Source organism: Mycobacterium sp. C31M (assembly GCF_053345865.1).
On the sequence record NZ_JBKFAX010000011.1, the window covers coordinates 1 to 57,497 of the forward strand.

Annotated in this window: 53 protein-coding genes, 1 tRNA gene and 2 pseudogenes (1 of these 56 running past the window's edge); 23 read left to right on the top strand and 33 right to left on the bottom strand. The window is 67.1% G+C overall.

Annotated features, from left to right (window positions below):
• Positions 1-92: 92 nt before the first annotated feature.
• From ACLBYA_RS17380 to ACLBYA_RS17395, 4 genes are all read right to left on the bottom strand, one after another.
• Entirely contained in the window at positions 93-473 is a 381-nt protein-coding gene (locus ACLBYA_RS17380; RefSeq protein ID WP_447710677.1) for an MFS transporter, read from the bottom strand.
• A 19-nt stretch (positions 474-492) separates the two neighbouring features.
• A complete protein-coding gene (locus tag ACLBYA_RS17385; protein ID WP_447710678.1) occupies positions 493-762 on the bottom strand; it encodes a hypothetical protein in 270 nt (89 codons plus the stop codon).
• 361 nt (positions 763-1,123) lie between these two features.
• Complete coding sequence (locus ACLBYA_RS17390; protein ID WP_447710679.1) at positions 1,124-1,999, bottom strand: glycoside hydrolase family 16 protein; 876 nt, start codon at positions 1,997-1,999, stop codon at positions 1,124-1,126.
• Between the two features lie 389 nt (positions 2,000-2,388).
• Positions 2,389-2,682, bottom strand: a complete 294-nt coding sequence (locus tag ACLBYA_RS17395; protein WP_447710680.1) for a MerR family transcriptional regulator — start codon at positions 2,680-2,682, stop codon at positions 2,389-2,391.
• A 155-nt stretch (positions 2,683-2,837) separates the two neighbouring features.
• Between ACLBYA_RS17395 and ACLBYA_RS17400 the strand changes: the two genes are divergently transcribed.
• Both ACLBYA_RS17400 and ACLBYA_RS17405 read left to right on the top strand, forming a co-directional pair.
• Positions 2,838-3,281, top strand: coding sequence for an Hsp20/alpha crystallin family protein (locus tag ACLBYA_RS17400; RefSeq protein ID WP_447710888.1), 444 nt, complete (start codon positions 2,838-2,840; stop codon positions 3,279-3,281).
• 829 nt (positions 3,282-4,110) lie between these two features.
• Positions 4,111-4,342: pseudogene (locus ACLBYA_RS17405) on the top strand (tyrosine-type recombinase/integrase); the annotation flags it as partial.
• A gap of 23 nt (positions 4,343-4,365) precedes the next feature.
• On the opposite strand, the gene ACLBYA_RS17410 reads toward ACLBYA_RS17405, so the two are convergent.
• The 5 genes from ACLBYA_RS17410 to ACLBYA_RS17430 all read right to left on the bottom strand — a co-directional run bounded on the left by ACLBYA_RS17410 (position 4,366) and on the right by ACLBYA_RS17430 (position 8,680).
• A tRNA-Ala gene (locus tag ACLBYA_RS17410) sits at positions 4,366-4,438 on the bottom strand.
• A 51-nt stretch (positions 4,439-4,489) separates the two neighbouring features.
• Positions 4,490-5,530, bottom strand: coding sequence for a divisome protein SepX/GlpR (sepX, locus tag ACLBYA_RS17415; RefSeq protein WP_447710681.1), 1,041 nt, complete (start codon positions 5,528-5,530; stop codon positions 4,490-4,492).
• Between the two features lie 220 nt (positions 5,531-5,750).
• Positions 5,751-6,404 (bottom strand): GNAT family N-acetyltransferase, encoded by a 654-nt coding sequence (locus tag ACLBYA_RS17420; protein ID WP_447710682.1) that lies wholly within the window; start codon positions 6,402-6,404, stop codon positions 5,751-5,753.
• A gap of 71 nt (positions 6,405-6,475) precedes the next feature.
• Complete coding sequence (gene glp, locus ACLBYA_RS17425) at positions 6,476-7,729, bottom strand: molybdotransferase-like divisome protein Glp (RefSeq protein WP_447710683.1); 1,254 nt, start codon at positions 7,727-7,729, stop codon at positions 6,476-6,478.
• 39 nt (positions 7,730-7,768) lie between these two features.
• Positions 7,769-8,680: a UTP--glucose-1-phosphate uridylyltransferase gene (locus ACLBYA_RS17430; RefSeq protein WP_447710684.1), complete on the bottom strand. Its 912-nt coding sequence runs from the start codon at positions 8,678-8,680 to the stop codon at positions 7,769-7,771.
• Positions 8,681-8,733: 53 nt separating this feature from the next.
• On the opposite strand from ACLBYA_RS17430, the gene ACLBYA_RS17435 reads away from it, so the two are divergent.
• The 4 genes from ACLBYA_RS17435 (at position 8,734) to mscL (ending at position 10,942) form a co-directional block, all read left to right on the top strand.
• Entirely contained in the window at positions 8,734-9,324 is a 591-nt protein-coding gene (locus ACLBYA_RS17435) for a 5-formyltetrahydrofolate cyclo-ligase (RefSeq protein WP_447710685.1), read from the top strand.
• 58 nt (positions 9,325-9,382) lie between these two features.
• Positions 9,383-9,748: an FmdB family zinc ribbon protein gene (locus ACLBYA_RS17440; RefSeq protein WP_447710686.1), complete on the top strand. Its 366-nt coding sequence runs from the start codon at positions 9,383-9,385 to the stop codon at positions 9,746-9,748.
• Between the two features lie 62 nt (positions 9,749-9,810).
• Positions 9,811-10,461, top strand: coding sequence for an SAF domain-containing protein (locus ACLBYA_RS17445; protein ID WP_447710687.1), 651 nt, complete (start codon positions 9,811-9,813; stop codon positions 10,459-10,461).
• A gap of 64 nt (positions 10,462-10,525) precedes the next feature.
• Entirely contained in the window at positions 10,526-10,942 is a 417-nt protein-coding gene (gene mscL, locus ACLBYA_RS17450; protein ID WP_447710688.1) for a large-conductance mechanosensitive channel protein MscL, read from the top strand.
• Positions 10,943-11,008: 66 nt separating this feature from the next.
• On the opposite strand, the gene ACLBYA_RS17455 is transcribed toward mscL, so the two are convergent.
• The 9 genes from ACLBYA_RS17455 to rpmF form a co-directional block, all read right to left on the bottom strand.
• Complete coding sequence (locus ACLBYA_RS17455) at positions 11,009-11,362, bottom strand: hypothetical protein (RefSeq protein ID WP_447710689.1); 354 nt, start codon at positions 11,360-11,362, stop codon at positions 11,009-11,011.
• Positions 11,363-11,527: 165 nt separating this feature from the next.
• Entirely contained in the window at positions 11,528-11,872 is a 345-nt protein-coding gene (locus ACLBYA_RS17460) for a hypothetical protein (RefSeq protein ID WP_447710690.1), read from the bottom strand.
• Between the two features lie 241 nt (positions 11,873-12,113).
• On the bottom strand, positions 12,114-12,467 hold the full coding sequence (locus ACLBYA_RS17465; protein ID WP_447710691.1) for a hypothetical protein: 354 nt from the start codon (positions 12,465-12,467) through the stop codon (positions 12,114-12,116).
• 98 nt (positions 12,468-12,565) lie between these two features.
• On the bottom strand, positions 12,566-13,219 hold the full coding sequence (locus ACLBYA_RS17470; protein ID WP_447710692.1) for an MspA family porin: 654 nt from the start codon (positions 13,217-13,219) through the stop codon (positions 12,566-12,568).
• Positions 13,220-13,882: 663 nt separating this feature from the next.
• Positions 13,883-14,380, bottom strand: a complete 498-nt coding sequence (locus tag ACLBYA_RS17475) for a MogA/MoaB family molybdenum cofactor biosynthesis protein (protein ID WP_447710693.1) — start codon at positions 14,378-14,380, stop codon at positions 13,883-13,885.
• 92 nt (positions 14,381-14,472) lie between these two features.
• Positions 14,473-15,789, bottom strand: coding sequence for a S1C family serine protease (locus ACLBYA_RS17480; protein WP_447710694.1), 1,317 nt, complete (start codon positions 15,787-15,789; stop codon positions 14,473-14,475).
• A gap of 204 nt (positions 15,790-15,993) precedes the next feature.
• Complete coding sequence (locus tag ACLBYA_RS17485) at positions 15,994-17,451, bottom strand: ATP-binding protein (protein ID WP_447710889.1); 1,458 nt, start codon at positions 17,449-17,451, stop codon at positions 15,994-15,996.
• 8 nt (positions 17,452-17,459) lie between these two features.
• Complete coding sequence (locus ACLBYA_RS17490; RefSeq protein ID WP_447710695.1) at positions 17,460-18,149, bottom strand: response regulator transcription factor; 690 nt, start codon at positions 18,147-18,149, stop codon at positions 17,460-17,462.
• A gap of 50 nt (positions 18,150-18,199) precedes the next feature.
• Positions 18,200-18,373 (bottom strand): 50S ribosomal protein L32, encoded by a 174-nt coding sequence (gene rpmF / locus ACLBYA_RS17495; protein WP_447710696.1) that lies wholly within the window; start codon positions 18,371-18,373, stop codon positions 18,200-18,202.
• 236 nt (positions 18,374-18,609) lie between these two features.
• Here rpmF and ACLBYA_RS17500 point away from each other — a divergent pair, with 236 nt between their 5' ends.
• The 7 genes from ACLBYA_RS17500 to ACLBYA_RS17530 all read left to right on the top strand — a co-directional run bounded on the left by ACLBYA_RS17500 (position 18,610) and on the right by ACLBYA_RS17530 (position 27,698).
• Positions 18,610-20,292 carry an acyclic terpene utilization AtuA family protein gene (locus ACLBYA_RS17500; RefSeq protein WP_447710890.1) on the top strand — a complete coding sequence of 561 codons (1,683 nt, stop codon included), beginning with the start codon at positions 18,610-18,612 and terminating at the stop codon, positions 20,290-20,292.
• A gap of 63 nt (positions 20,293-20,355) precedes the next feature.
• Positions 20,356-21,498 carry an acyl-CoA dehydrogenase family protein gene (locus ACLBYA_RS17505; protein ID WP_447710891.1) on the top strand — a complete coding sequence of 381 codons (1,143 nt, stop codon included), beginning with the start codon at positions 20,356-20,358 and terminating at the stop codon, positions 21,496-21,498.
• Complete coding sequence (locus ACLBYA_RS17510; RefSeq protein ID WP_447710697.1) at positions 21,495-23,090, top strand: acyl-CoA carboxylase subunit beta; 1,596 nt, start codon at positions 21,495-21,497, stop codon at positions 23,088-23,090. The genes ACLBYA_RS17505 and ACLBYA_RS17510 overlap by 4 nt, the downstream gene beginning before the upstream one ends.
• A gap of 40 nt (positions 23,091-23,130) precedes the next feature.
• On the top strand, positions 23,131-25,107 hold the full coding sequence (locus ACLBYA_RS17515) for an ATP-binding protein (protein WP_447710698.1): 1,977 nt from the start codon (positions 23,131-23,133) through the stop codon (positions 25,105-25,107).
• Positions 25,104-26,261, top strand: coding sequence for an acyl-CoA dehydrogenase family protein (locus ACLBYA_RS17520; RefSeq protein WP_447710699.1), 1,158 nt, complete (start codon positions 25,104-25,106; stop codon positions 26,259-26,261). Before ACLBYA_RS17515 ends, ACLBYA_RS17520 begins: the two co-directional genes overlap by 4 nt.
• Positions 26,261-27,016, top strand: a complete 756-nt coding sequence (locus tag ACLBYA_RS17525) for an enoyl-CoA hydratase family protein (RefSeq protein WP_447710700.1) — start codon at positions 26,261-26,263, stop codon at positions 27,014-27,016. Before ACLBYA_RS17520 ends, ACLBYA_RS17525 begins: the two co-directional genes overlap by 1 nt.
• A 106-nt stretch (positions 27,017-27,122) precedes the next feature.
• A complete protein-coding gene (locus tag ACLBYA_RS17530; protein ID WP_447710701.1) occupies positions 27,123-27,698 on the top strand; it encodes a DUF1707 SHOCT-like domain-containing protein in 576 nt (191 codons plus the stop codon).
• A gap of 33 nt (positions 27,699-27,731) precedes the next feature.
• On the opposite strand, the gene ACLBYA_RS17535 is transcribed toward ACLBYA_RS17530, so the two are convergent.
• A complete protein-coding gene (locus ACLBYA_RS17535; RefSeq protein ID WP_447710702.1) occupies positions 27,732-29,702 on the bottom strand; it encodes a VWA domain-containing protein in 1,971 nt (656 codons plus the stop codon).
• A 48-nt stretch (positions 29,703-29,750) separates the two neighbouring features.
• Entirely contained in the window at positions 29,751-31,178 is a 1,428-nt protein-coding gene (locus ACLBYA_RS17540) for a sigma 54-interacting transcriptional regulator (RefSeq protein WP_447710703.1), read from the bottom strand.
• Positions 31,179-31,236: 58 nt separating this feature from the next.
• Between ACLBYA_RS17540 and ACLBYA_RS17545 the strand changes: the two genes are divergently transcribed.
• A complete protein-coding gene (locus ACLBYA_RS17545) occupies positions 31,237-32,244 on the top strand; it encodes an alpha/beta hydrolase (RefSeq protein ID WP_447710704.1) in 1,008 nt (335 codons plus the stop codon).
• A gap of 163 nt (positions 32,245-32,407) precedes the next feature.
• Positions 32,408-33,274, top strand: coding sequence for an endonuclease domain-containing protein (locus tag ACLBYA_RS17550; RefSeq protein ID WP_447710705.1), 867 nt, complete (start codon positions 32,408-32,410; stop codon positions 33,272-33,274).
• Between the two features lie 23 nt (positions 33,275-33,297).
• On the opposite strand, the gene purH is transcribed toward ACLBYA_RS17550, so the two are convergent.
• From purH to sfnG, 5 genes are all read right to left on the bottom strand, one after another.
• Positions 33,298-34,866 carry a bifunctional phosphoribosylaminoimidazolecarboxamide formyltransferase/IMP cyclohydrolase gene (purH, locus tag ACLBYA_RS17555; protein WP_447710706.1) on the bottom strand — a complete coding sequence of 523 codons (1,569 nt, stop codon included), beginning with the start codon at positions 34,864-34,866 and terminating at the stop codon, positions 33,298-33,300.
• Positions 34,863-35,507 carry a phosphoribosylglycinamide formyltransferase gene (gene purN / locus ACLBYA_RS17560; RefSeq protein ID WP_447710707.1) on the bottom strand — a complete coding sequence of 215 codons (645 nt, stop codon included), beginning with the start codon at positions 35,505-35,507 and terminating at the stop codon, positions 34,863-34,865. The genes purH and purN overlap by 4 nt, the downstream gene beginning before the upstream one ends.
• A 10-nt stretch (positions 35,508-35,517) precedes the next feature.
• Entirely contained in the window at positions 35,518-36,951 is a 1,434-nt protein-coding gene (locus tag ACLBYA_RS17565) for a cell division protein PerM (protein WP_447710708.1), read from the bottom strand.
• A gap of 69 nt (positions 36,952-37,020) precedes the next feature.
• Positions 37,021-37,914: a DUF5336 domain-containing protein gene (locus ACLBYA_RS17570; RefSeq protein ID WP_447710709.1), complete on the bottom strand. Its 894-nt coding sequence runs from the start codon at positions 37,912-37,914 to the stop codon at positions 37,021-37,023.
• Between the two features lie 56 nt (positions 37,915-37,970).
• Complete coding sequence (gene sfnG / locus ACLBYA_RS17575) at positions 37,971-39,101, bottom strand: dimethylsulfone monooxygenase SfnG (RefSeq protein ID WP_447710710.1); 1,131 nt, start codon at positions 39,099-39,101, stop codon at positions 37,971-37,973.
• A gap of 222 nt (positions 39,102-39,323) precedes the next feature.
• Here sfnG and ACLBYA_RS17580 point away from each other — a divergent pair, with 222 nt between their 5' ends.
• Both ACLBYA_RS17580 and ACLBYA_RS17585 read left to right on the top strand, forming a co-directional pair.
• On the top strand, positions 39,324-40,172 hold the full coding sequence (locus tag ACLBYA_RS17580) for an LLM class F420-dependent oxidoreductase (RefSeq protein ID WP_447710711.1): 849 nt from the start codon (positions 39,324-39,326) through the stop codon (positions 40,170-40,172).
• A gap of 424 nt (positions 40,173-40,596) precedes the next feature.
• Positions 40,597-40,692 (top strand): annotated as a pseudogene (locus ACLBYA_RS17585) (dioxygenase); the annotation flags it as partial.
• Between the two features lie 398 nt (positions 40,693-41,090).
• Here ACLBYA_RS17585 and ACLBYA_RS17590 read toward each other — a convergent pair.
• Positions 41,091-42,620, bottom strand: a complete 1,530-nt coding sequence (locus tag ACLBYA_RS17590; protein WP_447710712.1) for an acetyl-CoA acetyltransferase — start codon at positions 42,618-42,620, stop codon at positions 41,091-41,093.
• A gap of 207 nt (positions 42,621-42,827) precedes the next feature.
• Between ACLBYA_RS17590 and ACLBYA_RS17595 the strand changes: the two genes are divergently transcribed.
• Positions 42,828-43,388, top strand: a complete 561-nt coding sequence (locus tag ACLBYA_RS17595; RefSeq protein ID WP_447710713.1) for a TetR/AcrR family transcriptional regulator — start codon at positions 42,828-42,830, stop codon at positions 43,386-43,388.
• 11 nt (positions 43,389-43,399) lie between these two features.
• Complete coding sequence (locus ACLBYA_RS17600; protein WP_447710714.1) at positions 43,400-45,286, top strand: alpha/beta fold hydrolase; 1,887 nt, start codon at positions 43,400-43,402, stop codon at positions 45,284-45,286.
• A gap of 61 nt (positions 45,287-45,347) precedes the next feature.
• On the opposite strand, the gene sucD is transcribed toward ACLBYA_RS17600, so the two are convergent.
• Both sucD and sucC read right to left on the bottom strand, forming a co-directional pair.
• Positions 45,348-46,250, bottom strand: a complete 903-nt coding sequence (gene sucD, locus ACLBYA_RS17605) for a succinate--CoA ligase subunit alpha (protein ID WP_447710715.1) — start codon at positions 46,248-46,250, stop codon at positions 45,348-45,350.
• Between the two features lie 15 nt (positions 46,251-46,265).
• On the bottom strand, positions 46,266-47,429 hold the full coding sequence (gene sucC / locus ACLBYA_RS17610) for an ADP-forming succinate--CoA ligase subunit beta (RefSeq protein WP_447710716.1): 1,164 nt from the start codon (positions 47,427-47,429) through the stop codon (positions 46,266-46,268).
• Positions 47,430-47,691: 262 nt separating this feature from the next.
• Between sucC and ACLBYA_RS17615 the strand changes: the two genes are divergently transcribed.
• Both ACLBYA_RS17615 and ACLBYA_RS17620 read left to right on the top strand, forming a co-directional pair.
• A complete protein-coding gene (locus ACLBYA_RS17615) occupies positions 47,692-48,765 on the top strand; it encodes a M23 family metallopeptidase (protein WP_447710717.1) in 1,074 nt (357 codons plus the stop codon).
• A 29-nt stretch (positions 48,766-48,794) separates the two neighbouring features.
• Complete coding sequence (locus ACLBYA_RS17620) at positions 48,795-49,352, top strand: hypothetical protein (RefSeq protein WP_447710718.1); 558 nt, start codon at positions 48,795-48,797, stop codon at positions 49,350-49,352.
• Here ACLBYA_RS17620 and pcrA read toward each other — a convergent pair.
• Complete coding sequence (pcrA, locus tag ACLBYA_RS17625; protein WP_447710719.1) at positions 49,349-51,682, bottom strand: DNA helicase PcrA; 2,334 nt, start codon at positions 51,680-51,682, stop codon at positions 49,349-49,351. The genes ACLBYA_RS17620 and pcrA overlap by 4 nt on opposite strands.
• Positions 51,683-51,904: 222 nt before the next feature.
• Between pcrA and ACLBYA_RS17630 the strand changes: the two genes are divergently transcribed.
• The gene (locus tag ACLBYA_RS17630) at positions 51,905-52,204 is read left to right on the top strand and encodes a chorismate mutase (RefSeq protein ID WP_447710720.1); all 300 of its coding nucleotides are present in this window, start codon (positions 51,905-51,907) and stop codon (positions 52,202-52,204) included.
• A 64-nt stretch (positions 52,205-52,268) separates the two neighbouring features.
• Here the strand turns inward: ACLBYA_RS17630 and ACLBYA_RS17635 are convergent, their stop codons facing one another.
• Positions 52,269-53,717, bottom strand: a complete 1,449-nt coding sequence (locus ACLBYA_RS17635; protein WP_447710721.1) for an NAD-dependent succinate-semialdehyde dehydrogenase — start codon at positions 53,715-53,717, stop codon at positions 52,269-52,271.
• Positions 53,718-53,767: 50 nt separating this feature from the next.
• On the opposite strand from ACLBYA_RS17635, the gene pgi reads away from it, so the two are divergent.
• Positions 53,768-55,417, top strand: coding sequence for a glucose-6-phosphate isomerase (gene pgi, locus ACLBYA_RS17640; RefSeq protein WP_447710722.1), 1,650 nt, complete (start codon positions 53,768-53,770; stop codon positions 55,415-55,417).
• A 78-nt stretch (positions 55,418-55,495) separates the two neighbouring features.
• Here pgi and ACLBYA_RS17645 read toward each other — a convergent pair whose 3' ends face one another.
• From ACLBYA_RS17645 to ACLBYA_RS17655, 3 genes are all read right to left on the bottom strand, one after another.
• Positions 55,496-55,915, bottom strand: a complete 420-nt coding sequence (locus ACLBYA_RS17645) for a hypothetical protein (protein WP_447710723.1) — start codon at positions 55,913-55,915, stop codon at positions 55,496-55,498.
• Positions 55,916-56,029: 114 nt separating this feature from the next.
• A complete protein-coding gene (locus ACLBYA_RS17650; protein WP_447710724.1) occupies positions 56,030-56,779 on the bottom strand; it encodes an SDR family oxidoreductase in 750 nt (249 codons plus the stop codon).
• Positions 56,780-56,823: 44 nt separating this feature from the next.
• Positions 56,824-57,497, bottom strand: the 3' portion of a protein-coding gene (locus ACLBYA_RS17655) for a threonine/serine ThrE exporter family protein (protein WP_447710725.1). 538 nt of this gene lie beyond the right edge of the window; the window shows 674 of its 1,212 coding nt (coding positions 539-1,212); its start codon lies off the right edge, out of view; it ends in the stop codon at positions 56,824-56,826.

Sequence of the window (57,497 nt, forward strand, 5' to 3'; positions counted from 1 at the left end):
GTGCGTCAACACGCGGACCCCGAAAAGGAATCAGTTACAGATCCCTTCCTGACACCTCCGGAGGCATTTGAGAAGGACCAACTCGATCTATATCAGCGGACTTCGGTGGAGAAGGTTTCGGCGAAGAACGCCGGTTGGACGCCGTACATCAGGCTGTGCAGCAGGCCGAGCCCGATGAGCATGGCGATGGTGATGGGCCAGAAGTTTCTGGTTTCCAACAGCATCCAGAATGGGATACAGAACGCGGCCAGCCCGGCTGCCCCCCACATGTACACGCGGCCTCTGCCCAGGCGATCGGATGCGGCTCCGGCCAGTGGTAGGGCCAGGACCTGGCCGGTGGATCCGATGCCGAGCAACTGCGAGGCCAGGTCGTCCACCGCGCTGTTCCGATCACTGCGCGCCCCTGCCAGTCTGGCCTGGCTGGCCAGCCGATAACTGCTCCACGGGACGCCGTGGCTGTCCTCGCGTGCCATGCGGTCGACGGCCGCGCGGTCACCGCCGCCAAGTTTGCATATCCCCCAGGGTGCTGATGGTGAATGTGAGCATCATTCGCGCCATGTCCGGATAGCCAGATCCAGCCGAATTCGTCACTGCCAGAATGTCTTCACGGGCTGAATTGAGTTCACCGCGCCAGAAGCGCACATAGCCCATCGTGAACCGCTCGATGCCATCCCCGTCGTGTGCCAGCCACAGTTCCTGACGGGCCCGCTCGGATAGCTCACTGAAGCCGAGTGCCGTGCATTCGTGTTGGGCGGAGGCCAATTGTGCGACCGCCCGATCTGCGCGCCGGAGGCGGGAATTGGCCCAACCGAGCACGAACAGGGCGCACGCGTCCCCCGGTTACCGGTCACTGTGCGTTCACCGAGCATCGAACGCAGGGGGTCAAAATTCAGACGTCGACACGGGGTTATCTTTCAGGCGTCGTCGACACCGCTGAGCGTGATGGCGGCTTCCCGGTTGACCTCGCGCCACAGTAGAGGCCTGCGCTGCCGGTGTACGACGTGTCGAGTCTGTCTCGCGGGGCCCGTGCAAGACTGAGGTGTGAAGCGGTTCAGGTACTTCCGCCGGCGTGGGTCTCAGACCGTCGATCTCTGCGACCGGTCACCCTGCGCACTCCGTTTGATCAAACCAGCGAGTAGACCTTGATCCAGTCCACAACCAATCGCTGCGGGAAGACCGATGTTCGGTCCGGGTCGCCGGTCCACGCGTTGCCTACCGCGGTGTCCAGCACCAGGTAGTAGGGCCACGCTCCGGAGAACGGAGTCCAATCACCACCTCTGGCCTCGTACTCGGAACGAGTGACTGTGGCCATCTCACGGCCGTCCACCGTCCAGGTGATGGCGTCCGGAGTCCAGTCGATGCCGTAGTCGTGGAAGCCCGCCGACAGGTCCACACCGAGATCGGCACCCACACTGTCGAGCTTGACGTCCTGGGTGTTGTCGCTTGCCGAGGGGCCATGGATGTTTCCGGTCCAATGACCGCTGCCTGAGGCCGGACCCATTCCGGGGAGTTCGACAATGTCGATCTCGCCCGCCCGCGGCCAGTCGTACTCGTGCCCCGGTTCCAGGCCGCGTAGCCAAAACGCCGGCAGGATGCCCTTTGTGTAGGGCAGCTGCATCCGGCCCACCACCCGTACCGGGGGACGTACGGATTGCTTGTCACGGGTCACCACACGCGCCGAGGTGTAATCGTATGGCGCACCGCGATTGTCCGGCGGTGGTTCCCGCCGGGTTTCGATGACCAGAGCGCCCGTGTCATTGACGGTCATGTTGGCGGTGCCGTCGGTGTAGTACTGCTTCTCGCCGTCACCCTCGCCCCACCGGTTCTGGACACCCCAAAACGTCCCGGTTTCGGCGAGGTTGTCGAAATCACTGCGCCACAGCAATTTCGGTGTGTACTGCGGCTTCTCGGAGGCAACCTCGACAGCCGCCGCAGGCCGATCAGTTGGCTCGTCCGCTGCTGTACATCCGGCGCAGGCCAGCAGCGCGCTCAGACTCACAGCAACCGTTCGCAACTGTTGACGGAGTATCACGGCCAGTATCGTGCCACAGGCGACGAACGAGCCTGGAACTCCTGTTACGACGATGCAGCCATCGCCGGAGCCTGCTACGAGCACTTCTGCACTTCGGGCTTCATCGAATCAATCCACTTATTCCTTCCGACGGGTCTGTTGCATGAATAGGTGACATCGTCATCTGAGTTTCGGTGCAGTGGAATGGCGAGGGCGATCCGAGCCACTTCACACACCCACCGCGCATCTGTACCCGGAGCGCAATGAGCCCAGACCTGCATCCGACAACTCGATGAGCCCCGATGTACCCGACCTCGTCGTTAATTGCGAACCTGGATGGGAGACCCAAACGCGGACAGCAAAGCCCTTGATCAACTTCAGTGGGACTGATGAGCACGCAATGCGGTGTTGTCGTCTTCAAGGTCGAGGATGAGCGCGATGCCGGCGATGTTCACCCCTGCCGCCACCAGCGCGAGGATCCGAGCGATTCGGTTCAGATCATCGGCGCTGTAGCGCCTGGTGCCACCGGAAGTGCGCTGGGGTGCGAGTAGTCCGCGCTGCTCCCATAGCCGCAGGGATTGAATGGGCGCCCCAGACAGCTCGGCGACCACTGAGATCGCATAGACCGCCCGGTCGGAATCCGGACCGGGCGGCTGGGTGGAGTCAGTCATCGGTGGCCCAATCGCCCCTCGTGGAGTCGGAAGAAAAAAACTTCTGTCGGATACTTGCGAAACACACTCTACACCGGCTATATAAAAACTATGCCATTTGGCATAGATCTACTGACCGTCAGAACAACGAGTTAAGAGTGTTGGAGGTGGCCACCATGTTGGTTCGCAGCGACCCTTTTCGGGATCTGGACCGCTTCACCCAGCAGGTGCTCGGAACAGCAGCTCGCCCGGCCGTCATGCCGATGGATGCGTGGCGCGAGGGTGAGGAGTTCGTGGTCGAGTTCGACTTGCCTGGCATCGATGAACAATCGCTGGATCTCGACATTGAACGCAACGTCGTGACCGTGCGGGCACAACGCCCCGATGTCGATGCAGGCCGAGAAATGCTGGCTACGGAAAGGCAACGCGGGGTGTTTTCTCGACAGCTGGTGCTGGGCGACAATCTCGACACCGAACGCATCCAGGCCGCATACCGGGCGGGGGTGCTACGGCTTCGCATCCCGGTAGCCGAGAAGGCCAAGCCCCGCAAGATCGCCATCGATCACCAGGGCGGTGATCACGACTCGGCATTCAATTCTGCGCGGGTCATCAACGCCTGATTGGCCGGTGCAATGCTGACAACGACAAGCCCAGCGTGCGCGGTAGCGGCGCCGGCACGCGAAGACCATCCCGCCGAGCAGACCGCGGATCATCTGCTCGCGCCTGAGGTGGTCGGGTTGTTTGCCGAAGTCGACGCCATCCTGTGCGCTGCGGCCCAGGGGCTGATCCCCCCGTGTCAGCCACCGGCACCACCAGCCACCGGATGCGCCTGCCCCCTCAGGCCCCGGTTGGCTGGTCGGGCCACCGAGTGCTCGGTTCACAGAAAGCACCGCCCACAGCACGAGGTGTGGCCGGTGCAGCGCAGTCCCCCGGAACCGGGCCGCGCGACATAGACGAAAGGAGGTATCGCATCACTCTTGTCACAGGCAAGCCGCCCCGGTGCGCACATACACGGCGTTCGTCGCGATGGACACGCCAAAGCTCGTGCGAGCAACCATCTGCCCGGGGCGGCTTCTGCCTGTCCAGCGACGACGATGCTAGGTCACCAATCCAGACCTGGCGGTCACTGCTCAACGCCCCGTATAGCTGCAAAATCCACACCTGTGCGCCGGGCAAACGAACGCGCGGCTAGACCATTCAAGTCCGCGTGACTCCATGACCATCGCTACCGGACGGCCACTGCTTCCGGCACGCAACGTGGCGGACTTGCCGCTTCGACCCGCGGACGATTTGTGGGATCGACCAGAAACCCGGCTCTACCGCTATTGGGTACTTACTGAGTGCACTAAACAGGGGCGGATGCAATGGGAAAGATTTCTTGGTTCCTGCGACTACTCGGCACGGCACGGTCGCTGGTTCACTCCTCGCCCTGACCACACCAACAAAACTACGTTCCCAGCCATCACGCCTCACGACCTACGCCACACGGCAGCAAGTCTCGCCGTCAGCGTGCGCGCCAATGTGAAGGCCGTCCAGCGGATGCTCGGCCACGCGAAGGCGGTCAATGACTCTCGATACCTACGCAGATCTACTTGACGAGGATTTGGATGAAGTGGCGGACCGCCTCGAAGCAGCCATCCAAGCTACTGCGGACGGCCTCGAAAACCTGATGGGCAGCTAACGCCCTGAACTGCTCAAACTCTGTGGAGCTAAGGGGAATCGAACCCCTGACCTTCTCGATGCGAACGAGACGCGCTACCAACTGCGCTATAGCCCCTTGACCGATCAGAAGGCTACCAGGAAGACCTGCGCCGACTGAAACCGGTGGTCACTGACCCGACGCGCGCGGCAGGTCATAGTGCCGCGAGTAGGACGCGTACTCCAGGTGCTCGAAGATCGGGTCCTCGTCGTCGATCTCCAGGACGGCAGCTCCGGGGCGACGCAGCCGGGAGGGCACCACGTCGAAATCACCGTCCTCGGTGTTCTCGACACCGAGCCGGGACCGCATCATGCGCTGCGCGCGACGACGCCTCAGCTGCTCCTCGATACGGGTCTGGCGTCGCAGGTAGGCCAGGTACAGCACAGTGATGGCGCCGGCCGCACCGGCGGCCCACCACATCGTCGGCGACAGCACCAGCGACAGCACCACGGCGAGCACCAGCACCACGGACATGGCCAGCAGCATCCGCTTGCGGAAGGTGTACTTGCGGGCGCTGACGGCCTGCGCGGTCTTGGATTCGTACCGGTTGCGCCGCGCGGACGCCCTCGAGTCGGCGAGTTCGGGCTCCTCGCCATCGATGTCGTCGAGGCCGTCCTCGGCCTCCAGGCCCGAGGTGTCCTCGACGTACTCGTAGTCGTCGTCGCTCAGATCATCGGTTTCGGTGGACTCCTGCGCAGCCTCGGGCGCCGCGGGCTGCTCGGCCTCGGGCGTCTCGAAATCCAGTGTCAGCTCTTCGTCTTCGGGCGCCTCGGGCGTCTCGGTGTGCAGCGAACCGACCGGCAGCGCACCGGAGTCCTCGTCGACGACATCGACATCGAGGTACGGCGACTCGGCGGGCTCCTCGGCCGCGGCGGCGAGCACCACGGCACGCTTGCGGGACGGTTCGTCGTCGAATTCGGCCTGCAGATCGGCGTCGAATTCGGCGTCATCCTCGGCGGTGGGCTTCCAGTCCGGATCACCGCGATGGCCGGCGCTCGCGCGCGGCCGCCGCAACCGGGCGTTGCGTCCCGAATTGAGCACGCGGGTAGCCAACGCGACGTCGCTGGTGCGCCGCACGTTGTCGCGCTTGCTCACCAGCATCGGCACCAGCACAAAAAGCCAGAGAACGACGAGGGAGATCCACAACAGAGATTGGGGGATGCTTGGCATGATGCCTGCTCCTTTCCCCTTCAGGCTAGGTCCGTGACCTGCGCATCCGTCCGCGGCGCGCCGAGGTCAATTACACACCTGTAATTCGCCGGATACAAGCACCATTAGCCACATAAGTCACACAAGTAACAATTCGTGTCGCTGGGAATGGCCGAAACACGCGTTTCTGGGGCATTTGCGGCCGCGAGAACCCCGGGTACGCGAGTTTCGCCGAAAACCGTCAGGTCCAGCTGGCCCGGCCGGTCCGCACCAGCGCCGCCGCCACCGACCCGACGACCTCCTCGATGGTGATCGCCACCAGCAGGTGATCACGCCACCCCCCGTCGACATCGAGATACCGCTTGAGCAGGCCTTCCTCCCGAAAACCCACCTTGGCCAGCACCGCCCGGCTGGCCACGTTCTCCGGCCGCACGGTGGCCTCCACCCGGTGCAGCATCACCGGTCCGAACGCATGGTCCAAGCCCAACGCCAGCGCCGCCGTCGCCACCCCGCCGCCGGTGGACTGCTTGGTGACCCAGTAGCCGATCCAGGCCGACCGCAGCGCTCCGTGGGTGACATTGCCGATCGTGATCTGGCCGGCGAACTGGCCGTCGAGTTCGATGACCCACGGCAACATCCGGCCGCGCCGGGCCTCACCCCGCAGCCCCGAGCACACCGCAGGCCACGACGAAAGTGCATGGCGCGCCTCCCAACTCACCTCGGAGCTGGGCTCCCACGGCTCCAGATGCGCCCGCTCTGCCAACCGCAGCCGGCTCCACTGCGAGCCGTCACGCAGCCGCACCGGGCGCAACGTCACCACCCCGGCGGGCACCCGCAACGGTCCGACCGGCACTGGCCAGCCCGGGTGCGCCGGACTGGTACGCCAGCGATTCACGCGGTTGCCTCGCAGGCTCGGCTCCCGCGTGCCTGCCCTCGGTTCGCTCCGCAAGCGTCGCTCACGGCCGGTCAGCCGCGTTGTGCCAGGAAGGCGACGTCGACGACCTCGCCGGTACGGATCTGCTCGGCCTCACTGGGCACCACGACAAGGCAGTTGGCCTCGGCCAGGGTGGCCAGCAGATGCGAGGACGCCCCGGGCGCGCCGCCGAGGGCCTGCACCAGGTACTCACCGGTGTCCTGATCGCGCATCAGCTGACCGCGCAGGTAGCCCTTGCGGCCGGCGACCGAGGTGATCGGGGCCAACGTCCGCGCCTGGATGACCCGGCGCAGCGGTTGCCGCTTGCCCAGCGACATCCGGATCAGCGGCCGCACCATCACCTCGAACACCACCAGCGCGCTGACCGGGTTGGCCGGCAGCAGGAAGACCGGCACCCCGTCGCGGCCCAGCTGCCCGAAACCCTGCACCGAGCCCGGATGCATCGCGATGCGCGCCACTTCCATCTCGCCGAGTTCGGCGAGCACGGTGCGCACGGACTCGGCCGCCGCCCCACCGACCGCGCCGGCGATCACGACGACCTCCGAGCGGCCGATCTGCCCCTCGACCACCTCGCGCAGCTTGGCGGGATCCGTGTCGACGATCCCGACGCGGTTGACCTCGGCGCCGGCATCGCGACCCGCCGCGGCCAGGGCGTAGGAGTTCACGTCGTAGACCTGGCCATTGCCCGGTGTGCGGGACACGTCGACCAGCTCGCCACCCACCGACAGCACCGACATCCGCGGGCGCGGATGCACCATCACCTTGTCGCGTCCGACCGCCGCGAGCAGGCCCACCTGCGCGGCGCCGATGATGGTGCCGGCCCGCACGGCCACGTCACCGGGCTGCACATCGTCACCGGTGCGCCGCACATAGGCGCCGGAGCGCACACCGCGCAGCACCCGCACCCGGGACTGACCACCGTCGGTCCAGCGCAGCGGTAGCACGGCATCGGCCAACGTCGGCATCGGCGCGCCGGTCTGCACACGAGCCGCCTGTCGCGGCTGCAACCGGCTCGGAGTGCGGGCGCCCGCCTCGATCTCACCCACCACCGGCAGGCTGACCTCGCGATTCAGTCCCTCGTCGTCGGTGCCGCCGACCGACAGCACGTCGACACTGCGCACCGCGTAGCCGTCGATGGCGGCCTGATCGAACCCGGGCAGCGGTCGTTCGGTGACGACTTCCTCCGCGCACATCAAACCCTGGGATTCGGCGATCGCCACCCGGACCGGCCGCGGCGCCACCGCAGCGGCCGCTACTCGAGCCTGCTGCTCCTCAACCGAACGCACCGCACGCCTTTCTCCTCTTCGAAGACCCGCCGTGCGTCGTCAGTTGTCGGCCAGGCCCAATCGCTCGACCAACCAGCGCCGGAGTTCCGGTCCGTAGTCGTCGCGCTCTAGCGCAAAGTCAACCGCAGCCTTGAGGTAGCCGCCGGGATTTCCCAAGTCGTGTCGGGAGCCGCGGTGCACCACGACGTGGACCGGATGCCCCTCGTCGATCAGCAGGGCGATGGCATCGGTGAGCTGGATCTCGCCGCCGACACCGCGGTCGACGCGGCGCAACGCGTCGAAGATCGCGCGGTCGAGCACGTATCGGCCGGCCGCGGCGTACGGCGACGGCGCATCCTCGGCCTTGGGCTTTTCGACCATGCCCTTGACCTTCAGGACGTTCGGGTTGGCCGCATCGGGCACCACCTCGACGTCGAAGACGCCGTACGCACTGATCTCATCGCCGGGCACCTCGATGGCGCACAGCACCGAACCGCCGCGCTTGGCGCGCACCTTCGACATGGTCTCCAGCACCCCGGTGGGCAGCACCAGATCGTCGGGCAACAGGACCGCGATGGCGTCCTCGTCGGGCAGCAGCTTCTCCTCGACGCAGCCGACGGCGTGGCCGAGGCCCAACGGCTCGGCCTGGACCACCGACTCGACCTTGATCAGAGCGGGAGCACGACGCACCTTCTCCAACATGACGTGCTTGCCGCGGGCCTCCAGGGTGCCCTCGAGGATGAGGTCCTCGACGAAGTGCGCGACGACACCGTCCTTGCCCTCGGAGGTGATGATGATCAGCCGCTCGCCACCTGCTTCGGCAGCCTCGGCGGCCACCAGCTCGATACCGGGGGTGTCCACCACCGGCAGCAGTTCCTTGGGAACCGTCTTGGTCGCCGGCAGAAAACGCGTCCCCAGACCCGCCGCGGGGACCACTGCCGTCCGCGGGATCGGTACCTGTGCCTGTGTCATCGTTGACACAGTAATGCCCATTGGGGGTTCAGGCGAAGGGTGTCGGCGCAAACGTGGCAACTCTGACAAAACCGGCGCTCAGAACTAAGATTCTCGCGGCTCGCCGGGCACTCTCGGCATCGGATCGGGCAACCGAAACCCGTTCCCTGCAAACGCAAGTATCCGAACTTACCGTCGATGTGCACACCGTGGGGGCCTACATACCCGTCGGTTCCGAACCCGGCGCCGACAGCGAATCGGTACCGCTGCTGGACAACCTCACCGGCGTGCGGATCCTGCTGCCGATCGCCCGCACCGGCCAACCCATGCAGTGGGCGCTCTACCGGCCCGGCGAGCTGGTCGGGGCCCCGTTCGGGCTGCGCGAGCCCGCGCCGCCGTGGCTACCATCCGAGGCGATCGCCGAGGCGAGCGTGCTGCTGGTGCCCGCGCTGGCCGTCGCCCGCGACGGCACCCGACTGGGCCGCGGTGCCGGCTTCTACGACAGGGCACTGACACTGGCCGACCCGGCCGCCGACCTGATCGCCGTGGTCCGCGATGACGAATTGCTCGACGAGGTGCCCGCCGAACCCCACGATGTGCCGATGACGCATGCGCTGACGCCGGGCCGGGGGCTGGTGCGATTGGGAATGACGGGGCCCACATAGCGGTTCTGGCACTTGGGCCGGTAGAGTGCCAATTAGTTTGACTGTCTCGGAGGTTGTCGTGCCTACCTATTCCTACGCGTGTACCGAGTGTGACAATCGGTTCGACGTGGTCCAGGCGTTCAGTGACGATTCGCTGACCGCCTGCCCGAAGTGCAACGGACGGCTGCGCAAGCTGTTCGGCAAGGTGGGCGTCGTGTTCAAGGGCAGCGGCTTCTACCGCAATGACAGCCGCGGTGCCTCGACGTCGACCGACTCGAGCTCCACCTCCAAGAGCGGCGAGAGCTCGTCGTCCTCCAGCAGCTCCTCGGACTCGGGGTCCTCCTCGTCCTCCAGTTCGTCGAGCACGGCGGCCTCGTCATCGTCTTCCTCGTCATCGTCTTCCTCGACCACCAGCAGCTCGACGCCGGCCGCCGCCTCCAGCTGAGTTATCCACAGGCCCGCCGCAACGGGCTGTCCGGCAGCGTGATGTCGTCCTAGCGTTGGCTGGTGGGGGAATCACTGAATCCATCGGCCCTGAGCCGGCTGCGCGCGTCACTTCGTCCCGACTGGACCCGTACGGTTACGGCCCGGCGCATCGCCGCCGGGCTGCTCGTGATCCTGGCTGCAGTGGCCGCGCTGCGCCCCGATCCCGCCGCCGAACGCGCCGACATCGTGGTCGCCATCGCGGACCTGGCCCCCGGCGAGCCGCTCACACCGGACGATGTCGCGCTCGAATCCCGTTTGGCGGCAACCGTTCCCGATGGCGCGTTATCCGATATCGAACAAGTGGTGGGCGCCCACCTGACCGGGCCGGCCCGCCGCGGGGAAGTGCTTACCGACGTCCGACTGCTCGGGTCCCGGCTGACCGAGGCGACGGCCGGACCGGACGCCCGGATCGTGCCCGTCCCGTTGGCCGACGAGGCCCTCGTCGAGCTGATCCGTCCGGGCGATGTGGTGGACGTGCTGGCCGCCGGGGAGGGACTGGACACCACACCGGAGGTGATCGCGACCCGCGCCGTGGTGGCCATGGTCTCGGCCGAGCCGTCCGGACCGGCCGGTGCGACGCAGCGGGTCGTCCTGGTGGTGTTGCCCCGCCAGGCCGCGAACGCCGTCGCCGGCGCCGCGCTCACCGGGCACATCACGGTCACATTTCACTGACCCCACCCCGACGGCCTGTTCGGTTACTGTTTCCCCACACACCGATCTGCTGGAAGGGTCCCGCATGTTGAAGGGTTTCAAAGAGTTCCTGCTGCGCGGGAACATCATCGATCTGGCCACCGCGGTCGTCATCGGTACCGCATTCACCGCACTGGTCACGGCGTTCACCGATAGCATCATCCAGCCGCTGATCGACCGGATCGGCGCCGGCGGAGATTCCGATTACGGCATCCTGCGCATTCCGATCGGCGGCGACCAGACCATCGACCTGAACGTGCTGCTGTCGGCGACCATCAACTTCGTCCTGATCGCGGCCGTCGTCTACTTCATCATCGTGCTGCCGTTCAGCAAGTTCCGTAAGGAAAAGGAAGAGACGGTCGAGGCCGAGGTGGTTCTGCTGACCGAGATCCGCGATCTGCTGGCTCAGCGCCCCGGGCCGACGGCCGAGCAGCGCCTCGACCCGGATGTGCCCAAGTCCTGACCGCAGAACACAGAAACGCCCGGCTGGTGACCGCCGGGCGTTTTCTGTATGAGGTTCAGGTGCGGATCACCAGTCGCCGATCGGCGGGCTGAACACGAAGGCACCGTTCGAGTCGAGGTTGAACGGTGCAGACCGGGTGCCGGGCACAGCCTTGACGGTGTCGACGTGCACACCCTCGCCCTGCGCATGCACGATGCCCGCATCAGCGGAGCGGGTGTCAAGGAAGCCGCGGGCCTCGCCGTAATCGGCGACGCGCAGCGCGTTGTCATCGACCACGAGGGCCTGCCGGCTGGTCACATACGGTGCGGGCGCGGACTCCTGGACCTCGGCACCGGCGGTCCCCGCACCCAGACCTGCAAGGACGGCCGCTCCGGCGAACGAACCGATGCCGAGCGCTGCGAACTTCTTCGACAATGCCATGACCACCACTTTCCGAGCTGTTTCCCAGTGTTAACACCTGGTGTCCCAATAGTAGCGTGCGCACCGTCGCAGAGTTGCCGCTTCTCCGGAGCGTCTGGCAAAGCAGAACGCCCGGTCGGGGATTCCGGCCGGGCGCTACGCTACGACTGAGGCGTTACGTGATGATCACCAGTCGCCGATCGGCGGGCTGAACACGAACGAACCGTTGGACTCCAGGTTGAACGGCGCCGAGGTCGTGCCCGGCACCGCCTTGACGGTGTCGACATGCACACCCTCACCCTGGGCGTGCACGATGCCGGCATCGGCCGACCGGGTGTCCAGGAAGCCACGGGCCTGACCGTAGTCGGCGACGCGCAGCGCGTTCTCGTCGATGACGACGGCCTGCCGGCTGGTGACGTACGGCGCCGGTGCGGACTCTTGGACTTCGGCGTTGGCGGTCCCCGCGTTCAGGCCCGCGAAAGCGGCGGCCATCGCACCCGCACCGAGCGCGAGAGCGGTGGGCTTCTTCAAGCTCCGAGTACGTCCAAAAGCATGCTTGGACATTCGGCACTTCCCTTCTGATGTCACGGCTGTCGGATTGAGCCCGTTGGCGATCAACAGTTTCCGGGCCCAGCACGAAAACGATCCTTACACGCCGGGAGCGAGTCTGCAGTGCAACGTCGCGCCGCTCGGAACAGGCCCGGACAGCAGAACACCCGGCCGGGAAACCCGGCCGGGTGCGCTGTCGAAAAAAGGGGAGGCTAGGCGTCGATCACCAGTCGCCGATGGGCGGGCTGAACTGGAACGAGCCGTTGGACTCCAGGTTGAACGGAGCCGCGGTCGTGCCCGGGACAGCCTTGACGGTGTCGACATGCACACCCTCGCCCTGCGCGTGGACGATGCCGGCGTCGCCGGAGCGGGTGTCCAGGAAGCCACGAGCCTGGCCGTAATCGGCGACGCGCAGTGCGTTGTCGTCGATCAGGATGGCCTGACGGCTGGTGACGTACGGCGCGGGCGCCGACTCCTGAACCTCAGCACTTGCGGTGGCGGCAGCGAAGCCCGCCAGCAGCGTGGCGCCGGCGAACGTACCGATGCCGACAACCGCGACCTTCTTGAATGCAGCCATGAATCGAACCTTCCGTTCTGGTTGGGTGCCCGGTGTCACTATGTGGCCCGCCTGTCGAAGCACGGACCACATAGCAACGTCGAGCTAGGAGCGAACGGTCAGTTCATGTTCCAGGGCGCACCGTAGGTGGTGACGCTGTCACCCTCGGCCGCGATCAGGCGGGCGTAGGGACGCAGCAGCACACCGCCGGCAGCACCGGTGACGGTGCCGTGAGCGTTGGACACGGCGACGGCACCCTCGGAGCCACCGACCTCAGCGGAGAAGGTCGCGACTTCCTGGATACCCGGGCCGTTGCCCAGGTCGGCGCTGATCGAGACACCGGGGAACAGCGGCGGGGTCACGATGGCCGGGATCAGGTCGAAGTCGACACCGAGCGGGCCGGCGTAGCCGTAGTCCTGACCGTCGAACGCGATGTTCGGGGTGGTGTAGCTGAAGTTGATGCCGACGCCCAGCGACCACGGGAAGCCGACCTGGTAGCCCAGCTCCAGGGTGCCCTCGAAGTCCTCAGCGTCCGGGCCGGAGACGATGTACTTCGCCTTGCCGGAGTGGAACCACTCGCGGGTCAGACGGTTGCGATCCAGCGGGAAAACACCGTTCAGGAAGGTGTCCCACTGCTGGATGGTGAGGGTCCGGTCCTTGCCATCCACGAGGCTGAGCTCGTTGTCCAGACCTGCGTTCGAGGTGCCCGTGCTCACGAACATCGCCGCGATTGCCGCGATCATCGCGAGAAACACCCGACTGATTGTCTTCATGTTCTCCCTAAGCTGTGCCGACGGTTGTTGTCCACCGTGTTTTTGATGTGCCACCCCGGCCCTGACCGAAGTTTCACACCCCGCAAGATCTTCATGTGACCGGAATTAGAAACTCCACATTTAGTTCTTACGGTTTGCTCATCGTTGACAGGAGCAACATAACGGTGCGGCATCCACCCGGCAACGCGAGCCGCCCGATCGACTGACGCGGCCGGACCCCCCACAGTTGTTTGCTGCACGAACCCGACGGTAGGAACCGGGGCCGCCTGAGCAGCGGATCAAGATAGCGCGTCGCTATTTGCCCCGCACGCATGGGCAGATACGAAGAACGGCTGGAATCAGGACGATTCCAGCCGTTCGAAGGGAAATCACAGCTCAGCCGTGGTGTGGCGGCACGTTGTCGCGCAGCCAGTGGTCCCGATCCGAATTTTCCTCACGATGATCGCTGTCGCGCTCGTCACGGGTGGTACTCGGAAGTTCCTCTCCGAAGACCGCGTTAACTACATCTCGCGAAGGCCGCCGGGGCTCGGTCACAGTCGGCACTCGCATGTGACGAACATCACAACAAGCGGGAGAAGTCCGTTCACCTGGACGTAACCTGCGGACCCCGAAAAGGGTGCGCGGACCTGCATGATTGTCATTCCGAGACCATCCACGAAGGGGTCAGATGTCCAGCCGGGACAGCTGGCCGATCACCTGGACCGCGAGCGGACCGAGGGTGGCCATGCCGTCACGCACCGCCGCCCGCGAGCCCGCGATGTTGACCACCAGCGTGCTGCCCGAGATACCGGCGAGCCCGCGGGACACCCCGGCATCGACGATGCCGGCCGACAGACCGGAGGCACGCAACGCCTCGGAGATACCCAGCAGCTCGCGGTCGAGCAGTTCGACGGTCGCCTCGGGTGTGACATCGCGGGGGCTCACCCCGGTGCCGCCGACCGAGATCACCAGATCCACTCCGCCGATCACCGCGGTGTTGAGCGCGTTGCGGATTTCCACCTCGTCGGCCGAAACCACCACCACCCCGTCGACCAGGAAGCCGCTCTCCCCCAGTAGCTCGGTGACCAACGGTCCGCTGTGGTCTTCTTCGTCGCCGTGCGCTGTCCGATCGTCGACGACGACGACGAGCGCGCGGCCGACCAACTCCCCTGGTTGTTCCATGCCGCCCACCGTATATCCGCCTGATGACAACGAGGCAGTCAAGGTGGCCGCCAGTTCGGTCACGGTCGCGGGGTCGAGTTCCAGTTCGCCGTTCACTGCGCGGCCTTGCCCAACGTCACATCCATGGTCTGCGAGCCGCCGGGACCGTCGAAGGTCAAGGTGACCTTGGTGCCGGGCGCCTTCGAGCGCACCGCGGCCACCAGGGCATCGGCACTGTTGATCACCCGGCCGTCGACCTTGGTGACCACCACACCGCTGGGCAGGCCGGCCGCGGCGGCCGCACCGCCCTCGGTGACCTCGACGATCTTGGCGCCGTCGACCGAGGCGTCATTGCCCACCTGCACACCCAGCGAGGCATGCGAGGCGGTGCCGCTCTGCACCAGTTCGTCGGCGATCCGCTTGGCCTGGTCGACCGGGATGGCGAAGCCCAGCCCGATCGAACCGCTCTGCGATTCGGCCGACGACCCGCCCAGGGTCGCGATGGCCGAGTTCACGCCCACCAGCTCACCGTTCATGTTGACCAATGCACCACCGGAGTTACCGGGGTTGATCGCGGCGTCGGTCTGGATGGCGTCCAGCACGGTGTTCTGGTTGCGGCTGTCGCCGCCGGCGGCCACCGGCCGGTTCAGCGCGCTGACGATGCCCACGGTGACGGTGCCCTCCAGGCCCAGCGGCGAGCCGATCGCGACGACATCCTGGCCGACCCGCAGGTCCGCGGAGGATCCGAGCGCGATCGGGGTCAGATCGGAGACGCCTTCGGCGCGGACGACGGCAATATCACTGCTGGGATCGGTCCCGACCACCGTGAACGGCGCGGTGCGACCGTCGGCGAAGGTCACCTTGGTCTGCGGCCGGCCACCCGGTGCGTCACCGGCGGCCACCACGTGGTTGTTGGTGAGGATCAGCCCGTCGCTGGACAGGATGATGCCCGACCCCTCCTCCGACGCCCGGCCCATGTTGGTCTCCAGCTTCACGACGCTGGGCACCACCTTGGCCGCCACCTGCTCGACGGTGCCTGCGGGCACACTGGCCGCCGGCATCCCCGGCGTGGCACCGCCGCTGGAGAAGCTGGTGGACGGCTGATCGGGGGTCGCCAGCACCGCGACACCGCCGCCGATACCGGCCGACACCACCGCGATGGCGACCGCGCCCGCCACCAAAACACCTGCCCGCGAACGCTTCTGCGACTGCTGCGGGGTCTGCGACGGCCGGTACGGGTCGTACTGCGGCCGGGGCTGCTGCTGGGTCGGATTGGGCTGCGGCTGCCGGGCGTAGCGCCAGTCGTAGGGCTGCTGCTGCGAGTAACCACCGGTGTAACCCGTCGACCGCCCCTCGTAGCCGTGCTCGTACCCGCCCGGGCCGTTACCCGGTTGGGACGGAGGCGGGGTGTACCTCGGGTGGTTCGTCATAGGTGTCGGCGCTCTTTCTATTGGCTTCTATTGGCGGTTCAGTCACTACGTACAACGCATCGGACGGACCCACAGTGCCGAATCGGGCTGAGAATCCACTTAGAGAAATAGCCGGTGGCTCCCCATGAATTCCCCAAGAATTCCCCACAGTTTTGTCTGTCGACGTCGTCAATTGTCGGCGCTGAGCGGCACGCCGTCCAACGATTACTCCCCGCGTGTCGGGATCGGCGCGGTGGCCGTACCGCTCTCGGGCAGCACCCGGCGACCCGGCAACACCACCCGGATCGAGGTACCTGGCGGATCCCCACCCGGCACCGCGTCCTCCACCTGAAGCGTCCCACCGTGTTTGAGGACGACCTGTTTGACGATGGCCAGCCCCAGCCCCGATCCGGGCATGGCGCGCGCCGAGGTCGACCGGTAGAACCGTTCGAAGACCAGCTCGCGTTCCGGGGCCGGGATGCCCGGCCCGGAATCGGTGATCGCCAGCTCGGCATGCAGGGCATCGCGCTGCCACAGCCGCACCAGCACCCGGGCATCGGGCGGGCTCCACTTGGCGGCGTTGTCCAAGATGTTCATGACGGCCCGCGACAGACCGGCAGCATCACCGTCGACCTGCCAGTCGATCATCTGCACGTCGAACTCAAGGTCGTTGCGGCGACGCCGAACTCGTTCCAGCGCCCGGTCCACCACATCGGGCAGGTCGACCTTCTCCCGGATCATGACACCGGCATCGTCACGGGTCAGATCCACCAAATCGCCCACCAGGGTGGACAATTCCTCGATCTGGGCGATCACATCGGCCTGCAGTTCGGCCATCTCGCCGTCGGGTAGCCGCGGCGCGCCGGGAGCCATCGCGGCCATCAACAACTCGACGTTGGTGCGCAGCGAGGTCAGCGGTGTACGCAACTCGTGGCCCGCGTCGGTGACCAGCCGGGCCTGCCGCTCCCGGGATTCGGCCAGCGCGCGCAGCATCATGTTGAACGAGTCGGTGAGGCGGGCCAGTTCGTCGGTGCCGACCACCGGGATCGGACGCAGATCGTCGGTGCGGGCCACCCGCTCGGCGGCCCGGGTCAGCCTGGCCACCGGTCGCAGGCCGGCCCGGGCGACCATGCCACCGGAGATCGCGGCCACCGCCATGCCCGAGGCGCCGACGATCGCGAGCACCGTGCCCAGCCGGTTGAGCAGCGCCAGGGTGGGCGCCAGGCTCTTGGAGATCAGCAGCGAGTTGCCGTCGGCCAGATGCACCGCCAACACCCGCTGGTTGTTGGCGGTGCGCAGCGACATCAGCAGATCACCCTGCACGACCGCCTTCTCGGGCGCTCCGAGCGGCAGCGTCTGGCCCTGCTGGTTGGCGGTGTAGATATAGCGGCCCGGGCTGACCAGCATGGCGTTGACATCCGAATAGGCCGTGCCCTCGATGGCCTTGCCCGGATCGGCCGCCAGCGACCCGCTCTCGATCAGCAGCTGGGCCCGGCTGTGCAGCTGGGTGTCGATATCGTCGTACACCGAGCGTGACACGACGGCGTAGACCGCGACGGCCATCAACACGACGACCATTGCGACCATCGACATGGCCAGCAGCATCACCCGCCAGCGCAGCGACACGGCACTGACTTCGCGGGTGTAGCGGCGCTGGGTGCCCTCGGTCTCGCGTCGGCGCAGCCGCAGCCTCACGGCGGAGTTTCACGCAGCACGTAACCGACGCCGCGCACGGTGTGGATCAGCCGGGGTTCACCCTCGGCCTCGGTCTTGCGGCGCAGGTAGCCGACGTAGACCTCGAGCGCATTGCCCGAGGTGGGGAAGTCGAAGCCCCACACCTCTTCGAGGATGCGACTACGGGTCAGCACCCGGCGCGGATTGGCGATCAGCATCTCCAGCAGCGAGAACTCGGTGCGGGTCAGGCTGATCGGCCGCTCCCCTCGGGTGACCTCCCGGGTGACCGGGTCCAGGCTCAGATCCGAGAAGGTGAGCGCCCGGTTCTCGGCTGCTTCCTCGGGCGCGGCCCGTCGGCGCAGCAGCGCCCGCATCCGGGCGAGCAGTTCCTCGAGTGCGAACGGCTTGGGCAGATAATCATCGGCACCGGCGTCCAGACCGGCGACACGCTCGGACACCGAGTCGCGCGCGGTGAGAACCAGAATGGGCAGATCGTCGCCGGTGCTGCGGAGATGCCGGCAGACCTCGAGGCCGTCGAGCCTCGGCATCATGACGTCGAGAACCAGGGCGTCCGGCCGATCGCTGGAAATCGCCTCGAGGGCCTCGACCCCGTCCTGAGCGAGATCGACGGAGTATCCGTTGAAGGAGAGCGACCGGCGCAGGGATTCGCGCACCGCGCGATCGTCGTCAACGACAAGAATGCGCACAGCCACAGTGTCGCCCCTCCATCTGAGAGCGACCTGAGAGGCGCGCCGTCCTACTTGCGGTCGAGGTCGACCAGGCCCAGGCGAGCGGCCTTGAGCAGGCGACGCGGCACCTTGTGCTGGGCACCGGCGACGGTGACGTTGACCAGGCCGGTGGCCTCGGTCTTCCACTGCGCGCGGCGGCTACGGGTGTTCGAGCGCGACATCCGGCGCTTGGGCACAGCCATGATCGGGATCTCCTCTTGCGGGGTTTCCGCCGCGCATACAACAGCGACGGCAATTTGCACTAAAGGATAGCCCGCACCGCCGGATGCCTCCAAACCGCCGAACCTCGACGGCCGCTACGCAAGACTGGGATACCGACCAATCGAGCCTGACCCCCTTGACGCGGTACCGTCGGTACCGACTAACCTACCTACCGGTTGGTCGGAGGGCGATGGGAGTGCGAGTGGCGTTGGCTGCAGTGCGGATCGGCAACTGCTCGGGGTTCTACGGAGACCGCCTGTCCGCCATGCGCGAGATGCTCGCCGGCGGTGACCTGGACTATCTGACCGGTGACTATCTGGCCGAGCTGACCATGCTGATCCTGGCCCGCGACCGCGCCCGCAACGCCGAGCTGGGATACGCCAAGACCTTCCTGCGCCAGCTCGACGACACCCTGGGCCTCGCGCTCGACCGGGGCGTGAAGATCGTGACCAACGCCGGCGGACTCAACCCCGCCGGGCTGGCCACCGCGGTCCGGGCACTGGCCGACCGGTTGGGACTGGCGGTCAACGTCGCGCACGTCGAGGGCGACGACCTGGTCACCCGGGCCGACGAGCTCGGCTTCGGCTCGATGCTGGCGGCCAATGCTTACCTGGGCGCCTGGGGCATCGTCGACTGCCTGAACTCCGGGGCCGACGTGGTGGTCACCGGCCGGGTGACCGACGCCTCGGTGGTCGTCGGCCCGGCCGCAGCCCACTTCGGCTGGACCCGCACCGACCATGACTGTTTGGCCGGGGCCGTCGCCGCCGGACACATCATCGAATGCGGTACCCAGGCCACCGGGGGCAACTACTCGTTTTTCACCGAGATCGCGGACCTGCGCAACCCGGGCTTCCCGATCGCCGAGATCTCGGCCGACGGTTCCTCGGTCGTCACCAAGCACGCCGGCACCGGCGGACTGGTCAGCACCGGCACTGTCACCGCACAGCTGCTCTATGAGATCACCGGTGCCCGCTACACCAATCCGGACGTCACGCTGCGGATGGACTCGGTGACGCTCAGTCAGGACGGGCCGGACCGGGTGCGGGTGTCCGGTGTCCGCGGGGAGGCCCCGCCGCCGACGCTGAAGGTGTCACTGAACAGCATCGGCGGCTTCCGTAATGCGACCACCTTTGTGCTGACCGGGCTGGACATCGATGCCAAGGCCGATCTGCTGCGCGAGCAGTTGGAGGGCTCGCTAAAAGTGCGACCCGCCGAGCTGGTGTGGACACTGGCCCGCACCGATCATCCCGACGCCGATACCGAGGAGACCGCCAGCGCGCTGTTGCACTGCGTCGTCCGCGATCTCGACGCGAGCGTCGTGGGCCGTCAGTTCTCCTCCGCTGCAGTCGAACTCGCACTGGCCAGCTATCCCGGCTTCACCTCGACGGCACCACCGGGTGATGGTCAGATCTACGGGGTGTTCACCCCCGGGCACGTCGACGCCACCCTGGTACCGCATGTGGCGGTGCACGCCGACGGCACCCGCGTCGCCATCGAGCCGGCCACCGACACGCTGGAACTGGCCCCCGTCGCGGAACCCGTGCTGCCCGAACCGCTTCCGGCCGGCCCGACCGTGCGGGCCCCGCTCGGGCGCATCGCCGGGGCCCGCAGTGGCGACAAGGGCGGGTCCGCCAACGTCGGCGTCTGGGTCCGGACCGATGACGAATGGTCCTGGCTGGCACACACTCTGACCGTCGACGCGCTGCGCGACCTGCTTCCCGAGACCGCCGACCTGCCGGTGACCCGGCACCTGCTACCCCAGCTGCGAGCCGTCAACTTCGTCATCGAGGACATCCTCGGCCGCGGGGTGGCGTATCAGGCCCGCTTCGACCCGCAGGCAAAGGGACTCGGCGAATGGCTGCGATCCCGTCACGTCGACATTCCGGAAAGGCTGTTGTGATGCGAGGCACGAGCGAGGACCGGAGCAAGAGAGCCGAGCGATGAGGACAAGCTTGTGACACCTATTTGGCATGCACCCGAGCGCGAGGAACTGCGCAAGACGGTCCGCGCGTTCGCCGACCGCGAGATCCTGCCGCACGCCGACGAGTGGGAACGCACCGGCGAGCTACCCCGCGAATTGCATCGCAGCGCCGGGGATGCCGGACTGCTGGGCGCCCCGTACCCGGAGTCGGTCGGCGGGGGCGGCGGCGACGGCGCCGACGCGGTGATCATCTGCGAGGAACTGCACCAGGCCGGTGTCCCGGGCGGGGTGTTCGCCTCGTTGTTCACCTGCGGGATCTCGGTGCCGCACATGATCGCTTCCGGCGATCAACGCCTGATCGACACCTATGTGCGGCCCACCCTGGCCGGAGAACTGATCGGCGCGTTGGCGATCACCGAACCGGGCGGCGGGTCCGATGTCGGGCACCTGACCACCCGTGCGGTCCGCGAGGGTGACGAGTACGTGGTCAACGGCGCCAAGACCTACATCACCTCCGGGGTGCGTGCCGACTACGTGGTGACCGCGGTACGCACCGGCGGACCCGGGGCCGCCGGGGTCTCCCTGATCGTCATCGACAAACCCAGCGAAGGGTTCGAGGTGGTGCGCAAGCTGGACAAGATGGGTTGGCGCTCAAGCGATACCGCTGAACTCGCGTTCACCGATGTGCGGGTGCCCGCGGGCAACCTGATCGGCTCGGAGAACTCCGGCTTCCTGCAGATCGCCGACGCGTTCGTCGCCGAACGCGTCGGACTGGCGGTGCAGGCGTACTCGAGCGCGCAGCGCTGTCTCGACCTCACCGCGCAGTGGTGCCGCGACCGGGAGACCTTCGGCCGACCGCTGATCAGCAGGCAGTCGGTGCAGAACACGTTGGCGGACATGGCCCGCCGCATCGATGTCGCCCGGGTCTACACGCAGCGCATCGTGGAACGCCAGCTCGCCGGGGATCAGAATCTGATCACCGAGGTCTGCTTCGCCAAGAACACCGCCGTCGAGGCGGGCGAATGGGTGGCCGATGCGGCCGTCCAACTGTTCGGCGGCATGGGCTACATGACCGGCACCGAGGTCGAACGGCAGTACCGGGATATGCGCATCCTCGGTATCGGAGGCGGCACCACCGAGATCCTCACCGCGTTGGCCGCCAAAACGCTCGGGTACCAGTCATGACCACCCTGAAGTCCACCCTCGACCCGCGGTCGGGGGCCTACACCGAGGCTGCCGACGCCATGACGGTCAAGCTCACCGAACTGGCCGCCGAACATGACCGCGCCCTGGCCGGCGGTGGCACCAAATACGTGCAGCGCCACCACGCCCGCGGCAAGCTGACCGCCCGCGAACGGGTCGAACTGCTGGTGGACCCGGACTCCCCCTTCCTGGAACTGAGCCCACTGGCCGCCTGGGGCAGCGACTTCACCGTCGGCGCCAGCGTGGTGACCGGCATCGGGGCGGTCGAGGGTGTCGAATGTCTGATCGTCGCCAACGACCCGACGGTCAAGGGCGGCACCAGCAACCCGTGGACGCTCAAGAAGATCCTGCGCGCCAACCAGATCGCGATGGAGAACCGGCTACCGGTCATCTCGCTGGTCGAGTCCGGTGGCGCCGACCTGCCCACCCAGAAGGAGATCTTCATACCGGGCGGGCGGATGTTCCGCGACCTGACCCGACTGTCGGCCGCCGGCATCCCGACCGTCGCCTTGGTCTTCGGCAACTCCACCGCCGGCGGCGCGTATGTGCCCGGCATGTCCGATCACGTCGTGATGATCAAGGAACGGTCCAAGGTGTTCCTGGCCGGTCCACCGCTGGTGAAGATGGCCACCGGCGAGGAATCCGATGACGAATCCCTCGGCGGTGCCGAGATGCACGCTCGCACTTCCGGTCTGGGCGACTATCTGGCCAACGACGAGTTGGACGCCATCCGCATCGGGCGTCGGATCGTCGCCCGGCTGAACTGGCGCAAACAGGGTCCGCAACCGGTCGCGGTCACCGAACCACTGTTCGACGCCGAGGAACTGCTCGGTATCGTCGGCGCCGACCTGCGCATCCCGTTCGACCCGCGTGACGTCATCGCCCGCATCGTGGACGGGTCGGATTTCGACGAGTTCAAACCGCTCTACGGCTCATCGTTGGTCACCGGTTGGGCCGCCCTGTACGGCTACCCGGTCGGCATCCTGGCCAACGCCCGCGGTGTGCTGTTCAGCGAGGAGTCGCAGAAGGCCACCCAGTTCATCCAGTTGGCCAACCGGGCGAACACGCCATTGTTGTTCCTGCACAACACCACCGGCTACATGGTCGGCAAGGCCTACGAGGAGGGCGGGATGATCAAACACGGATCGATGATGATCAATGCCGTCTCCAACTCGACGGTGCCGCACATCTCGCTGCTGATCGGCGCCTCCTACGGCGCCGGGCACTACGGGATGTGCGGACGAGCCTACGATCCACGTTTCCTGTTCGCCTGGCCGAGTTCGAAATCCGCGGTGATGGGTGGCACCCAACTGGCCGGGGTGCTCTCGATCGTGTCCCGCGCCGCCGCCGAAGCCCGCGGGCAGCAGGTCGACGAGGCCGCCGACGCCGCACTGAAGGCCGCGGTCGAAGCCCAGATCGAGGCCGAATCGCTGCCCATGTTCCTGTCCGGCCGGCTCTACGACGACGGGGTGATCGACCCCCGCGACACCCGGACGGTGTTGGGAATGTGTCTGTCCGCCATCGCCAGTGGACCGATCGAGGGGACGTCGAACTTCGGCGTCTTCCGGATGTAGGGGGCCCGCCGATGAGCGCTCGCGCGAAGAGGAGAAGGCGATGATCACACGAGTTCTCGTCGCCAACCGAGGTGAGATCGCCCGCCGGGTGTTCACCACCTGCCGCCGGCTCGGCATCGGTACGGTCGCGGTCTACACCGACCCCGACGCCGGTTCCCCGCACGTCACCGAAGCCGATATCCGGGTCCGCCTCGACGGCCGCAACGGCTACCTCGACACCACACAGTTGATCGCCGCCGCCATCACGGCCGGCGCCGACGCCATCCATCCCGGGTACGGGTTCCTGTCCGAAAACCCGGATTTCGCCGAGGCCGTCGCGGCGGCCGGCCTGGTCTGGATCGGCCCCCCGGTGGCGGCGGTCCGTGCGATGGGTTCCAAGATCGAGGCCAAGAAGCTGATGGCGGCCGCCGGTGTGCCGGTGCTGGAGCAGCTCGATCCGGAGACCGTGACCGCCGAGCAACTGCCGGTGTTGATCAAGGCGTCGGCCGGTGGCGGCGGCCGCGGCATGCGGGTGGTCCACGAGTTGACGGCGCTGACAGGCGAGGTCGCGGCGGCACAGCGGGAGGCCCAGTCCTCGTTCGGCGATCCAACGGTGTTCTGCGAGCGGTACCTGGCCGCCGGCCACCACATCGAGGTGCAGGTGATGGCCGATGCGCACGGCACGGTGTGGGCGGTCGGCGAACGCGAGTGTTCGATCCAGCGCCGGCATCAGAAGGTCATCGAGGAGGCGCCCGCCCCGCTGGTGGAGCGCACTACGGGCATGCGTGACAAGCTGTTCGAGGCCGCCCGACTGGCCGCCGTCGCCATCGGTTACACCGGGGCGGGCACCGTCGAGTTCATGGCCGACAGTCGCGGAGACTTTTTCTTCCTTGAGATGAACACCCGGCTGCAGGTCGAGCACCCGGTCACCGAGGAGACCACCGGCCTGGACCTGGTCGCGGTGCAGATCGACGTGGCCGACGGCGCGGCGCTGCACGCCGCACCGCCACCGGCGCGCGGCCATTCCATCGAGGCCCGGCTGTACGCCGAGGACCCGGCCAAGGGCTGGCAGCCTCAGGCCGGCACCGTGCACCGGTTCTCGGTTCCCGCTGCGCGCACCGCATTCGAGACACTGGGACGCACCGGCGTACGGCTGGACTCCGGTGTCGTGGACGGTTCGGTGGTGTCGGTGTTCTACGACCCGATGCTGGCCAAGGTGATCTCCTACGCCGATACCCGCGAACGGGCAGCCGCGGTGCTGGCCGAGGCGTTGGCGCACGCCCAGATCCACGGGGTGGGTACCAATCGTGATCTGCTGGTCAACGTGCTGCGGCATCCGGAGTTCCTGGCCGGCAACACCGATACGGCGTTCTTCGACACCCACGGCCTACCCGAACTGTCCGCCGCCCCGATCGCCGACGCCTCGCTGTCCGCAGTGGCCGCCGCGCTGGCCGATGCCGTCCACAACCGCAGCACGGCAACGGCATTCGCCGCGGCACCCAGCGGGTGGCGCAATCTGACCGCCGGCCATCAGACCCGCAGCTACCTCGACGCATCGGGTACCGAGATCCAGGTGCGCTACCGCGTCACCCGGGCAGGCGTGGATCTGCCCGACCATGCCGGGGTGACCCTGGTGTCCAGCACGCCGACGGCAGTGGTGCTCAGCATTGCCGGTGCCGAACAGCGCTACGACATCGCCCCCTACGGTCAGGACGTCTTCGTGGACTCGCCGGCCGGATCGGTGCGGCTGACCGTGGTGCCACGGTTCCCGGACCCGGATGCCGCGGTGGCGCACGGGTCGCTGCTGGCCCCGATGCCCGGATCGGTGGTCCGGGTGGGCGCCTCGTCCGGCGACGCGGTGTCCAAGGGGCAGCCGCTGATCTGGCTGGAGGCGATGAAGATGGAGCACACGATCGCCGCGCCGAGCGACGGTGTGCTCGCCGAACTCAATGTTCAAGCCGGTCAACAGATCGATGTCGGCACCGTGTTGGCCCGTATCCAAGGCCCGGAGTCGGGCCCAGACAAGGAGATGTCATGAGCTTCATCGAGACCGAGGAACAGCAGGCACTGCGCAAAGCAGTGGCCGCCATGTCGGCCAACTACGGTCAGGACTACTACCTGGAGAAGGCCCGGGCCGGTGAGCACACCACCGAGTTATGGTCCGAGGCAGGAAAACTCGGCTTCATCGGGGTGAACCTGCCGGAGGAGTACGGCGGTGGCGGCGCAGGCATGTACGAGCTGTCCATGGTGATGGAGGAGATGTCGGCCGGCGGTTGCCCGCTGCTGATGATGGTGGTCTCCCCAGCCATCAACGGCACCATCATCGCCCAATTCGGCACCGAGGAACAGAAGAAGCGCTGGGTTCCCGGCATCGCCGACGGGTCGATCACCATGGCCTTCGCGATCACCGAACCCGACGCGGGTTCCAACAGCCACCGCATCACCACCACCGCCCGCCGCGATGGCAGCGACTGGATTCTGAAGGGGCAGAAAACCTTCATCTCCGGTATCGATCAGGCCCAGGCCGTGCTGGTCGTCGGGCGCACCGAGGACCACAAGACCGGCAACCTGAAACCGGCGCTGTTCGTGCTGCCCACCGACACCCCGGGCCTGAGCTGGACCAAGATCGACATGGAGATCATCAGCCCGGAATGGCAGTTCCAGGTGTTCCTCGACGATGTCCGCCTACCCGCCGATGCCCTGGTGGGTTCCGAGGACGCGGCGATCGCGCAGTTGTTCGCCGGCCTGAACCCGGAACGCATCATGGGGGCCGCCAGTGCGGTCGGCATGGGCCGGTTCGCCATCGACAAGGCCGTCGACTACGTCAAGACCCGCCAGGTCTGGAAGGTCCCGATCGGCTCTCATCAGGGACTGTCACACCCGTTGGCGCAGAATCACATCGAGATCGAGCTGGCCAAGCTGATGATGCAGAAGGCCGCGACGCTCTACGACAAGGGTGACGATTTCGGCGCGGCCGAGGCGGCCAACATGGCCAAATACGCCGCGGGCGAGGCGTCCGTGCGCGCCGTCGACCAGGCCGTGCAATCGCTCGGCGGTAACGGCCTGACCTCCGAGTACGGCATCGCCGCGGCGGTCACCGCATCCCGGTTGGCCCGCATCGCCCCGGTGAGCCGCGAGATGATCCTGAACTTCGTCGCGCAGACCTCGCTGGGTCTGCCCCGGTCCTACTGATGTCGGTCCGGTACACGCTCGACGGCCGGGTCGCCCGACTGACCCTGGACTCGCCGGAGAATCACAACGCGTTGTCCACCGCGCTGGTCGAGGGACTGCACCGCGGGTTCGCCGATGCCGCGGCCGCGGGGGTGCGCGCGGTGGTCCTCGGGCACACCGGCAAGACGTTCTGCGCGGGTGCCGATCTGAGCGAGGCGGTCGGCCGTGATCCCGGGGAACTCGCCGTCGACCGCGCCCGGGAGATGACCCAACTGCTGCGAACCATCCTGGAATTGCCAGTGCCGGTGATCGCCGCCGTCGACGGGCACGTCCGCGCCGGTGGCATAGGGCTGATCGGGGCCTGCGATATCGCGGTCGCCGGGCCGGCGAGCACCTTCGCGCTCACCGAGGCCCGCATCGGTGTCGCACCATCGATCATCTCGCTGACCCTGCTACCGAAAATGTCCGCCCGCGCGGCCGGTCGCTACTTCGTCACGGGTGAGAAGTTCGGGCCCGCCGAGGCCGCCGCCGTGGGTCTGGTGAGCGTCGCGTCCGACGACGTCGCCGCCACGGTGGCCGGGTTCACCGCGGACATCGCCAAGGGCTCACCCCAAGGGCTGGCGGCGTCCAAGGCACTGACCACCGCGGCGACCCTGGCCGAGTTCGACAGGCAGGCCGAGGCACTGACCGAGCAATCAGCGCGACTGTTCGTCTCCGACGAAGCGCGCGAGGGCATGCTGGCCTTCCTGCAGAAACGTCCACCCGACTGGGCGTGACAGCGGGTCTGCGGTTTGCCAGACCAGCACACGAGCGGGCAACTTTGCCGCGAGAGTTTTGCCGACGAGCTTGCATTCAGCAGTATGAGTCGTAGGCTCATCACCGATGAGCACCTCAGCCTGGCAGAACGGCTCGACACGAGCCGGCGACGCCGAGCGGGCCCAGGCTGCCCAGCTTCTCACCGACGCCGCCGCCCAGGGCCGGTTGAGCATGTCCGAGTACGAGCAACGGTTGGCCAAGGCCTATGCCGCCACCACCCACGGCGAGCTGGCGCGCCTGTCGGCGGACCTGCCCGATCTCGCGGCGACGTCCAACTGCGGACCCCGCAAACCCGCGCCATCAACGCTGCTCCTGGCGATTCTGAGCGGGTTCGAGCGGCGCGGCCGGTGGAACGTACCGAAGCGCCTGACGTCGTTCGCGTTGTTCGGTGGCGGTGTGATCGATCTGCGTTATGCCGACTTCACCTCACCCGATGTGGAGATCCACACCATCTCGATCTTCGGCGGTCAGACCATCCTCGTCCCGCCCGAGGTGAACGTCGACATCCATGGCCACGGCGTGATGGGGTCCTTCGATCACGTCGGCGAGCAGGGCACACCCGGTGCGCCGCGGGTGACCATTCGCGGCTTCTCGCTGTGGGGCAGCGTCGGCATCAAACGCAAGAAACGTAAGGACACCTGAGTTTTCTTTGCTGAAAGCGCACGCGCAAGCTGATCAGCGTTTACGCGCGCGCAGGTAGTCCCCGACCACCGCCGCCCCCAACCCGTCCAGATCCGGCACCACCACCCGGCCGCCGACCCTTCGGGCCACCTGATCGATGAAGCGGGCCAGCCCCGGATCGCTGCCGAGCCGGAAGATCGTCAGCTGCGCGCCGAGTGCGGCGAGTTCGTCGAATCCCTTGACCGTCAGTCCGATGGTCCGCGGGTGCGGCGGGTAGTAGAAGTACGGTTCGGCCCCGTCGCCGAAATCCTCCAGGTGTGCCGTCGGTTCGCCATCGGTGACGACCAGCACGACGGGCTGCGCGTTCGGGTGCCGCCGCAGGTGCCGGGCCGCCAGCGCCAACGCGTGATGCAGGTTGGTGCCCTGATCCCGGACTCCTTCCAGCGCAGTCAGTTCGGCCGCGCTGACGGTGCGGGCGTGCCTGCCGAACGCGATGATCTGCAGGGCATCGGAACGGAACCGGGTGCTCACCAGGTGATTGAGCGCCAGGGCGGTGCGTTTCATCGGCAGCCAGCGATTCTCCATCACCATCGAGAAGCTGGTGTCCACCAGCAACGCCACCGCGGCCTGGGTGCGGGTTTCGGTCTCGGAGATCTCGACATCGTCGACGCTGATGCGCACCGGCTTGTCGACGACGCCGGTACCTGCCTGGCGCAGCACCGCATTCGTGATGGTGCGGGTGACATTCCACGGTTCGGTGTCTCCGAAGGCCCACGGCCGGGTCGCGCCGGTGAGTTCCCCGGCGGCTCCGGCACGGCGGGTCTCACGCTCGCCGTGCCGACCGGAAAGCTGTTGGGCGACATCACGCAGTGCTGCCTGACCGAGCTGACGCATAGCCTTGGGCGAGAGGCGGAACTGTCCGTCGGAGCCGCGGTCCAGGAAGCCCTGTTCGGTCAGCGCACGTTCCAGATCGGCCAGCGTGCGGGCGTTGACGGCGGCCTCGTCGCCGAGCTGGCGGGCCAGCATGTCGAGGTCGACATCCTCCATCGAGGCACCGGCGTAGCTCTGCGACAGCTGTTCGGCCAGTTCCTCGAGCTCGGCGATATCGGACAGCGCCTGCGTGCCGGCACCCATACCGAGCGGATCCTCACCCTTGAAATCCTGCGAGCCGCCCCAGTCCTCGCCGGGCCGGGCAGCCTGCAGGTTGGCGTCCAGCCGGTTCAGCGCGCTCATCAAGGAGGGCGATCCGAAGGCCTGCTGCGCCAACGCATCCAGTTCGGCGCGCTGCGATTCGGACAGGCTGTTACGGAACCGTTGCGCGGCGGCGGAACGTTTGGCCAGCGAGTCCATCAGCTCGTCGACATTGCGCGGGTTCTCCGGGAAGTGCCGGCCGTGCTCAGCCATGAACTTGTCGAAGTCCTCCTGGCTGTCCTCGCCCCTGGCGTGTTTCTCCAGCAGATCGTTGAGGTCGTCGAGCATCTTGTTGACGGCCTGACGATCCTCGTCGGTGGCGTTCTGCAGCGCATCCTTCATGCCGGCGAACCGCTGGTCGAGCATCTCGCGGCCGAGCAGATCCTTGATCTGGTCGTACTTCTGGCGCGCCTCGGGTGAGCGCCAGTCGTAGTCGGCGAGTTCGGAGACAGCCTTGGCCGGTGACGGTGACAGTGCCTCGATCTGCATCTCGCCGAACCGTGCGTCATCGTCGAGTGCGCGGGCCAGTTCCTTGCGTTCGGCCAGCACCGCCTCGTCGAGCAGCTTCTTGACCTCGGCCAGGGTGCCGTCGAGATTGTTGCGCTGCAACAGTTCCCGACGCCGCCGGTTGGCTTCGGCGGCCAGCTTGTCCGCGCCGGGCATGTTCGCGGTGCCGCGGCGCATCAGCTCCTGCAGGGCGCGACGCGGCGACGAACCGGACATGACGTCCTCGCCGATCTGATCAAGCGCCTCGCGCAGGTCAACCGGCGGCGCCAGCGGATCCGGTCCGCCGGTGTATCGCGAATAACGCGAGCTTTTGCTCAATTGCCCCACTCCTCAACGCAGCTCGTACCTCGCTGCTTGATCGTCGTGCGGCGGCGGTTAGCCATAGACGGTTTCACCCTCATCGGAGGTCTTGTCGATCCGCTTGGCCAGGTACAGACCCTCCAGCGCCAGCTCGATTGCGCCGGCCCGTTGCCCCTCGGTCTCGGCGTCCAGACGGGCCGCGATCTCGTCGATCACCGGCAGGTCGGGTAACGCGGCCAGCACATCCTTGGCGCTGACCCGCTCCCCCGTCGTCACCGGCGAGCCTTCCTCGACGGCGGCCACCAGCGGGCCGACGTCCAAGCCGCCCAACGCCCGCGATGCGGTCTCGGCGGTGGCGCGCCGCAGCAGATGCTCCATCACCACCTGCTCGCGACCCTCCTCACCGGATTCGAATTCCAGCTTGCCGCGCAGCACGTCGATCACGGTGCCCAGGTCGACGATGCGGGCCACCGGATCCTGTTCACCGAGGATGGCGCCGCGGTGCCGGGCCGAGGCGGCGACGGTTTCGGCGGCGGCGATCGCGAACCGGGCCGACACACCCGAACGTTGGTCCACCGCGGTCGATTCGCGCAGCGCCCGGGCGAACCGGGCGATTACCGCGAGCAGATACTCCGGCACCTCGGCACTCAGATGCGCCTCCTGAGCGATGACGCCGACCTCGGCGTCGAGTTCGAGTGGATAGTGCGTGCGGATCTCGGCGCCGAAGCGATCCTTGAGCGGGGTGATGATGCGGCCGCGGTTGGTGTAGTCCTCCGGGTTGGCGCTGGCCACCACGAGCACGTCCAGCGGTAGCCGCAGCGTGTAGCCGCGGACCTGGATATCGCGTTCCTCCATGACGTTGAGCATCGCCACCTGGATGCGCTCGGCCAGGTCGGGCAGTTCGTTGACGGCCACGATGCCGCGGTGCGAACGCGGGATCAGACCGTAGGCGATGGTCTCCGGGTCACCGAGGCTGCGTCCCTCGGCGACCTTGATGGGGTCGATGTCACCGACCAGGTCGGCGACGCTGGTGTCCGGGGTGGCGAGTTTCTCGGTGTACCGCTCGCTGCGGTGGAGCCAGGCGATCGGCAGATCGTCACCGGATGTCGCGACGCGACGGATCTGTTCGGGGGTGATCGGCGAGTAGGGGTGCTCGTGCAGCTCGGAACCCTCGATGACCGGCGTCCATTCGTCGAGCAGTCCGATCAGCGAGCGCAGCAACCGGGTCTTGCCCTGTCCGCGCTCGCCGAGCAGGACAAAATCGTGCCCGGCGATCAGGGCACGTTCGACCTGCGGCAGCACGGTGTCCTCGAAGCCGAACAGGCCGGTCCAGATGTCTGTACCTTCGCCGCCGTCGGCCAGCGCGGCCAGCAGGTTCTCCCGGATCTCCGCCTTGATCCCGCGCTCCTGGTGGCCGGAGGCACGCAGTTCGCCGAGGGTGCGGGGCAGGTCGTTAGGTGATGTCACGACCTCCACGCTACGACTGCTGTCGACCCCAGGCATGCCCACCTGAGGATCTGGGGTTTTCGCTGTTCGCGAAGTTACCGGTACCCTCGGTACTGTGAATTTGCTCGAGTGGCACGATCGGCCGGCGACCATGCAGTTCGGCCCGGCGTCCTGGCAGTCGAAGTTGCTCGCCGGAGTCACCGCGGTGACGCTGCGCCCGGTGCTGGGCCTGCTGACCCTGCTCGGTCTGGTCGTCAACCGGATCTGGCCGGACGGCCTGCAGCGGGCGCACCTCGATATCATCGACCGGCCGTTGCGGGTGATCGGGGCGCTGCCCGGCACCACCGTCACCCGGGAGGCGTTGCCGAACTGTCCGGCCGAGTGGGTCGTCGCACCGTCGGCACACGAGTCCACAGATCTGATCGTCTACTTCCACGGCTCGGCCCTGGTGACGCTGGGGCTGAACTCGCACCGCCGGTTCGTCTCCAAGCTGTCCGCGGCCACTGGCGCCCAGGTCCTCAACGTCGGCTACCGGCTGGCGCCGCAGGCCTATATCGAGGAGGCCGTCGAGGACGGGGTGGACGCCTACCGGCGCGCGCTCGAACTCGGCTTCACCCCCGATCGCATTGTGTTCGCCGGCGATTCGGCCGGCGGGCTGATCGCCGCCGACACCGCCCTGGCGGTGCGGGACGCCGGGCTGCCGGTCCCCGCCGGGCAGGTGTTGCTCTCGGCGCTGACCAGTGCCGACATGGACCTGAAATACAAGGCGCTCAAGGACACCCGTGATGTGTTGTTCCCGTTCATGACGGTGAAGTTCATCTACGACGTCTTCGCCACCGTGAACGGCACCCGGCCCGTCCCGGTCATGCCCGCCGAGGCCAACGCCGCCGGCCTGGGACCGTTCCTGCTGCAGATCGGCACCGAGGAGATGCTGCGCAACGACACCTTCGTGCTGGCCCGCCAGCTCGAAGCGGCGGGCGTGCCGGTGTGGGTTCAGGTGTGGGACAAGGCGATGCACATGTTCCAGCTGTCCTTCGACGTCAACCCGGACGCCCGCCGCGCCATCGATGAGATCGCGTCCTTCGTCGCACACGTCACCACCGAGGCCACCAAGGCGGCCTAGTTTTTGCCCAGTGGCCACTTGTTGCACGCTTCCGGGCATTTCGCGTGCAACAAGTGGCCACTCGACATCGGGATTGTCCACAACGACAGATTCATCCACAGCGGTCGGAGATCCCAGCACGTACATCGCCTGGCTCGTCGCACACTCGCGTCACCGTGCACCCATGATTCCTTTCCTCGGCACCGAGGCACTGAGTGCAGGCACACTGAGCCGGCGCGCACTACGACGGCACCCGTCCCCCCATCGCAACGTCTACATCCCGCCGGACACACCGTTCACGCCCCTCGTGCGCGCACAGTCCGCCTGGCTCTGGTCGGATCGCAAGGGTATCTGTGGCGGCCTGTCCGCATCCGCGTTGCTCGGCACCAGATGGGTCGACGAAAAGGCACCCGCGGAACTCTTTCGGGTGAACGGCAAGCCGGTCGAGGGCATCGTCATCCACCGCGATGCGCTGCGCGATGACGAAACTCGCTCAGTCCGTGGGATTTCCGCGACCACACCAGCACGGACCGCATTCGACCTGGGTAGGCGGAAGGGGCTGGAACTCGCGGTCGAGCGGGTTGACGCATTGGCCAACCGGACCGGTCTGACCGCTGCTGGTGTCGTTTCCTTGATCGACCGACACCCCGGGGCCCGCGGACTGGTGCAACTCCGCGAGGTGCTACACCTGATGGACGGTGGCGCCGAATCCCCGCAGGAGACCAGGACGCGACTGGTACTGATCAACGCCGGACTACCCCGCCCCCTCACTCAGATTCCCGTGCACCCCTACCGACTCGACATGGGATACGAGGAGTTCAAGGTCGGCATCGAGTACGACGGCGAGCAGCACTGGAAAGACCCCGCCCAGCATGCCCGCGACATCGACCGGATGGCGTACCTGGCGACAGCGGGATGGCGGATCATCCGGGTCAGCGCACAGATCCTGCGCTACCGACCGCACGTCATCGTCGAGCGGACCTGCGTGGCGCTCCGCGAGGCCGGTGCCGAATGGCCACTTGTTACACGGATCCTCGACAGAAACGTGTAACAAGTGGCCATTCGACGGGAAGTCTAGTGCGCGAAGTGCCGGGCCCCGGTCAGGTACAGCGTGATCCCCGCCGCCGTCGCGGCGGCGGTCACCTCGTCGTCACGCACCGAACCACCGGGGTGCACAACGGCTTTCACTCCGGCATCGATGAGTGTCTGCAGGCCATCGGGGAACGGGAAGAACGCGTCCGAGGACGCCACCGCACCCTTTGTCCGCTCCCCTGCCCGCTCGACCGCCAATCTGGCGGCGTCCACCCGGTTGACCTGGCCCATACCGACACCCACCGTGGCACCATCCTTGGCGATGACGATGGCGTTGGACTTCACCGCGCGACCGGCCCGCCACGCGAACACCAGGTCGGCCAGCGTCGCCGGGTCGGCGGCCTCGCCGGTGGCCAGCGTCCAGTTGTTCGGGTCGTCACCGTCGGCGTCGATACCGTCGCGCTGCTGCACCAACAGACCGCCGCTGATCGGGCGGAACTCCAGCGCCGCGGCTTCGGGTTCCCCGGCCACCAGGATGCGGATGTTCTTCTTCTTCGACAGCGCCTCGACCGCACCGGGCTCATAGGCCGGCGCGACGATCACCTCGGTGAAGATATCGGCGACCGTCTCGGCCATCTCCACGCTGACGGTGGTGTTGGTCGCGATGACCCCACCGAAGGCCGACAGCGGATCGCAGGCGTGTGCCTTGGCGTGCGCATCGGCCACCGACACCGACGACACCGCGATGCCACATGGGTTGGCGTGCTTGATGATCGCGACACAGGTCTGCTCGTGATCGAAGGCGGCCCGCCAGGCGGCATCGGCATCGGTGAAATTGTTGTAGGACATCTCCTTGCCGTGCAGCTGCTCGGCCTGGGCCAGCCCCGGCCAGCCGGCGTCGTCACGGTACAGCGCGGCCTGCTGATGCGGGTTCTCGCCGTAGCGCAGCACCGCGGTGCGTCGCGAGGCCGAGCCCACCCACCGCGGCAGGGCCCCGTCGGCGGCACCCTCCTCGGGCGAGAGCACCGAGACCATCCAACCGGCCACCGCCACGTCGTACTCGGCGGTGTGCTGGAAGGCCAACGCCGCCAACTTCTTCCGCTCGGCCAGGGTGAACCCACCGTCGTGCACCGCGGCCAGCACACCGTCATAACCCAACGGGTCGACCACCACGGCCACGCTGGGATGGTTCTTGGCGGCGGCGCGCACCATCGACGGCCCGCCGATGTCGATCTGCTCGACACACTCGTCCGGCGCGGCACCGGAGGCCACCGTCTCGGTGAACGGGTACAGGTTCACCACGGCGAGTTCGAACGCTGCGATGCCCAGATCGGCCAGTGCTGCCTCGTGCTCGGGCTTGCGCAGGTCGGCGAGCAGACCGGCGTGCACCTTGGGATGCAGGGTCTTCACTCGGCCGTCGAGCACCTCGGGGAAGCCGGTGACATCCTCGACCGGTGTCACCGGAACACCGGCGTCGGCAATGGTTTTGGCGGTCGAGCCGGTCGACACGATGCTGACACCCGCATCGTGCAGCCCGCGGGCCAGATCCACCAGACCGGTCTTGTCGTACACGCTGATCAACGCGCGCCGGATCGGTTTACGTTCACTCATCCCAGGGTTGCCTTTCGTCCACTCCAGGTCAGGCCGCGCGTCGCCAGCGCGGCCAGCACGTCCACCAACAACGTCCGTTCGACGGCCTTGATGCGTTCGTGCAAGGTCTCTTCGGTGTCATCGTCGCCCACCGGCACCGCCTGCTGCGCCAGAATCGGGCCGGTGTCCACCCCGGCGTCCACCAGATGCACCGTGCATCCGGTGATCCGCACCCCGTGCGCCAGTGCGTCGGCTACCGCATGGGCGCCGGGGAAAGCCGGCAGCAGTGCCGGGTGGGTGTTGAGCACCCGACCGGTGAAGCGGGAGAGGAACTGCGGCCCGAGGATCTTCATGAACCCGGCGCTGACCACCAGATCAGGTGTGTGCTCGGCGACCGCGGCCGTCAGCGCGGTGTCCCAGGCCGCCCGGTCGGCGACGTCGGCCAACCGGACCGTGAAGGTGGGGATGCCGGCCTGCTCGGCGACCTCCAGCGCCCGGCAGGACCGGTCGGCTCCGACGGCGACCACGCGCGCCGGGTAGTCCCCCACCGTCGCTTCCAGCAGTGCCTCCAGCAGCGAACCGGTTCCCGACGCCAGCACCACCAACCGGGCCGGCGCGCTGGGCGGCACCGTGATCGGACCGACGGGGGGTGGCTGCTGCACTCGCAGCAGCCTAGTCGTCCTGCTCGCTCCGCCTTTCGGCGACCACGTCGGCACTGTCGCCGTCGACCAGGAAGTGGTCCTCGGGGTCCAACAGCGGGTGCTCGTCCGCGACATTCACGATCTCGACATCGACCACATCGACGTCCACCACATCGGCCTCGACGATCTCGGCGTCCAGCACCTCGCCGTCGAGCACCTCGGCATCGATGGTCCCGGTATCCGGTATCTCGGCGTCCGGAGCGGTGCCCTCGAAGATCACCTCGGTGACCGGCTCAGCGTCATCCGGTTCCGGGTCGGCCGCGGGCACCGGCTTGACCCGTTCGGGTCGACGCGCCAGACCGCCGGCCATCACCACGGTCAAACCGCCGATGGCGAAAAACCATAGGAACACCGCGGGCCCGAAAGTGGCCTGGTCGACACCGACCTCACCGAAATTGCCCAGCCTGCCGCCACCGGCATAACCGAGCAGTGCCATGGTCAGCGCCGCGACCGCGGCGGCCACCGCGAGCTTGGCCAGCGCGATCGGCCACGGAGCCGCCCGGCGGGCGCTCTGTTGTCCCAGCGCGACGGCCGAGACCGCCGCGACGATCAGCAGCGCCACCCAGATCGGCCCCAGCGGCGGCGTCGGCACGGCCGCCAACACGGGCACCGCCGGGATGTCGCCGCCGAGCACGGTGAACGAGCTGAAGCTGGCAAACCCGATGTACGCGTTCGAGCCGACCGCCACCGCGGCCGTGCCCACCAGCACATTCGGGATGTACAGGATCGACAGCAGGGCCAGGCTCAACTGGCCGAACATGGAATCGGTGATGCCGAACAGGTCGTGCATGGTGGCCCAGTGCACGACGATCGACCCGGCGGCCACCACCCCGGACAGCCCGAGTAGTGCCAGCACACCGGTCAGGGCCGCCCGCAACGCCTCGGGCACCCAGCGCGGCAGCCACGGCAAGGTGGCCAGCCGGCCGGCCATCCCGACACCGATCAAGGCGCCGATCGCGTGTACGGCCAGCACTCCGGCGAAGGCGCGCGTGGCATCCGGGGTCTGTAGCTCGGTGATCACCGAGGACGCGTCATGGATGACCGCCAGCGCGATCGCGGCGATCAGCAGCGGCCCGCCCAGCGCCGAGGCCACCACCCAGCGGACCACGAACCAGGATGAGCGGCCCGAGGCCGCGGCGGTGGTCCGGGCGGTGCCCCACACCATCAGCAGCATCGGCAGCAGCGGCATCACCCCGAGCTCGCGGCCGCCGATGGAGACCGGCACCTGGTGCACCCCCAGCCACATGCTGGCGATGGCACCGAAGGCGCCGGTCATATCGCTGTTGGCGATGACCAGCTGCAGCAGCGTGACCGCGGCGATGATGCCCAGCGCAACGACCGACGGCCCGAACGCGACCCGCAGCAGGTCACGTGCCTGCCGGGTACCGACTGACCGGTTGTCCACTAGCTGGGTCGCTCCTCGCACTGGTTCACCCAACCCGGTGTCCTGTTCGCCGGGTGCGCGACGCCCAGACTACGACGAGGGCGGCCCGGACTGCGGTGAGGACTCGGACTGCGTCGAGGGTGTCGCCGACTGTGTCGGCACCACTGTGGTCGGGGCCGACGATCCCTCGCTCGCCTTGGCGGGCTGCCCGAAAGCCGGGAACCCGGTCGGCGGGGTCGGCGGACCGGAATGCCCGCCGGTGGCATGTGAGTCGGTGTTGGCATCGGAGTACGAGCCGCCGGTGACACCGAAACCGCCGGTGCTCGGTCCACCCGGGTAGCTGCCGTACGGCGTCGGATAACCCGGACGCTGCGGCTGCTGGCCATACTGCTGGGGCTGTGCCTGGGGTTGGCCGTAACCGTACGGCGGCTGGCCGTACTGCCCAAAGGGCTGCTGCTCGTAACGCGGCTTCGGCACCGGCGGCGTCAGCACGCCGGCGTCGAACAGCAGCGCCGTGATCGCGGCACCGGCCTGGAACAGCGTCGTCGCGATGATGAGGTACAGGCCCCAGCCGATGGACAGCCCGGCCGGGGCGTTGATCACCTCGGCGAGCACCAGCAGGAACGACAGCGTCGAGACGACGGCCACCAGGCCGGCCCGGCTCTTCTGCTTGGGCAGCAGACCGATACCGGCCAGCAGCGCGGCCAGCACGGAGGCCGCGACCGCCAGGCCGAGGCCCGGGGTGCTGCCGCTGGCGCTGCCGAACTGCGGGAAGTCCGAGTTGCTGATTGTCAGCAGCGGGCCGAAGTTGAAGGCATAGGTGCCCAGCCCGAACACCGCCACCACCGCGCTCAGGTAGGCGGGCAGCTTGCTCGGTCCGGCCGGTTCCGGCTCGCCGACCTTGCCGAACTGCTGCGTCGGTGCGACGTACTGGTTGCCCTGCTGTGCAGGCGGATATCCGGGGCCACCGGGTGGGTAGGTCATGACTCTCCTGTGTGGGCGATTTCAACCCACGCTAGCGCACCTTCCGGACGTGGCACTCAGGCCGATACGGCCACCGGGGCGTCCGTCACGGCAGTTTCGGCAGCTTCGATTTCGCGGACGAGTGGCAACACCTTTTCGCCGAAGTACTCGATTTCCTCCTGGAAGTGGAGAAAGCCGCCGAGGATCAGATCGACGCCCCGTTTGCGGTAGACCGCAATCCGTTCGGCGATCTGTTCGGGGGTTCCGATCAACTGGGTGCGGAATCCGTCGTTGTACTGAACGAGATCCTCGAAGGAGGAGTCGGCCCACATACCCTTCTTGTCGCCGGTGGAACTCCCGGCCTGCTGGACAGCCCCACGGAAGCCCTCGACGGCGGGTTTATTTGCCTTAGCAATGATTTCACGCAGGGTCTCGCGGGCTTCCTTCTCGGTATCGCGAGCGATGATGAACCCGTTCAGCCCGACCCGGACCTCACGTCCGGCGTCGCGCGCATGGTCGCGCACCTCCACCACCTGCTCGGTGATGCCGTCGAAATCCTTGCCATTGGAGAAATACCAGTCTGCGTAATAGCCGCCGTTGCGCCGGGCCGCGGTGGAGTTACCGCCCTGGAACAGCTCAGGGTTGGGCCGCGCGGCGGTGTTGAGCGGTTTCGGCTTCAGGGTGAAATCGTGGATGCGGTAGAAGTCACCGCGGAAGTCCACGTCGTCCTCGGTCCAGATCTTGCGCAGCACCTGGAGGAACTCCGCGCTGCGCCGGTAGCGCTCGTCATGTTCCAGCCAGGGCTCACCCAGGTGGGTGAACTCGTCCTTGAACCAGCCCGAGACGACGTTGACGGCGAACCGGCCACCCGACAGGTGGTCAGCGGTGGCGCCGAGCTTGGCCAGCACGGCCGGCTGCCACAACCCGGGGTGGACGGCGGCGATCACCTTGAGCCGTTCGGTCGCCAGCAGCAGCGCCAGGCTGAAGCTGGTCGACTCGTGCTGATATTCGGCGCCGTAACTGGCCTCGTACCGGACCTGGGACAGCGCGTACTCGAAACCGTTGTTCTCCGCGGTCTGCGCCAGCTTCTTGTTGTACTCGTAGTTCCAGTCGGTGCGCTGCTCGATATCGCTGGTCACCAGGCCGCCGCTGACGTTGGGCACCCAGTACGCGAACTTGATCTCATCGGCGATGCGTTCGGTCGTCATGTGTGCCATGGCAGCAGCTGTGGACACTGCGGTCACGGTTAACGATCTGGCTGAACCTAAGAATGCGCCGCTGCCCCGTCCGCGCGAGAGGCCGCCGTGTCCAGTTCTGGCCGCCCGCAATCGGCGCAGCGACGTCGGACACCGGCCCTTCCTGCGGTCATACCGACCACAGAGTCGACCCCGCCCTTGCCCTATTGACTAGAACACGTTCTAATTCTGGTCATGGATCACGGGCTCGTACTTTTCACCAGCGACCGCGGCATCGCCCCGGCTTCGGCGGCCAAGCTGGCCGATGACCACGGCTTCACCACCTTCTACGTGCCCGAGCACACCCACATCCCGATCAAGCGGCAGGCCGCGCATCCCACCACCGGTGACGAGACGCTGCCCGACGACCGCTACATGCGCACCCTGGACCCGTGGGTGTCGCTGGGCACCGCGGCGGCGGTGACCTCGCGGGTGCGGCTGTCCACGGCCGTCGCACTGCCGGTCGAGCACGACCCGATCACGCTGGCCAAATCGATCGCCACCCTGGACCACCTGTCCGGCGGGCGGGTCTCGCTCGGTGTCGGATTCGGTTGGAACACCGACGAACTGGCGGATCACAAGGTGCCGCCAGGCCGTCGGCGCACCATGCTGCGCGAGTACCTGGAGGCCATGCGGGCGCTGTGGACCCAGGAAGAGGCCGAATACGACGGCGAGTTCGTGAACTTCGGTCCGAGCTGGGCCTGGCCCAAGCCGGTGCAGTCGCACATCCCGGTGCTCGTCGGCGCGGCCGGTACCGAGAAGAACTTCAAATGGATCGCGAAATCCGCCGACGGCTGGATCACCACCCCGCGCGATTTCAACATCGACGAGCCGGTCAAGCTGCTGCAGGACACCTGGGCCGCGGCCGGCCGCGACGGCGCACCGCAGATCGTGGCGCTGGATTTCAAGCCGGACCCGGAGAAGCTGGCGCACTGGCGCGAACTGGGGGTCACCGAGGTGTTGTTCGGGCTGCCGGACAAGTCCGAGGCTGAGGTCGGCGCCTATGTGGAGCGCCTGGCCGGAAAGCTCGCCCAGCTGGTGTGAGCGTCATAGCTCGCTCTCATCGTGTGCTCAGCACGACCCCATCGCAGACGTTGACGATGGGGTCATGGCGCGCTCCGAGATCGAAGAACACGACCGTGGATTCGGCTACGACATCTCCGTGATGTCGCGGCGGCGGATCCTGCTCGGACTGGGCGCAGTGGCGGGGTTGACGGCCGTTACTGCATGCGGAACGCTTGGCCAAGCCGATCAGGTATCCGCCATTGCGGCGGCCGCACCACAGGAAACCATGGGCCCCTACCCCGGCGACGGATCCAACGGCCCGAACGTGCTCATCGAATCCGGTGTGGTGCGCAGCGATATCACCACCAGCTTCGGCACGTATTCCGGTGTGGCCCAAGGGGTGCCGACAACATTGACGATCAACCTGCAGGATCTGGCGGCCGGCGGCACCCCGGGAACCGGGATGGCGCTGTACATCTGGCATTGCGACCGGGAGGGCAGGTACTCGCTCTACAGCGACGGCGTGACCGAGCAGAACTATCTGCGTGGTGTCCAGGTCGCCGACGACGCGGGCACGGTCACCTTCCGCACCATCTTCCCGGCCACCTATCCCGGCCGGTGGCCGCACATCCACTTCGAGGTGTTCGACTCGCTGGAGACGGCGGTGGCCGGGTCCGAGGCCAGGCTGACCTCGCAGATCGCGCTGGCGCAGGAGATCTCGTCGGCGGTGTACGCCTTCGACGACGGCTACGCGGCGAGCATCCCCAACCTTGCGGACCTGACGCTCGACTCCGACATGGTCTTCGGCGACGGCTGGAGCGCCCAAATCGCTTCCACCAGTGGCACTCCCGATGCCGGCATCGAAATCTCCATCACCATCGGGGTGGCTGACAAGTCGCAGAACATCGACACCAACCCGCCGCAGGGGGTCTCGGCGGCCCGCCGCCGAGCTGACGCTCAGGCCAGCGTCGCGTGGTTCTCCTTCTCCCCCGCGGTGACGGTGATCGCGGCGCCCAGCGGGTCGCCGTCGGCGATCAACCCCAGCAGTTCCGGGTCAGTGCTCAACGCCATGAACCGGCTGCCGTCGGCGTCGAGGCGGCCGATGATGACCGCGGTGGTCACCGGCCAGTCGTAACGCACCGAGTACGTCTCGACGGTGGCGGGCCCCTCGGCGTGCCGGGTGACGGCGACCTTCGGTAATTCGTCGATCTTCGCCTGCAATTCGCGGCTGCGGTCGGCGGCCCACTCGACCGGCGTGGTCGCATACACGCCCACCGAGTACTTGCTCATCACACCGCCATTGGCCCCGACGAGACCGAACTGGCCGGGCTGTTCGCGCAGCGCCAGCACCGTCTCGGCGATCCCGTGCAGCGAATAACTGTTGCCAGGACCGCCGAAGAACGGCAGCCCGCCGGTCAGCGTCAGCCCGCGCGGATCGTCGGTCTCCAGGCCCGCCGAGTCGCAGACCGAGAACACCGGGAACGGGAAGCAGCTGTACAGGTCGAAGGTGGCCACCTCGGCCAAGCCGATCCCCGCCACCCGAAGGGCCTCCGCCACAGCCAGTTCCGCCGACAGGCTGGCGCTCAGATCCTCCCGGTCGAGCAGCGACTGTTCGACGAGGTCGGCGTGGCCGTGCAGGTAGACCCACTTCTCCTCGGGCACCGACAACCGGCGAGCCGCGGCCACCGACATGATCAGCACGGCGGCCCCCTGGTTCACCTGGTCGCGGGCCACCATGTACCGCGGGTAAGGGTCGCAGATCATCCGGTTCTCGGCGGTGACGGTCGCCAGCTCGTCGACGGTGCGTTCCACCGGCGACGACGCCAGCGGGTTCTTCGCGGCAACCTTGGAGAACGGCGCGAACAGTTCGGCCATCTCCCGGCGGTAGTCGGCCACCCCGGTGCCGAGTCGGGCCCGTCGGGCGTTGTCGAGCAGTCCGTACTGCACCGGCGCCCCGGTCAGACCGTGCGTGGCGGTGTATTCGTTCATGTACTGGTCGAATCCGTAGCCGCGGTCCTCGAGCTGACCACCGATCTGCTCAGAGTGATCGGGCTTCTCGTCACGGCCCGCAAAGTAGCGCAGCGTCGAACCGTTCTCGGATCCGAGCACCAGCACCACCTCGGCGTCGCCGGCGGCAATGGCACCTGAGAATTCGGTCACCACCTTCTGCGAGCCGTGTCCACCCAGCGGTTCCAGCACGGCCCGGGCCGGATCGGCCCCGATGCGGGCGGCCACCGAGCGCGGGTAGTTGTCCGAGCAACCCAGCGGCGCCTCGGAGAACGGTGTGCAGATCTCGAACTGCCGCAGGCCGACGAACACCTCGATGGCCGCGGCGAGTGCCGTCGGGTCGACACCGGTGTCGACCAGGGCGGCGCGGGCGGCCTCGGTGGCCAACTCCACCGAGGACATGCCGCGGTATCCGGGCAGGTCGATGCGCTCGGTGAACTGCCCTACGCCGACGATCACCGGGGTGCGTGGATCCACCATTACAGACCTCCTGACACGTGTTAATTCGTCAGGCTAACGGATCGAGGCCGGCGGAGCCCACTCGGCGCCCGTTCCAGCAAAGAAGCTTGACGGCCTTGTCACTTAGTGACACAGTGGAGATGTCACTAAGTGACAGGAATGAGGTGATCGAGCATCGACGACAAGGCCTTCGCCGCCCGCCTGGCCGTCTCCCGGCACGCCGCGGCGTTGTTCTGGGAACACGGGGTCTCGGCGACCAGTGGAGATGACATCGCCACCGCCGCAGGCCTTTCCACCCGAACCATCTGGCGGTACTTCCGGTCCAAGGAAGCCTGTGTCGAACCGGTGCTGGCCAAGTCCGCACACCGATTCATCAAGGTGCTCGACCGGTGGCCTGCCGAGTTGTCGCTCGCCCAGCACATGCGCGCCGATACCGCCGCGCATCCGTTCTCCGAACAGGACCTGGCCGACGAGACCGCGGCCATGCGCATCGCGGCCATGTCCGTGACCGAACCCGCTTTGCGTACCGCCTATCTCATGGTGCACGACGAGATGGAGCGCGGGTTCATCCCGGTCATCGGAAAACGCCTCGGCCTACCGCCCGAGGATCTCACCGTGCGCCTGTGCGCCGCGGCCACCACCGCGGCACTGCGCGTCGTCGACGAGGACGTCAGCATCGCCGTCGTCGTGCACGGCCAGTCCATCGACCAACAAGACGTACTGACACTGATCGACCGCGCCGTGCTGGACGCCACCAATGGCCGTATCGGCGCGCCGATCACTCGATAGAAAGGACCATTGTGGCCAAAGCCGCACTTCCACAGCGCATCTCCGTCGAAGAGTTCTTCAGCCCGCCCGAGCGCGCCGGTGCCACCATCTCCCCGGACGGAACCCGGATCGCCTACCTGGCCCCATGGCGTGATCGTCTCAACATCTGGGTGCAGGACATAGACACCGGGGAGGGCGTGCCGCCGCCACGTTGTGTCACCGCCGACGAGACCCGCAGCGTCTACATCTACAGTTGGACCCACGACTCACGATGGCTGCTCTACATGCAGGACAGCGGCGGCGACGAGCACTGGCATCTCTACCGCGTCGACCTCGACGATCCGAACGCCGTCGCCGTGGACCTCACCCCGTTCCCGAACACCCGGGCCTCCTTCGAGCTGCTGCGGGCCAAGCCCGGCAAGGCCATGGTGCTGCACAATGCCCGCAACGAGGAACTCGTCGACGCATACGAACTCGACATCGCCGGCGGCGAACTCACGCTGCTGGCCGAGAATCCCGGCAATGTCATCCACTGGGTCAGCGGACCGGGTGGTGATCTGTTCACCAACACCCTGACCGCCGACGGGGATGTCGAGATCTCCCACTGGGATCCGGCCACCGGCACGCTGCGACCCATCAAGGTCTACGACGGGCGCGACTACCCGTTGGGCATCCACCCCATCGCACCGACCCCGGACGGGAAAGGTATATGGCTGGGCTCCTATGACGGCAGCGACCAGTTGCGACCGGTGCGCCTCGATGTCGCCACCGGCACCGAGACCGTCGTGGACAGCCATCCCGGCTTCGACCTGGGCGCGCAGATCATGCTCCCGTCACCGTTCATCATCAGTGAGCGGACCGGAGACCTGATCGGCGTGCGCTATTACGGTGAGCGACAGGTGATCCACGCACTCGACCCCGATTTCGCCGCGGTACTCGACCATCTCACCGGGCTGTCCGACGGCGACCCGTCCGCCATCTCCAGCGATGACAGCGGGCAACGCTGGGTGGTCAGCTTCAGCCACGACCGGGAGCCGGGTGTCACGTATTTCTACGATCGCGCCACCGGCGAGAGCCGACTGTTGTTGCGGCCCTACCCCAATCTGGATCCCGCGGCACTCGCACCGATGACACCGGTGACCATCGAGTCCCGAGACGGACTGGATCTGCACGGGTACCTGACCCTGCCGGTCGGCGTCGAGCCCCGCGATCTGCCGACGGTGCTGCTCGTGCACGGCGGGCCGTGGGCCCGCGATGCCTGGAACTACCAGCCCGACGTGCAACTGCTGGCCAACCGCGGGTATGCGGTGCTACAGGTCAACTTCCGCGGGTCGACCGGATACGGAAAGTCGTTCACCCAGGCCGCGATCGGTGAGTTCGCCGGCAAGATGCACGACGACCTGATCGACGCGGTGGACTGGGCCGTCAAACAGGGCTACGCCGATCGCGACCGGGTGGCGATCTTCGGTGGCTCCTACGGTGGGTACGCCACCCTGGTCGGGGTCACCTTCACCCCGGACGTGTTCGCCGCCGCCATCGACTATGTCGGCATCTCGGACCTGGCGAATTTCATGCGGACACTGCCCAATGTCGGGCGCCGGTTCCTGGCCACCAACTGGCATCTGTATGTGGGTGATCCGACCGACCCGGCGGCCGAGGCCGATATGCTGGCGCGTTCGCCGATCACCAAGGTCGATCAGATCCGCACCCCGCTGCTGGTGGTGCAGGGCGCGAACGACTCCCGCGTCGTGCAGGCCGAGTCCGACAACATGGTCGCCGCGCTGCGGGCCCGCGGCGTGGAGGTCGAGTACATGGTCAAGGAGGACGAGGGGCACGGGTTCGTCAACCCGAACAACAGCATCGACATGTACCACGCCGTCGAGAAGTTCCTGGCCGAGCATCTGGGCGGTCGCCCCTGACCGCGCGATACGAAAAAGGCCCCCGCATCCCGCGGGGGCCTTTCCGTTGGCGCAGTGAAACTTACAGCGCGTTGAACAGCTCGCGCGCCTTGGCGGCGGTCTCGGACGGCGTCTTGCCGACCGCGACACCGGCGGCCTCCAGGGCCTCCTGCTTGCCCGCGGCGGTGCCCGCACCGTCGGAGACGATGGCGCCGGCGTGGCCCATGGTCTTGCCCTCGGGAGCAGTGAAGCCCGCGACGTAACCGACGACCGGCTTGGTGACGTTGGCCTGGATGAAGGCGGCGGCCTTCTCCTCGGCGTCGCCACCGATCTCACCGATCATCACGATCAGCTTGGTCTCGGGGTCCTTCTCGAACGCCTCCAGGGCGTCGATGTGGGTGGTGCCGATGACCGGATCGCCGCCGATACCGATGGCGGTCGAGAAGCCGAGATCGCGCAGCTCGTACATCATCTGGTAGGTCAGCGTGCCCGACTTCGACACCAGGCCGATCGGGCCCTTGCCGGTGATGTTGTTCGGCGTGATGCCGACCAGCGACTCACCCGGGGTGATGATGCCGGGGCAGTTCGGGCCGATGATCCGGGTCTTGTTGCCCTTCTCGACGTTGTAAGCCCACGCATAGGCGCTGTCCTGCACCGGGATTCCCTCGGTGATCACGACCAGCAGCGGGATCTCGGCGTCGATGGCCTCGATGATGGCGTCCTTGGAGAACGCCGGCGGCACGAAGGCGATCGACACGTCGGCGCCGGTCTCCTTGATGGCCTCGGCGACCGAACCGAAGACGGGCAGCTCGATGGCGTTGCCGTCCTTGTCCTCATGGGACACGGTCGTGCCGGCCTTGCGGGCGTTGACGCCACCGACGATCTGGGTGCCGGCCTTGAGCATCAGCTTGGTGTGCTTGGTGCCCTCACCACCGGTGATGCCCTGGACGATGACCTTGCTGTCCTTGTTCAGGAAGATAGACATTTTCTGTTGGCTCCCTTACTTATTGGCCAGCTCGGCGGCCTTGTCGGCCCCGGAGTCCATGGTTTCGGCCTGTACGACCAGCGGATGGTTGGCCTCGGCGAGGATGCGGCGGCCCTCTTCGACGTTGTTGCCGTCCAGGCGGACGACCAGCGGCTTGGTGGCGGCGTCGCCCAGGATCTCCAGAGCCTTGACGATGCCGTTGGCCACGGCGTCACACGAGGTGATGCCACCGAAGACGTTGACGAAGACGCTCTTGACCTGGCTGTCGCCCAGGATGACGTCCAGACCGTTGGCCATCACCTCGGCCGAGGCGCCACCACCGATGTCGAGGAAGTTGGCGGGCTTCACACCACCGTGGTTCTCGCCGGCGTAGGCGACGACGTCCAGGGTCGACATGACCAGACCCGCGCCGTTGCCGATGATGCCGACCTCACCGTCGAGCTTCACGTAGTTGAGGTCGTTCTCCTTGGCCTTGAGCTCCAGGGGATCGGTCGCGTCCTTGTCCTCGAACTCGGCGTGGCCGGGCTGGCGGAAGTCGGCGTTGGCGTCCAGGGTGACCTTGCCGTCCAGGGCCAGGATCTGGTCGTCGGGCGTGCGCACCAGCGGGTTGACCTCCACCAGGGTGGCGTCCTCGCCGATGAACACCTCCCACAGCTTCTGGATGGTGACCGCGGCGGCGTCGAGCACCTCGGCGGGCAGGTGGCCCTTCTCGGCGATCTCGCGGGCGAACGCCAGATCGACACCCTTGACGGCGTCGACGGGCACCTTGGCCAGGCGCTCCGGCTTGGTCGCGGCGACCTCTTCGATCTCCATGCCACCCTCGACCGAGCACATGGCCAGGTAGGTGCGGTTGGAGCGGTCGAGCAGGAAGGAGATGTAGTACTCCTCGGCGATGTCACTCGCCTCGGCAACCAGCAGCTTCTTCACGATGTGGCCCTTGATGTCCAGGCCCAAGATGTTGCCGGCGTGCTCCAGCGCATCGGCGGGGGTCGCCGCGTACTTGACGCCGCCGGCCTTACCGCGACCGCCGACCTTGACCTGAGCCTTGACCATGACCGGCTTGCCGATCTCCTCGGCGATCGCCTTGGCGTCGTCCGCGGACTCGGTGACCCGGCCCGGCGTGGTCGGCACGTTGTGCTTGGCGAAGAGTTCCTTCGCCTGGTACTCGAACAGATCCATGAGCTTCCTAAAGGGGTGTCTGTCAGGGTGTGTGCCGGACCGACCCGCTGGCCGTGACTGGCTCGCTGGCACTGTATCCACACGCGTCGCGAGCGCCCGCACCGCCTACCGCTCATGTGGTACATCTCACCGGGAGCCCCTGGTGATACAGGTCACATTCGCGCCGGGAATCATCTCTTGAGTTGCCACCAACATTGGGATTTGGTTAACGTGCCTACTGGTCTTGGTAACGGTCAGGTCACGGCACTAAGGAATTTTCAGGTTGGCTGAGCACAGTTCGTCCCGATCCCCCCGGGGAGCAGCGACGATCCGAAAGGCCGCCCCGAGTCCTGCCGAAGTCACCGACATCATCCCGTTCAACGAGTTCGGCGACCTGCATGAGCTGGACTTTCGGGACAGCTCCGCATTCGACAAGGAGCAGCGCGTGATCGCCGCCCCGGAGCTCGACGACATGCACGACACCGATGACCTGACTCCGTTGCGACTGGCCGTACCGGCCGAGTTCGCCGCCGAGAGCGCGAGCTCCGCCCATGCCTACCGCGACAGCCACACCGATATCAGTGACGGCACCGCACTCACCGACGTCATCGACATGCGCATCCATCGCGCCGATGGACAACGCAGCGGCGGAGCTCACCGCAAGCAGACCGTCGGCGCGGTCAAGAGCCGCCTGATGATCGCGGCGATGGCCGCCGGCGCCACCGCCTCGGGCGCCTACTCGCTGTCCAACCCCGCAGAGACCACCCCCGCCCCGGATACCGTGCTGGCCGCCGACGGCGCGGTCATCGAGGGCGCCTCGATCACCGGATCCTCGGACGGGGTCCAGATCGTCGCGGTGCAGCCGGTGGCCAGTTCCGCGGTGCACGCCGAGGAGATCACCAAGGCCGCCGCCTTCGCCCAGGAGCGCGCCGACCGCGAAGCCCGCCTGACCCGGCCGATGTTCGCGATGCCCACCAAAGGTGTGTGGACCTCCGGCTTCGGCTACCGCTGGGGCGTGCTGCACGGCGGCATCGACATCGCCGGCCCGATCGGCACCCCGATTCTGGCCGCCAGCGACGGCGTCGTCGTCGAGGTCGGCCCCACCGCCGGTTATGGCGCCTTGGTCAAGCTGCGGCACTCCGACGGCACCGTGACCCTGTACGGCCACATCAACACCTGGCTGGTCAGCAAGGGGCAACGTGTGATGGCCGGCGATCAGATCGCCACCATGGGCAACCGCGGCAACTCCACCGGCCCGCACCTGCACTTCGAGGTGCTGCAGAACGGTTCCAACCGGATCGATCCGGTGCCGTGGCTGGCACAGCGCGGGCTCTCCCCCGGCAGCTACGTCGGCTGATCCACCCCTCGGGTGACTAACGTGGTGAAGTGACCGCAGAGCCTCCACCGTCATCACCCGAAACACCTCGGATCATCCGTCGGCATCCCACCGGCTCCTTCCCGGCGCTGACCCCATCGCTGTCCGACGACCGCACCGAGTTCGTCCGCTCACCGGTCGAGTCGGGGCAGACCACCTACATCCCGCGGCCCGTGCCGGTCACCGTCCCCCGCCGCCCGTCCGACGGAGCGGCCACAGCGATTGCAGCCGCCGTTGCGAGCATCCTGAGCGGGTGGGCGACCGCCGTCATCGCCACCGATCTGATCGCCGGATGGTGGAGCACCGACCGACTGTTCTGCGCCGCCATGGGATTCCTCCCCGCCACCTCGGCGGCCGCCGGCATCGGCGGGCTGATCGCACTGCTGCTGCAGCGCCGGATGGGTCGGCTGTTGATCATCGTCGGCGCCGCGATCGGGGTGCTGATCTTCGGCAGCCTGTTCCTGGCCGGGGCCAAACTGCATCCGGTGGTCTACGCGATGCCGGTGCTGCCGATCGCCGCCACCGTGCTCACGCTGCTGCCGGCGACGCGTCGCTGGGCGCGCTCCTAGAGCTTCTGCACCGGTGCGTGGTTGTGCATCAGCTTGACCCGGCCCGCGCTGCCGAAGTCGATCAACGACATCGCCGACTCACCGACACCGGAGACCTCCTCGACGCGGCCCAGGCCGTACTTGTCGTGGGTCACCCGGTCGCCGGGTTCGAGCGTGATCACCGTGCGGTTGCGGGGCTTGCCGGGGGCCGGACGCGCGTTGGCGGCGAACCGTCCGGTGCTCACCGGGGCACTGGGCGCCGACGACGGCGTGTCGACCCGGCGCCAGTTGATCAGGTCCTCGGGGATCTCCCGCAGGAACCGTGACTCCGGATTGAGCATCGGCTGCCCCCAGGAGGACCGCACCTTGGCCCGGCTCAGGTACAGCCGCTGCCGGGCGCGGGTGATACCGACATAGGCCAGCCGACGTTCCTCGGACAGTTCGGTCGGGTCACCGAGCGCGCGCATGTGCGGGAACATCCCGTCCTCCCAGCCCGTGACGAAAACGACTGGGAATTCGAGTCCTTTGGCGGTGTGCAGGGTCATCATGGTGACCATCCCGGCACCGTGCTCGGGGATCTCGTCGGCATCGGCCACCAGCGACACCCGCTCCAGGAACTGGGCCAGCACCCCGGTGTCGGGGACATCCTCGTCGGCGGGTTCGTCTTCGGCCAGCGCCTGCCGGTTGGCCAGGTCGGTGCTGAATTCATGTGCCACGCTGACGAGTTCGTTGAGGTTGTCCAGCCGGGCCAGATCCTGTGGGTCGCTGGATGATTCGAGTTCCCGACGGTATCCGGTGCGGTCCAGCACGGCCTCGACCAGATCGCCGAGCTCACCGTCGAGCCGGCCGCGCAGCCCGTCGATCATCTGCACGAACGAGGCGATGGCCTTCTCGGAGCGGGTGTTGAGCATCGGTACCCGCCCCTCTGCGGCGGCCTGCAGGGCGTCGGCGAAGGTGGCGCCGGTATTCTCCGAATACACCGCCACACAGGCCTCGGCCCGGTCTCCGATCCCGCGCCGCGGGGTGTTCAGGATGCGCCGCATGCTTACCGCATCGCCCGGGTTGTCCAGCACCCGCAGGTAGGCGACGATATCGCGGATCTCCTTGCGTTCGTAGAAGCGCACACCGCCGACGACCTTGTACGGGATACCGGACCGGATGAAGACCTCTTCCAGTGCCCGGGAGGAGTTGTTGGTTCGGTAGAAGACCGCGACGTCGCTGAAGTTGTGGCAGGAGATTCCACCCTCGCTCGTCAGTGAGTCGATCTCGCCGGCGACGAACCGTGCCTCGTCGTGCTCGTTGTCGGCGACGTACCCGACGATCAGCTCGCCCTCGCCCGAGTCCGTCCACAGCCGCTTCTCGCGGCGGCCGGCATTACGTGAGATGACGGCGTTGGCGGCGTTCAGGATGGTCTGGGTGGAGCGGTAATTCTGTTCCAGCAGAATGGTTGTCGCGTTCGGGTAGTCGCGCTCGAAATCTTCGATGTTGCGGATGGTGGCCCCGCGGAACGCGTAGATCGACTGATCGGCGTCGCCCACCACGCACAGTTCCGACGGCGGTACCGCAGCCGGATCGTCCTCGGTGTCATGCCCGACGAGCTCGCGCACCAGCATGTACTGGGCATGGTTGGTGTCCTGGTACTCGTCGACCAGGATGTGCCGGAACCGGCGCCGGTAGTACTGCGCGATCTGCGGAAAGGCTTGCAGCACAGCGACCGTCTCACCGATCAGGTCGTCGAAGTCCAGCGCGTTGGCCGCCCGCAACCGGCGCTGGTACTCACCGAACACCGAGGCGACGGTCTTGGACATGTCATCGGAGACCTCGGTCAGATCCGAGACGGCCTGATCAGGATCGACGAGCTCGTTCTTGAGGTTGGAGATACCGTTGGCCAACAGCCGCGGTGTGTACCGCTTGGTGTCCAGGCCCATGTCCTTGGCGATCATCATCAGCAGCCGTCGCGAGTCGTCGGCGTCGTAGATGGAGAAGTTGGAGTTCAGCCCGGGCAGCAGCGAGGCCTGGTTGCGCAGGATCCGCACGCAGGTGGAGTGGAAAGTGGACACCCACATGTTGCGGGCACGCGGGCCGATCAGCCCGACCACGCGCTCGCGCATCTCGGCGGCGGCCTTGTTGGTGAAGGTGATGGCCAGCACCTGCCCGACACCGACATCGCGGGCGGCCAGCAGGTAGGCGATACGCCGGGTGAGCACCGCCGTCTTGCCCGAGCCCGCGCCGGCCACGATGAGCAGCGGAGAGCCCGTGTGCAGGACAGCCTGGCGCTGCTGCGGGTTGAGACCGTCCAGCAGTTCGTCAGTGGAGGCGGCGACCGAGTCGGTAGAGAAAAGAGATGTCATTTCGGTCTCGAATCTACCTCTGGACGGTGACACGGCCCGCATTGACGCCGACCGTACCTTTGCATCGAATCGGCCCTCGGTGGCACACTCGATTCGTGCTCCATCAGCAGCGACGATTTTTTTACGGGTACCGGTCCGCGGTGCCCGTGGTCTAGCTGCTTCCCTTTCAGCCCCGCGGTCCGCATCCGGATCCGGGGCTCTGTTGTGTGAGGCCCGAACCGGATGAACCAAGAACCCACCAACAGTGAGGAGAACCTCGTGAGCGCCGAAACTCAGACGGCTGCCGATATCGACGAACTGCGCCTGGAGATCGACCGGCTGGACGCCGAGATCCTGGCCGCGGTGAAGCGCCGCGCCGAGGTGTCGCAGATCATCGGCAAGGCCCGGATGGCCTCGGGTGGCACCCGGCTGGTGCACAGCCGAGAGATGAAGGTCATCGAGCGCTACAGCGAACTCGGCCCCGAGGGCAAGGACCTGGCGATGCTGCTGCTGCGTCTGGGCCGCGGCCGGCTCGGCCACTGACCCCCTGCCCCTGCGATTTCGGCGCGGAAACGTACGCTGACCGTACGTTTCCGCGCCGAAATCACTAGGGGGTGAAGGCGATGTACTTGGTCTCCAGGTACTCGTCGATGCCCTCGGAGCCGCCCTCGCGGCCGAACCCGGATTCCTTGATCCCACCGAACGGGGCCGCGGCATCGGAGATGACACCCCGGTTCACCCCGACCATGCCTGCCTCGACGGACTCAGCCACCCGCAGCGCCCGGTCCAGGGACTGGGTGTAGATGTAGGACGCCAGACCGTAGTCGGTGTCGTTGGCGGCGACGATGCCCTGTTCCTCGGTGTCGAAACCGGTGATCGGTGCGACCGGTCCGAACACCTCCTCCTTGAGGATGCGGGCGTCGGCCGGGACATCGGCCAGCACGGTGGCCGGGTAGAAGTGGCCGGCACCGTCGGGCGCGACTCCGCCGACGGCCACCTCGGCGCCGCGGGCGACGGCGTCAGAGACCAGGTCGGCGACGATGCCCAGCTGCTTGGCCGAGATGAGCGGGCCCAGCGTCGAGGAATCGTCGAGGCCGTTGCCCAGCTGGTACTCACTCATCCGCTTGACCAGCTTGTCGGTGAACTCGGCGCGCACCGCGTTGGCGACGTGGAAGCGGTTGGCCGCGGTGCAGGCCTCGCCGCCGTTGCGCATCTTGGCCAGCAGCGCGCCCTCCACCGCGGCGTCGACATCGGCATCGTCGAACACCACGAACGGGGCGTTGCCGCCGAGCTCCATCGAGGTGCGCAGCAGCTTGTCGCTGGACTGCTTCACCAGCGCCTTGCCCACCCCGGTGGATCCGGTGAAGGTCAGCTTGCGCAGTCGGCCGTCGTCGATCAGTGCGGTGGTCAGGTCGCCGGGCTTAGAGGTGGGCAGCACCGACAACACGCCCTTGGGCAGGCCGGCGTCATCGATGAGCTTGGCCAGCAGCAGCATGGTCAGCGGGGTCTCCTGGGCGGGCTTGACCAGCATGGTGCAGCCGGCGGCCAGTGCCGGGCCGATCTTGCGGGTGCCCATCGCCAGCGGGAAGTTCCACGGGGTGATGGCGTAACACGGGCCGACAGGCATCTTGGTGACCAGGATGCGGCCGGTGCCGGCCGGGCTGTGGGTGTAGCGGCCGTCGATGCGGACCGCCTCCTCGGCAAACCAGCGGAAGAATTCAGCGCCGTACTTGACCTCGCCACGGCTTTCGGCGAGCACCTTGCCCATCTCCAGGGTCATCAGTGTCGCGAGCTCTTCGCCTCGGGCGGTGAGGGTTTCGAACACCGAACGCAGGATCTCGCCGCGTTCGCGGGCCGGGGTGGCGGCCCAGTCGGCCTGCACCGCGGTCGCGGCGTCCAGTGCGGCGATCCCGTCCTCGGGTGTCGCATCGGCGACCGAGGTGATCACCTCGTCGGTCGCCGGATTGAGCACATCGAAGGTGGACGAGCCGGCCCGCTCTTCGCCGCCGATCCACAGTCCGGTGGGCACGGATGAAATCAAGTCTTCAATGCGCATACATCCATCATGTACACCCTTGAAACGAGCGCCGCACTAAGGTCAGAAGAATGAGTGCTGACATCACCTCTTCCTCCGCATGGCATTCGCTGCACACCCACCATGAGGCCATCGCGTCGAAGAATCTTCGGGAGCTGTTCGCCGACGATCCCGCCCGCGGCACCGAGCTCACCCTCACCGTCGGCGACCTCTACATCGACTACAGCAAGCACCGGGTCACCCGTGAAACCCTGGCGCTGCTGGTCGATCTGGCGAACGCCGCGGACCTGGTGGGCCGCCGGGATGCGATGTTCGCCGGAGCGCACATCAACACCTCCGAGGACCGGGCGGTGCTGCACACCGCGCTGCGGTTGCCGCGCGACGCGAGCCTGACGGTCGACGGCCAGGACGTCGTCGCCGACGTGCATTCCGTCCTCGACGCGATGGGCGACTTCACCGATCGGTTGCGGTCCGGCCAATGGACGGGCGCCACCGGTGAGCGGATCACGACCGTGGTCAACATCGGGATCGGCGGGTCGGATCTGGGTCCGGTGATGGTGTACGACGCGCTGCGCCACTACGCCGACGCCGGTATCGCGGCCCGGTTCGTGTCCAATGTCGATCCGGCCGACCTGGTCGCCAAACTCGACGGACTGGACCCGGCCACAACACTTTTCATCGTCGCCTCCAAGACGTTCTCCACCCTGGAGACGCTGACGAACGCAACCGCGGCGCGGCGCTGGCTGACCGCCGAGCTCGGAGATGAGGCGGTGTCCAAGCATTTCGTGGCGGTGTCGACGAACGCCAAGCTGGTCGAGGAGTTCGGCATCGACACGGCGAACATGTTCGGGTTCTGGGACTGGGTAGGCGGACGGTACTCGGTGGACAGCGCCATCGGCTTGTCGGTGATGGCGGTGATCGGCCGCGAGCGGTTCGCCGAATTCCTGGCCGGGTTCCATCTGGTCGACGAACATTTCCGCACCGCACCGCTGGCCGAGAATGCGCCGGCCCTACTGGGCCTGATCGGGCTCTGGTACAACAACTTCTTCGATGCGCAGTCCCGCGCGGTGCTGCCCTACTCCAACGACCTGTCCCGGTTCGCGGCGTATCTGCAGCAGCTGACCATGGAGTCCAACGGCAAATCGGTGCAGGCCGATGGATCCCCGGTGACCACCGACACCGGCGAAATCTATTGGGGCGAACCGGGAACCAACGGTCAGCACGCGTTCTACCAGCTGCTGCACCAGGGCACCCGGCTGATCCCCGCGGACTTCATCGGGTTCAGCCGGCCCACCGACGACCTGCCCACCGCCGACGGCACCGGCAGCATGCACGACCTGTTGATGAGTAATTTCTTCGCGCAGACCCAGGTGCTGGCGTTCGGCAAGACGGCCGAGGAGATCGCGGACCAGGGCACCCCCGCCGAGGTGGTGCCGCACAAGGTGATGCCGGGGAACCGTCCCACCACCTCGATCCTGGCGACCGAGCTGACCCCGTCGGTGGTCGGGCAACTGATCGCACTGTACGAGCACCAGGTCTTCACCGAGGGTGTGATCTGGGGTATCGACTCGTTCGATCAGTGGGGTGTGGAGCTGGGCAAGACCCAGGCCAAGGCGCTGCTGCCGGTGATCACCGAACCCGAATCGCCCGCACCGCAGAGTGACACCTCGACCGATGCGTTGGTGCGGCGCTACCGCAGTGAGCGCGGTCGATCGGCCTGAGCCGCGCCCACCAGAAACACGCGTACCCGCGGCCCCCGAGAGGTGTGGGGCAACGGGTACGCGTGTTTCAAGCGTCAGTTACGGGGCGGGGATGGTGGCGCACCCGACGTTCGGGATACAGCCGCTGGCACCGCCGGGCCCTGCGCTACCGGTGATGCCACCGGGAGACACGGACCCGCTGGCCCCACCGGGACCGGCTGTACCGGCCGGGCCACCCGGGATCGCACCCGTGGCGCCCTCGGGGCCGGCCGCGCCGCCCGGGCCACCCGGGATCACGCCGCTGGCACCGCCGGGACCGGCTTCACCACCGGGGCCGCCGGGGATGGCGCCACTGGCCCCACCGGGACCGGCCGTGCCGAGGTCGGCGCACGGTGTGCCGTCAGCGTTCCAGCACGGCGGCGGAGCGGGCTCTGCCCCGGCGAGCGGCGAGAACGCGATGGCCGCTCCCGCGGCACCTGCGAACAGAAAAGGCGTCAGTTTCGTCAGTTTCACCATCATGGAAGATGAGTTCCACGAACGCAGACGAGCTAAACATCGCACTGATTTTCGTCCCGCAAGCAGACGCAAAGTTGCTGATAATGGCCGAAAAGCGCAGATTTGCGTCTGCTCGCCCTAGGCGAAGCGTTTGGTGTACTTCGGCGGCAGAAGGCGCATGATCTGGGTCAGCGGCGCCCACGGCCAGCTCGGGACGACGGCGCGACCCTTCTCCTTCTCGATGGCCTCGACCATGGCCCGCACCCCGGTCTCGTTGTCGACGATCAGCAGCGTGTTGGAGGCCTGGGCCGTCATCTCCGATTCGATGTAACCGGGTTCGATGACGGTGACCCGGATGGGTCCCTTGTCGTACTCGGCACGCAGCGATTCACCCAAAGAGGTCATGCCCGCCTTGGACGCGGCGTAGGCGGCCTTGGTGCCCGGCACGCCGGTGTTGCCCAGCACCGAGGAGATCAGGACCAGGTGCCCGCTGCCCGCCTTCTTGAAGATCTGCAAGGCGTACTCGATCTGGACCAGACCGGAAACCAGGTTGGTGGTCAGCGTCGCCGAGTTGTGCCACGGTTTCCCCTCGCCGATCGGCCAACCCTTGCCGATACCGGCGTTGACGATCACCCGGTCGATACCGCCGAGCTCATCGGACAACTCACCGAACACCCGCGGAATGGCCTCGTGATCGTCGACGTCGAGCGCCGCGATCGCGATCTTGGCGTACGGGTGGCGCTCCAGGATCTCGGCGCGCAACTCTTCGAGCCGCTCGATGCGGCGGGCACACAGGGCCAGGTCCCGGCCCTTGGCGGCGAAGGCGCGGGCCATACCGGCGCCCAGGCCCGAGCTGGCACCGGTGACGAGGATCTTCTGGCGGGTCATGGCAGCAGGATAACCGAGTTATATATCTGGCAAGAAATGGTGGCTCAGTCGACGAACTCGTCCCGGTTACCGCGATGCGGAAACGCGTTCCACAACGCAAAACCGGTGGCGAAGCCCAACGCGATGGACATCATCGACACCAGCATCACCGTGATGGCCGCGCTGCCCTGTCCCTCGGCCAGCTGCGCCACTCCGATCATCCCGACCGAGCTGGGCACCAGCAACCAGAACCCCGGCGCCAGCACCACCTGGGCCCGCGGGGTCCGCGACAGCCGGCTCAGCCCCAGCGCGCACAGCATCAGGATCAGGCCACCGCCGAAGCCGCTGGTGTAACCGCCGAACACCGCACCGGTCGCCACCTGGGCGCCATAGGCGATGAACAGCACCAGCGTCAGCCACGGCACGAAATCGTGCGGGGTCCCCATGTGGAAGGTGATCCCGGCGGCGTAGACGGCCACGCCCACCCAGGGCGCCCAGCTGCCCAGCGTGTTGGCGGGTGCGTCGGCCAGCTCCGACCACGTCAGCCCCAGCAATTGGACGGCTATCACGATGCCCAGCGCCAGCTGGGCCAGCCGCATCAGGCCGGCCATCAACCGCGCCGATCCGGACACCATCTCCCCGGTGGAGGATTCGATGACCGCCAGGGTGATCGCCACCCCGGGCAGGAACAGCGTCAGCGGCGCGATCAGGATGCGCAGGCTGTCATGTCCCATGTGCA

Bases quoted from the DNA above. Each gene is read 5' to 3' on its own strand.
- ACLBYA_RS17380 (WP_447710677.1), bottom strand. From the start codon at position 473: ATGGCACGCGAGGACAGCCACGGCGTCCCGTGGAGCAGTTATCGGCTG.
- ACLBYA_RS17395 (WP_447710680.1), bottom strand. From the start codon at position 2,682: ATGACTGACTCCACCCAGCCGCCCGGTCCGGATTCCGACCGGGCGGTC.
- ACLBYA_RS17400 (WP_447710888.1), top strand. From the start codon at position 2,838: ATGTTGGTTCGCAGCGACCCTTTTCGGGATCTGGACCGCTTCACCCAG.
- sepX (WP_447710681.1), bottom strand. From the start codon at position 5,530: ATGCCAAGCATCCCCCAATCTCTGTTGTGGATCTCCCTCGTCGTTCTC.
- ACLBYA_RS17430 (WP_447710684.1), bottom strand. From the start codon at position 8,680: ATGACACAGGCACAGGTACCGATCCCGCGGACGGCAGTGGTCCCCGCG.
- mscL (WP_447710688.1), top strand. From the start codon at position 10,526: ATGTTGAAGGGTTTCAAAGAGTTCCTGCTGCGCGGGAACATCATCGAT.
- ACLBYA_RS17455 (WP_447710689.1), bottom strand. From the start codon at position 11,362: ATGGCATTGTCGAAGAAGTTCGCAGCGCTCGGCATCGGTTCGTTCGCC.
- ACLBYA_RS17465 (WP_447710691.1), bottom strand. From the start codon at position 12,467: ATGGCTGCATTCAAGAAGGTCGCGGTTGTCGGCATCGGTACGTTCGCC.
- ACLBYA_RS17470 (WP_447710692.1), bottom strand. From the start codon at position 13,219: ATGAAGACAATCAGTCGGGTGTTTCTCGCGATGATCGCGGCAATCGCG.
- ACLBYA_RS17475 (WP_447710693.1), bottom strand. From the start codon at position 14,380: ATGGAACAACCAGGGGAGTTGGTCGGCCGCGCGCTCGTCGTCGTCGTC.
- ACLBYA_RS17480 (WP_447710694.1), bottom strand. From the start codon at position 15,789: ATGACGAACCACCCGAGGTACACCCCGCCTCCGTCCCAACCGGGTAAC.
- rpmF (WP_447710696.1), bottom strand. From the start codon at position 18,373: ATGGCTGTGCCCAAGCGCCGGATGTCGCGCTCGAACACCCGTAGCCGC.
- ACLBYA_RS17510 (WP_447710697.1), top strand. From the start codon at position 21,495: ATGACCACCCTGAAGTCCACCCTCGACCCGCGGTCGGGGGCCTACACC.
- ACLBYA_RS17515 (WP_447710698.1), top strand. From the start codon at position 23,131: ATGATCACACGAGTTCTCGTCGCCAACCGAGGTGAGATCGCCCGCCGG.
- ACLBYA_RS17520 (WP_447710699.1), top strand. From the start codon at position 25,104: ATGAGCTTCATCGAGACCGAGGAACAGCAGGCACTGCGCAAAGCAGTG.
- ACLBYA_RS17525 (WP_447710700.1), top strand. From the start codon at position 26,261: ATGTCGGTCCGGTACACGCTCGACGGCCGGGTCGCCCGACTGACCCTG.
- ACLBYA_RS17530 (WP_447710701.1), top strand. From the start codon at position 27,123: ATGAGCACCTCAGCCTGGCAGAACGGCTCGACACGAGCCGGCGACGCC.
- ACLBYA_RS17540 (WP_447710703.1), bottom strand. From the start codon at position 31,178: ATGCCTGGGGTCGACAGCAGTCGTAGCGTGGAGGTCGTGACATCACCT.
- ACLBYA_RS17550 (WP_447710705.1), top strand. From the start codon at position 32,408: ATGATTCCTTTCCTCGGCACCGAGGCACTGAGTGCAGGCACACTGAGC.
- purH (WP_447710706.1), bottom strand. From the start codon at position 34,866: ATGAGTGAACGTAAACCGATCCGGCGCGCGTTGATCAGCGTGTACGAC.
- ACLBYA_RS17570 (WP_447710709.1), bottom strand. From the start codon at position 37,914: ATGACCTACCCACCCGGTGGCCCCGGATATCCGCCTGCACAGCAGGGC.
- sfnG (WP_447710710.1), bottom strand. From the start codon at position 39,101: ATGACGACCGAACGCATCGCCGATGAGATCAAGTTCGCGTACTGGGTG.
- ACLBYA_RS17580 (WP_447710711.1), top strand. From the start codon at position 39,324: ATGGATCACGGGCTCGTACTTTTCACCAGCGACCGCGGCATCGCCCCG.
- ACLBYA_RS17590 (WP_447710712.1), bottom strand. From the start codon at position 42,620: ATGGTGGATCCACGCACCCCGGTGATCGTCGGCGTAGGGCAGTTCACC.
- sucD (WP_447710715.1), bottom strand. From the start codon at position 46,250: ATGTCTATCTTCCTGAACAAGGACAGCAAGGTCATCGTCCAGGGCATC.
- sucC (WP_447710716.1), bottom strand. From the start codon at position 47,429: ATGGATCTGTTCGAGTACCAGGCGAAGGAACTCTTCGCCAAGCACAAC.
- pcrA (WP_447710719.1), bottom strand. From the start codon at position 51,682: ATGACATCTCTTTTCTCTACCGACTCGGTCGCCGCCTCCACTGACGAA.
- ACLBYA_RS17630 (WP_447710720.1), top strand. From the start codon at position 51,905: ATGAACCAAGAACCCACCAACAGTGAGGAGAACCTCGTGAGCGCCGAA.
- ACLBYA_RS17635 (WP_447710721.1), bottom strand. From the start codon at position 53,717: ATGCGCATTGAAGACTTGATTTCATCCGTGCCCACCGGACTGTGGATC.
- pgi (WP_447710722.1), top strand. From the start codon at position 53,768: ATGAGTGCTGACATCACCTCTTCCTCCGCATGGCATTCGCTGCACACC.
- ACLBYA_RS17645 (WP_447710723.1), bottom strand. From the start codon at position 55,915: ATGATGGTGAAACTGACGAAACTGACGCCTTTTCTGTTCGCAGGTGCC.
- ACLBYA_RS17650 (WP_447710724.1), bottom strand. From the start codon at position 56,779: ATGACCCGCCAGAAGATCCTCGTCACCGGTGCCAGCTCGGGCCTGGGC.